Genomic DNA, 56,788 nt, shown 5'->3' on the forward strand with positions numbered 1-56,788 from the left:
ATGAGAGAAGAGGGGCTCGTTTGCGAGCCAAATTCACCGAAATGAGCGTCGATTCGATTCGTTATCCAGAAAATTTGACGCGTCTTGATCTGCAAGCCGATCCGACAGTTCATTAATCAGCGTTTCCTTAGGTGGTCCGATGTCCGTACGGCCCCCTGCTTTTCGAGTTCTACTCTCTCGGGTACTGTGGCCGTCAAGCAGAGGCACCGGTTTACCAGAACCGACGGGCAAGCGATTGGATCGAAACGCGTGACCAACATCCCGCTGCATCTTCCTCTGATCGCGAATGGCCGGCCTGCACGCCAATCCCTCTCTCGTTGCGTCCGTAGGTGAGACGTCTGTCAACCGAAGCGCGCGTGCAGCCAGTCCTGCGCCCAGTTCTTCGCATAGGCTATCGCGTCCTCGCGTGCGTCGAAGCCTGCCAGATCGCCACTCGAATGAATCTCGTACCCGGTGCCGTCGGCACGGCTGCCGCTGATCCGTGCGTGGGCCATGTACTCGCCGTCGGCCCGCCGGGGGGTCGGGTCGATAACGATCAGGGTGGAATTGAAGCGCATGGTATTCCTTTGGGGTTATCGCTCGATTGCGACTGTCGCAGAGGGGCGTCGAAAAGCGCGACCTAGGTGCTCAGCATGGCCATGATTTGTCCGGCCTCGCGATCCGAATCGCAGCTTTCCATGCCGCGTTCGCATAAAAGCGCACGAATCGACATGAACATCAGAAACGCGCCCGCATCGATCTCGTGACGGCGGTCATGGATGAGACTATCCAGTTCGCCCTGCGCGCCGGGCGGCAGAAACCGATCGACGATGTCACCACCATTGCACCGAATCCATTTCAGCAGGTCGTTTCTTTCCATACCACACTCCAATGATTGCAACGGCTCTGAGTCAACCACCAGCGGATGAAGTTCGAGCCCGCGGTAGAGACGGGGAACCGGTTGTGATCGGTAGCTTTGAGGCCGTCTCATTGTGTAGCGGAAAAGACGGAGCGTAGCGACGTGGCCACTGCGTCCGCTGCCGTTCAGGAGGTCGGCCACGTTTCAGTTTTGGGTGAAAGCGGATCTCCGGTTCCGTCGGGTAAGCAGCTTGGCGACGCGAGGACCGGTCGCAGGTCGAGTGACCATTTCATGCTACGCCCATTGATGGATTTGTACAGAAAAACCCGTGCTCCAGGCGCCGTCAGAGAAGCACAGGGAACATGCAAGTCAACCCGGCACTTACGTACCGCAGCGCCCGTAGGCGGCGGCGATCCGAAGATCCACATCGGGCTGCCTCTCTTCTCAGGCTCATCATGTGGCGACGCAGAATGCGCCTCTGACATGCGCGGCAAGCAGTCTCGACGTCAACAATTCAACCACGGCGAAACGAAGCGCGCGAAACTGCATTGCAGCCCCGTCCGCCCTTTTTGGCGGAAATCGATTCACCCTTTCGTCAGGTAATAAGGAGTTCCAGCGTTACCCGACCGCCTGCGAGGAGACCGATGCGGTGTTTGCGCCTCTGGCACGACGCGGACGCACCCGCGACCGCGCGATTGCCGAGCGTGACATGCAACGGCTATCCGGACCGACTTCATTTCGGCGGTACGTGATCGTCGCGGAACAGATGGGAACGCGTGGCCCGATTGGGCGACGAGACGGCGTGAGCCAGCGACGCCAATTGCTGCTCGACTGCAGGTCTGCGGTACGTTTTTGCAGCCGGCCACATCGAATCTTCGGGGAAGGCCAAATCGCGAATCGTTCGGGAGGATGATCGCCGGCGAGCGTCCCGAGCAGCACGTCGATCGCAGCCCTGTCCCGCTATTGCGGCAGCCGCCTTTTATGTGGGAGCGACGATCAGATCGGCCATCAGGCAGACAGCAATTCGTCGCACGATCGAGCACATCGATGGATGCTGTCCGTCAGCGGCATTTTCATATGTCGATGACCGAAGCGCCGCTCACCTTTCCGTCGACGATGTCCTTTCCCTGCTGCCGGGCGGCTCGCCTTGCCGTACCGAAGTCAGAGAATGTATGCGTTTGGTTCAGCCTGAAGACCCGGCTTGCGGAGGGAATTGCTGTCGCCGCCGGACGACATATCCGTACTGCAATTTCGTAACCTTCCGCGTAACGGGAATGTCCGTCAAAGCGACTGAATGTGCGGGGAAAGACAAGGGGATGAAGTTCGTACCCCTTGTAGAGAAGAATCGGGTGTGTCGACATGTTGGTCACTCCACAGGGTATGACTCACTATACGCTGGAACGGGTTACATCGGGCGGCGCAGACGCAGAGACTGTTACCAGAATTGTATTGACCGATAGTACTGTCGCGCGTACCTTGAAACGTGGGGTCGGCAAAGCGGGGCACTGCCCGGATTGTCATAGCGTTGGCTTAGATGGCCGGCGACGGCTGTCTGCCTGGTTCCACCTCTGCGCTTACGTTGCAAACCCTTCAAGAACACCACGATCAACAGCGTCTGCTTGCCACGCGCGATGAGGCTGGCCAGGGATACGGGAGCGACCCACTTCGTGAGTTCGGGACAGTGTGGTGCCCGATCGGACAAACGTGAGCGGAATGCAGGGTGAGGGAACGCTTGCGGATGTTAAGCACGAAGCTCGGGCATCCGCGTACCGGACAGCTAGCCAGGAAACTTCGTTCCGGTCGCCTCGTCGGTGTGGCTCGGGGGCGTATCTCCTTCGGCCAAACCTGCACAACGATCAAAAACGTGCTGCTTGCTGCGGCCAAAAGGAGTGACCTGATGACAACCATTCGCCATTATCGCGGCCTCGATATTTCCCTACTCGTGTATCCGCATCGCACGACTCAACCAGGATATGGTCACAATTACGAGGAAGGATTCGATGCGTCGATTCGCATCAGCGACCCGGATTCCATGACGGACAACCCGCGAAGCCGCTTATTCCGTGTGCCCGGCAAGAGGCCCTTCGTGAATGCCGGCGACGCAAGGCGCGCGTCGGTGGCCTACGCCGAAATGCTGATTGATACTGACGGCTTTGATCGCGCCATCCTGGAATCCCCCTAAGCGCTAGAGCCGGAACCCGAGTCTATGCGGAAGGTACCCGTGTTCGCGCGCGCCAGCGGCACGCCATCAACAATGTGTGTGATAAAGAAGTTGACCTTCTGATCGTCAGTCGCCACATGCTCGGCAGGCTATGCCAGTGCGACCGCATTGCTGCCAGTTCCGGTCATCGCCTCCTCAGGCGTCGACCACGAAGTAGATACCGTCATGCCCGAAGGGAAGCCATGTCCATTCCATCTCGGCCGCATAGTGACCGATGGGTGATTGCCGTCCGCCCGCGCCTGCGTTCACACTTCGACCCATTCTGAAAGCTCAAGAGCGTCGTCGACTTCCATGCCGTGCGTAGAATGCCGAAGACGTCGATAGAGAAAATCCAGAAGTTCGCACTGAGCGCGGCTCAAACCGAAAGGTAACCGATCGATCGCGCGTGATGTTTGCGCGCGCCTTATTGCACGCGTCCTGATGCCTGAGATGCGTTGAGCGTGCAGATCTGGGGCGTCGCCGTTACCCGCGCGTGTCGACCCAGTTGCGTGCCCAGCGTGTCGAGTGCTGCAACGCTTGCTCCTCACTCGTGAAGTAATCGAGCGAATAGAACTGGTAGCGGCCGTCCGCGCGCTCGCTATCGGCGCGTTCTAGCAGCAGGTTGGAGGAAAAACTGCCGTCGGGCAAACGATGCGCCGAGGGCTGAACGGCATAGCCGTTGTATTGTTGAATTTGTTTGTTCTGCATTTTAGTTTTAATAATGTCGAGTGCGCGCGTGCCTTGCGAAATGTGCACAGGTACGCCGATTCAAAGGCATCTCAGGCCGAATCTGAAGCAGTCGGAAAGCGAAGACGTGGCGCTAATGCCAGAGGGGAAAATGAGCGCAATGAGACGTATGGCGCTTGGCAAGCTGCCGGCGAAACCGATGCAGCCAGGAGCGAACACGCCACTTCAGGAAACAACGCTCCGTAAGGATGTCCCTGCAACCCGGCGTCCGTTGCGGAACGCCGGGCTCTTCAAACTTTACAGCGGCTTGATGTTAGCTGCCTGCAGACCCTTCGGGCCTTGCTTCGTTTCGAAGCTCACCTTCTGATTTTCAGCCAGCGTCTTGAAGCCGTCGCCGCTGATTTCGGAGAAGTGAGCGAAAAGGTCGTCACCGCCCTTGTCCGGGGTGATGAAGCCAAAACCTTTGCTATCGTTGAACCACTTAACGGTACCGGTATCCATGAAGAATCCTTGAGAAAAAACGGGAAAATGTGCTCCGTTGAAGAGCGTATGAAGCGTCAAGGAGGGAGAGGACAACGAATACCGCTGAGGAGCGAGCAATTGATGAACAGCAATCGAACTTCTTGAACTTCATGCGGCACCTTAACCGCCGAGTGGTACCAGCGTCAATACTTATCTTGTAACTGTTCCACGGGGCGGGGCCGTTTTGCAGACGAAGCGATCCAAAGACCGGGTGCGCTGCTCGAAGCTGCGAACCGGCACGCCTCGATCGATTTACGGATTGGCATACGATTTCGCTGCGCCTAAATCTGCGAACGTCCCAAGCTGGACACAACGCATACACCTTCCGAATTTTTGAATTCGCGCAGTCACAGTTACTGCGCCATCTGCAGATCCACGATCGCCGCGGCGAGAAACCGTGCTGCTTCGCCGCCCGTGACGACCCGATGGTCGAACGTCAGACTAAGCGGCAAGATCCGATGCACGGCCGGAACGCCACTTACCGCCACGACCTGCTCGTGAATGCGCCCCGCTCCGAGGATCGCGACAGTGGGCGGCACGACCACGGGAGCTGCGTATTTGCCGGCGATCATGCCGAAGTTCGACAACGTGATCGTATTGCCGCGCAGTTCCTCCGGTGGAATCTTGCGTGCCCGGATGTCGACACGCATCCGGTCGAGGCCGCCGCGCAGATCCGCTGCGTTGCGGTGCGCAACGTCGCGCAATACCGGTACAAAGAGGCCATCCGGTAGATCGACGGCGATGCCGAGGTCGATCTTTTCCAGTACGTGGCGCCGTCCCGCATGTCCGTCGAACCATGCGTTGAGCCCGGGTTCGGCGCTGCATCCTGCTACCAGCGCACGGATCAGGCGGATCGTCACATCGGTATGTGGCGGCCACTCATGAATGTCGGCGTCGTCGATGACGGTCGCGGCCGCCACTTCGCTCTGCGCGCGCGCCATGTTCTGCGCCATCGCGCGCCGCACGCCGCGCAGCACTTCGGGCGGACCGAGCTGAGCGAGTATCTTCGCGACGCGCTGCACGTCAGCCGCCGTGATGACACCCTCCGCCCCCGACGGTGTCACCATCGCAAGATCGACATCAAGCTTGCGCGCGAGCGCCCGCACCGCCGGGATCGCCTTGATTGTGCCGACACCCGTGCCCGGGCTGCCGCCGAGCGCCGCCGGCGCTTCGTGCACCACATGCTGGCCGACCTCCATATGACCGACCACGGTACCGGCATCGGCTTCGTCGGCCGCTCCTTCGAATGCGACGAGCGGCGCCCCCAGATGCACGATATCGCCGGGCTGGCCGAACAGCTTCGCGACTCGGCCGGATTGAGGCGACGGAATATCGACGATCGCCTTCGCCGTTTCCACCGACAGCAGCCGTTGATCCGCGCGAATGTCTTCGCCGCTCTTGACGTGCCACTCGACGATCTCCGCTTCCTGCAAACCTTCGCCGAGATCAGGCAGTTTGAAGATTTTCATGGCATCCCTACGCTTCCAGCGCCTGCCTGACCGCGCCAACGATGCGCTCAGTGCCTGGCATGTATTGATTCTCGAGTCTGTACAGCGGCACCACCACGTCATAACCGGTGACGCGCTGCACCGGTGCGAGCAGCGAGTACAGTCCGCGCTCGGCGATGTTGGCGGCGATCTCCGCGCCGACCCCTCCGGCATGCGAGCCCTCATGCACGATCACGCAGCGTCCGGTTCTCGCCACCGACGCGAGAATGGTGTTCATGTCGAGCGGCTTGAGCGTCGCCACGTCGATCACCTCGGCCATTACGCCTTCCTGCGCGAGCAGATCGGCCGCAGCCTGCACGTCTTGTAACGCCCCGCCCCAACTCACCAGTGTGACGTCTGCCCCATCGCGCAAGGTAAAGCAACTGTCGAGCGGCAGCGCTTCGCCGTCATCCTCCACCGGCTGCCTGAAGAGCCGGTACAGCCGCGTCGGCTCGAAGAAGATCACCGGGTCCGGATCCCGGATCGCCGCCAGCAGCAAGCCGTACGCGCGTGCTGGCGACGACGGCGTCACGACGCGCAGCCCGGGTATGTGGGTGAACAGCGCTTCAGGGCTTTCGGAATGGTGCTCTGGTGCGTGAATGCCTGCGCCGCATGGCGCACGGATCACCAGCGGACACGTCAGTCGTCCGCGCGTTCGATGCCGCAGACGCGACGCATGATTCAGGATGTGATCGATGGTCGGATAGACAAATCCGGCGAACTGGATCTCCACGACGGGCTTAACGCCCATCGCCGCCATGCCGATCGCGCAGCCGGCGAGGGCGGTTTCGGCCAGCGGCGTGTCGATCACCCGCTGAGCGCCAAAGCGCGTCTGCAACCCGACGGTCGCGCGAAATACGCCGCCGTTCACGCCAATGTCCTCTCCGAGCAGCACGACGGCAGGGTCGTGCGCCAGTTCATATGCGAGCGCCTGATTGAGGGCCTCGACCATGTTGAGGTCAGCCATCGCCGTTCCCCTTAGCCGGCGCGAAACGTTGCGCCATCGCCAGTTGCTCACGCATCGCTGGGGGCAACGCCTCATACAGGTGATCGAACATCGCGGATGGGCCCGCAGGCGGTATCGCCAGGTACGCGTCGACGGCCTGCTCGACCTGCGCCCGGCACGCCTTACCGAGTTCCTCGTCCTGCGCCTTGGTCCAGACGTTCACGTGCATCAGGTAGGTGCGCAAACGAAGCAGCGGTTCGTATTCCCATTGCTTGGCGATGACCTCGGCGTCGCGATAGCGCGTCGCGTCATCGGCCGTCGTGTGATCACCAAGGCGATAGCTGAGCGCCTCGATCAGCGTCGGGCCATCGCCGCGGCGAGCCTTGGCGAGCGCCGCGTGGACAACCTGATGCACGGCGATCACGTCGTTGCCGTCGACCTGCAGCCCCTCTATTCCTGCAGCGATAGCTTTTTGCGCGAGCGTTTGCGCAGCGCTCTGGCGGCTGCGTGGTACCGAAATCGCCCACTGGTTGTTATTGACGACGAGCACAAGCGGCGCCTGCCAGACACCGGCCATGTTCATCGCCTCGTAGAAATCGCCCTTGGATGTGCCGCCGTCGCCGAAGATCGCCACCGCAACGCGCGGCTCATGACGCAGCAGGAACGCGTAGGCTGCGCCGGCCGCGTGGCACACCTGTGTGCCGATCGGCACACAGTTCGGAAAATCGTTACGGGGCACGCTGAAATCGCTGCCGCGCTCGTCGCCGCCCCAATACAGGAGACTTTCCGTCATCGTGACGCCGCGCAGCAATTGCGCGGCGTGATCGCGGTACGAAGGGAACAGCACGTCGTCGGGCTGCATCGCGCTGGCGACGCCGACACCGATCGCCTCCTGGCCGACCGACGACGCAAACGTGCCGAGCTTGCCGGTACGCTGCAGCGCGACCGCCTTCGTGTCGAACGCCCGTGTCAGCACCATCGCGCGATAGAGCGCAATCAGCGCCGCCGGGTCACGTGCGAAGGCTGGCAATGACTGGACAGGCTCGCCATCGAGGCCAAGGTATTGCGTATAGCCGATATGAAAGCTGACAGCCGTCGTCATGTCCGCCCCCCATGTTCTTTCAGATTTCAAATACGTGCCGGAGTTCGCGCGCGAGCGCTACCGCGTTTGTGCCGTCAGAGTTCGGCGCGTACCAACTTGAGTTTAGGCAAGGGAAACACGTACAGGGGGCCAATTCCTCGCCGCCTCAACCACACGCGGCACGGCAACCAGGAATACGAACGCCCGATTGTCGCAATGCAGCAGCGGGTGGCCGCTTGCGCGGCCCCGGAAGCAGACGGGAATTGGGCCGGCATCCCGCCGGCCGCGGCCGCTCCAGGCGAATATCGGCCGGGCAGAATCGGACGAAGACCGGAACGTGCTCGCTCAGAGCACCTTGCATCCAGCGAGGAAGATGCGGACCGCCTCACGCGCGATTCTGTTGCGCTCCGATGCGCCGGGGCGCCTCCTGGTGGCGCCAAGCAGCAGCCGCGCGCGGACCCCGCCGAGTACCAGGTGTAGAAACTGCTCGGTAGCCAGCGCAACGTCATCGAGTTGCAATGCGCCATCGGCGACTGCCGAACGAAGATAGTCCGAAAGCGGCTCCATGCCGCGTAGTCCACCCGCCTTGTTGTAATACCCGCTGATGAGTTCGGGAAAACGATAGGCCTCGGTCAGAAGCAGGCGATGCAATGCGATCATGTCAGGCCGCGTGCACACATCCAGCAGATGGAGCGCGACCTTCTCGAGGACGTGCTCCGGACGGCGCGCATCGAGCACGATATCGCCGAGCTGCGTGATCCATGAACGACGCAGCGTCTCGACGATTGCGCTGAACAGGCCCGCCTTGCTGCCGAATCGATCGTACAGCGTTTTTTTTGCAATACCCGCCTCTCGCGCGATGCCTTCAAGGCTGGTCTCGCGATATCCAGCGGCAAGAAAATGGCGCTGCGCAACATCGAGCAGGCGCTGCAGACGAATTTCGGACTCTCGCAGCGTAGGACGCCCGCCTGATCGGATAGGTTGAGTCTGTGTTTCGCGCGTCACGATCCAGGCCTATTGACAATGTCTACCGACGGCGGAAACTATACCGGCGCGTTTCCGTCAAGCTACCTGGGACTCGGGGCGAGGTCAATGGTCGATTTCTTTATCGAGCGTCCGATCTTCGCATCGTCGATCGCCATCATCATGGTGCTCGCGGGGCTCATTGCCTGGTTCAACCTGCCGGTGGAGCGGTTTCCGCAGATCACGCCGCCACAGGTTCTGGTCAAGTCGACCTATACGGGTGCGAGCGCGCAGGTCGTGGCGGACACCGTCACCGCGCCGCTCGAAGAGCAGATCAACGGCGTGCCGGGTATGAGCTACCTGTCGTCGGTGAGTGCCAACGATGGCACGTCCACGATCACCGTCACGTTCAACGTCGGCTACAACATCGACATCGGCGCGGTCGACGTGCAGAACCGCATCTCGCAGGCGACGGCGCAGCTTCCCAGCATCGTCAATCAGGCCGGCATCACCATCCAGAAGCAGAACCCGAACTTTGTTCTGGCGGTGAATCTCTATTCGCCAGACGGCTCGATCGATCCTGTCACCCTCAGCAACTACGCTTATCTCCAGCTCGTCGACTCGCTCAAGCGCCTGCCCGGCGTGAGCGATGTCACGATCTTCGGCGAACGCCGCTACTCGATGCGCATCTGGCTCGACCCCAACAAGCTCGCCGCGCTCGGCATGACAGCCAGCGATGTCCAGCATGCGATCGCCGAACAGAATGTGCAGGTCGCCGCAGGCAAGTTCGGCGAGGCGCCGGCGCCGGCGGGCACGACGTTTCAATACCAGATCAACACCCACGGCCAGTTGGCGGACGCGCAGCAATTCGGCAATATCGTGCTGCGCGCCGGCACGGCGAGCGACGCAACTGTGTATCTGCGCGACGTGGCGCGCATCGATCTGGGCGCACTTCAGTACACCTCTAGCGCCTCCGTGAACGAACACCCGGCGGCGCTGCTCGCCGTCTTCCAGTTGCCGAGCGCCAATGCGCTCGACCTCGACCAGCGTGTCAAGGCCACGATGCAGACGCTTGCAAAGCGCTTCCCGAAAGGGATGGCGTGGGGCATCACCTACGACACCACCATGTTCGTGTCCGCCTCGATGGTCGAGGTGATGAAGACGCTTAGCTTTGCGCTGCTACTGGTGCTGGGCGTCGTGTTCCTGTTCCTGCAGAGCTGGCGGACCACGTTCATTCCGATGATCGCCATTCCAGTGGCGCTCATCGGCACCCTCGCGATCATGCTGGTGCTCGGCTTTTCGCTGAACACGGTCAGCCTGCTCGGCATGGTCCTCGCTATCGGCCTCGTCGTCGACGATGCGATCGTCGTGGTCGAGAATGTCGAACGCCAACTCGAGAGCGGGCTGACGCCCATGGCTGCGGCCAAGGCGGCGATGCGGGAAGTGACGGGGCCGATCGTTGCCACCTCGGCAGTGCTCGGCGCCGTGTTCGTGCCAATCGCATTCCTGCCGGGCGTGACGGGCCGCCTCTACAATCAGTTTGCGTTGACCATCGCCATTTCGGTGGCGCTCTCGGCGTTCAATTCCCTGACGCTCAGTCCGGCGCTCTGCGCGTTGCTGTTGCGACGGGACAGGCCGCCACGCTTCATCCTGTTTCGCAAGTTCAATCAAGGCTTTAACTGGGCGCGCAGCCACTACGCGAATTCGCTGCGCGGCTTGATCCGGCTGCGCTGGCTCGCGCTGGCGGTCTTCGCGTGTGGCCTGGGTGTGACCTGGCTGCTCCATTCGACGATCCCTTCCGCCTTTTTGCCGGTTGAAGATCCCGGCTATTTCTATGTGATTACGCGACTCCCGTATGGCGCTTCGCTGCAACGCACCGAGGCCGTAATGGAGAAGACCCGCGCGATCCTGAGGGCGACGCCCGGCGTGGCGAACGTGCTGTCCATCAGCGGTCTGAATTTCATCACGCGCAGCACGACGTCGAACAGTGCAGCCCAGTTTGTGATCCTGAAGCCGTGGGACGAGCGAGGTGCGAAGCAGAGCGTCGCCAACCTCATCGCCACGGTACAGCCGAAGCTCAATCAGATTCCGGAGGCGGTGGCGCTTGCACTGATTCCACCGACTATTGCCGGCCTCGGCACCTTCGGCGGCTTCGATTTCGAAATCGAGGACCTGAGCGGCCGGGGCAGTGCCGCACTCGGCGAGGCGACCCAGGCCTTTCTCGCCCAGGCGCAGCAACAGCCTGAACTCGAGCGGCGCACCCTGCTCACCAGCTACAACACGTCAACGCCGCAATACGATTTCAATCTCGACCGCGTGAAGGCGAAGCTGCTCGGGCTCAACCTGAGCGATGTGTTCAATACGATGCAGATCTATCTCGGCTCGCTGTACGTGAACAATGTGACGCTGTTCGGCCGCACCTTCGAGGTGTTGCTCGAGGCCGACGACAACGCCCGCGGGAACCGCAGCGACCTGTCGCGGCTCTACGTGCGCAACGCCGCGGGAAGCATGGTGCCGCTGGGCACGCTCGGCCGGCTCGAACCGACGGTGGGGCCGGACACGGTGCCTCATTACAACCTCTACGGTGCCGCGGAGATCACCGGCAGTGCGGCGCCGGGCTACAGTTCGGGCCAGGCGATCGCGGCGATGGAGCGCGCGGCGCGCGTTTTGCCGGCGGATTTCGGCTATGACTGGACGGGCATTACCTATCAGGAGCTGCAGGCCGGCTCGGTCGCGGGCCTGGTCTTCGCGCTCGCGCTGTCCTTCGTGTTCCTGTTCCTCGCCGCGCAATACGAGAGCTGGACGTTGCCGTTCACCATCATCCTCACGGTGCCGCTAGCCCTGTTCGGCGCGCTGGGGCTGCTATGGCTGCGCCACATGCAGGTCGACATCTATGCGCAGATTGGTTTCGTCCTGCTGATCGGGCTGGCGGCGAAGAACGCGATCCTGATCGTCGAATTTGCCAAGCGGCGCCGCGAAGCCGGCCTCGATATCGTCGCGGCGGTGACCGAGGCGGCCCGCCTGCGTCTGCGCCCGATCCTCATGACCGCGTTCGCGTTCATCTTTGGCGCCGTCCCATTGATGATCGCCTCCGGCGCGGGCGCCGCGAGCCGCCGCTCGATCGGGACGACGGTGGTAGGCGGCATGCTCGCCGCCACCCTGCTCAGCCTCGGATTCGTGCCGATCTTCTACACGGTGATCGAGCAGTTGCGTGAGGCCGTGCTCAAACGCATCGGTCGCGCGCCTCGCGATGGCGGCGAGGCGGCGTCCGGGGATTGATCGGGGAGCAACGGCGCAATGAGAGTCGGCAAACTTCGCGTTGTAGCCACGGGCCTGGCGATCGCCGTAGTCGTCTGCGTCCTGTCGTTCACGGGTGGCGGAGCGCGACAGGCTACCGGCAGCCCGCCCGCGCCGGACCCAGCCGCCCCCACCGAGGTGCCCGTAACCCAGGTGGTCGAGCAGACCGTGCCGGTTTACCTCGAATATGTCGGCACCACGGACGCGATCCGCACCGTCACGCTTCAGGCGCAGGTGACCGGCTACCTGGCGAAGCAGGGGGTGTCCGATGGCTCGGACGTGAGCAAGGGCACACTCCTGTATGAGATCGATCCGCGCAGTTATCAGGCGGCGCTCGATCAGGCGAGGGCGCAGGCGGCAAAGGATGCGGCTGCGCTCGAATATGCCATCGCCAGCCATCGCCGCAATACGCTGATGAGCGAGACGGGCGACGTGTCGATCGATACGCTGCAGCAGTCCGCGAGCACCGAGCATCAGGACCTGGCCGCGCTCGCGGCGGATCGTGCGCTCATCGAGACGGCGCTGCTCAATCTCGACTTTACGAAGATCCGCGCGCCGTTCTCCGGGCGTCTCAGCCTGAGTCAGGTGCATGAAGGTGCGCTCGTCAGCAGCACGGGGACCCAGCTCAACACCCTCGTGCAGCTCGACCCGATCTATGCCACCTTCAATCCGCCGGACACCGATCTGGCCACTATCCAGCAGGATCAGGCGAAGGGGACCATCGCGGCCGAGGTCATCGTCGGTCAGGGCGCGAGCCCGCAGTACCGTGGCAGGCTCACGTTTCTCGACAACAACGTGGGGCGCAGCAGCGGCACCATCACCGCGCGCGCGACCGTCGAGAACCCGGATCACACGTTGCTGCCGGGGCAATTCATCCGCGTGCGCCTGCACGTCGCGGACGCACCCAACACGCTGCTGGTGCCACAAGTGGCCGTCGGCTCCAACCAGCTTGGCAAATACGTCTACGTCGTCGGCGCAGACAAGCGGGTCGAGCAGCGCTACGTGACCCTCGGCTCGGACTACGGGCCACTTGTTGCGGTCAGGAAGGGCGTCGTTCGGGACGATTCGGTCGTGGTCGGCAATCTCCTCAAGCTCAGCCCCGGCATGGCCGTGAAACCGGTTGCGGCGAAGCCTTCCTAAACGGCCCGTAACATGAGGAGCGCGCAGCAATGACATCGAACCCCGGCTTTGCGCGTCACCCCCGGGCAGCATGTTGCCGCAGCGCCGCCTGCGCGGCGCTTTCGGCGGCGACGCTGCTTGGCGGCTGCGAAGTCGGACCTGACTTCGCGCCACCCGGGCCGCCGCAGGTCAGCGGCTATACGCGGGAGCCACTGCCGGAGCGAACCGTCGCGTCGGACGTCCACGGCGGCGAGGCGCAGCGCTTCGTGCAAGCTCTCGACATTCCGGGGCAATGGTGGACGCTATTCCACTCGGCTGCGCTAAACGCACTCGTAGAACGTGCGCTTGAGGCCAACCCGAGCCTGCAGGCGGCGCAGGCCACCCTTCGCGAGGCCAACGAAGCGCTTTACGCAGCACAAGGGGCGCTGTTCCCGACGGTGAGTGCGGACATCTCGACTGCTCGCGAGAAGATTTCGGGCTCGCCGTTCGGGATCTCGACCGCGGTGCCGGTCTTCAGGCTCAACAACGCCTCGGTGAGCGTCACCTACCTGCTCGATATCTGGGGCGGTACGCGCCGGCAGATCGAATCGCTCGCCGCGCAAGCCGAGTACGAACGCTTCGAACTCGAGGCGAGCTATCTGAGCTTGACGTCGAACGTCGCCACGGCCGCCGTACAGGAGGCTTCGTTGCGGGCGCAGATTGCAGCCACAGAGGAGATCGTCGACATCGAGACGCAGCAACTCGCGGGATTGAAACGGCAATTCGCGATCGGCGCCGTCGCCAATGCGGCGGTACTCGCGCAGGCGGCCACGCTGGCGCAAACACGCGCGCAGTTGCCGCCGCTGCAAAAGCAACTGGCGCTGACCCGCAATCAGCTCACGGCCTATCTTGGCCGCTTCCCGAGTGACGAGCTGGTCGAGACGTTTGATCTCGCGTCGCTGCAGTTGCCCGACACGTTGCCGGTCAGCCTGCCGTCGACACTCGTCGAGCAGCGTCCGGACATTCGCGCGTCGAAAGCGCAACTGCACGCCGCTAGCGCAGAGATCGGCGTCGCCACCGCCAATATGTTGCCGCAACTCACGCTCAGCGCCGCCTATGGCAGCGAGACCAACGATGCGCTGTTTTCGCCGGGAAGCGCGATCTGGAACCTGGGAGCGGGACTCACGCAGCCCCTCTTCGAAGGTGGAACGTTGCTGCACCGGCGCCGCGCCGCAATTGACGCTTTCGATGCAGCAGCGGCGCAGTATCGCAACACCGTCATCTCGGCGTTTCAGAACGTGGCTGATGCGTTGCGAGCGCTGCAATCAGATGCGGACGCAGTGGTGGCCGAGGCAGCAGCCGAGCGGGCGGCGGCGGACAGCCTCGCTGTGTCCCAGCGCGAGTTCCACGTTGGCGCGATCAGCTATCTTGCGCTGCTCGACGCGCAGCGGACCTACCAGCAGGCCCGCATCAGTCTCGTCCAGACTCAGGCCACCCGGTATTCCGATACCGTCGCACTCTTTCAGGCTGTCGGCGGCGGATGGTGGAACCGCAGCGATGTGGTGCGTGAGCGCGGCTAATGATCCTCATCGCGGGCATGCCCTTCCGTCGCCCGGAACCATGCGGCACAGTCATGGTCCTGGCAAGCCATTCCGGACCGCTCGGATTGACATCCTGTCGGCCCGCAATGAGACCGTGGCAAATCTGGTTCGAGTGGTTCAGAGTGGCCGTAAGTGGAGGGTCGACCTTCTCTATAGCGGCCGTTCGCTGCCACGAAAGCCTGACGTTCTGCAACGGGGCGCCGGGTGCTTTCCAAGGCAGCGCCACCTCTCGGAAGACTGGACGCATCACCGCCGACAAAACGCAAATCGTGGCGCCCAGTGAAAGCCGAAGCAGGAACGCCATGCTCACCGCACGACGATCCGGGAATCAAACCTCAATCGGCGTTCGTGCCATCAAACTCCACGAGTTCAACCCAGTTCGCGCCCTTGCCGACCGGATACTGTCCGATCGCACTCAACTTGCCAGTCTTACGATCGATGTTGTAAACGCTAAGGCTCGTCGATAATTGCCCGACAGCCAGCAAGTACTTGCCGGACGGATCGATATTGAATCCACGCGGTTGCTTTTCCGTCTGGTACGTACCGATACGCGTCAGCTTGCCAGAGGCAGCGTTCACCTTGTACGCCGCGAGCGTGCTCGATGTGCGCTCCGATGCAAACAGGAATCGCCCGTCCGGGGTCAGGTGGAGATCGGCCCCCCATGGCTTGTCGCCGGAGAAATCGGGCGGCAGGATCGAGACTGTTTCGACCGGCTTGACGGTGTCGCGGGTGCTATCGAAGGCGAGTACGTGCAGCTTGCCGTCGAGTTCATCGATCAGGTACGTGAAGCGATGATCCGGCGAGAATACGAAGTGACGTGGTCCCGATTTCGGCGGCAACGAATAGGCGGGCGCGGTGTCCTCGGTCAACTGCCCATTCGAGGCGTCGAACTTGAGACGGAGCCAGGCATCCGCGCCGAGAACCGACGCGAATACGAAACGGTTGTCCGGAGCGTTGCGGATCGCATGAGCCATCGGGCCGGTCTTGACGGTCTGCTGTACGTTGCCGACCACACCATCCGCGCCGATCTGGTTCACCGCCAGAAGGTTGCCGCCATATGACGCGGAAAAGAGGTAACGGCCGTTTGCGTCCGTCGAGATATACGCCATGCTATCCGCAAGCGGCGCCCTGCCGAGTTCGATCAGCCGGCCATCGAGCGGATTGACCGCAAAGCTCACCACGCGATAAGGCTTCGAACGCAGTCCTGCGTAGAGCCGAAGGTGATCCGGCGAAAACGCCATCGGCATCACCGTTGCACCGACAGACACAGTCTCCACGGGCGCAAGCGAGCCGTTCGACTTGTCGAGACTGAAAACCGAGATATTCTGACTATCTGCATTCGATACATATGCGTACGTCGCGGCCTGTGACATGCAGGAGAGGGAAGCACCGGCAATCAGAATTGCGGTGGCGCCCAGCACGCCTTTAACGTTCATATTCATACCCCAGTTAGAAATGATTTAGATTGTCTGAATCGACCAGCGCTTTGCGTCGGTCAATCGGAGCTTCTATTGCGCGGCGAGGCGGAATGCCGAGACTGCATCCGTCATTGACTGCGCCTGCTGTTCGAGCGCGCTCGCGGCAGCGGCGGCTTCTTCGACGAGTGCCGCATTCTGTTGAGTCACCTGGTCCATCTGCGTAACCGCCTGGCCGACCTGTTCGATGCCCGTGCTCTGCTCGATCGTTGCTGCCTTGATTTCATTCATGATGGTGGCCACGCCGCGCACGGCGCTAACAATCTGCTTCATCGACTGACCCGCCTGCGCGACCAGGCTATTGCCGTTAGCCACGTCCTCGACCGAGGCGCCGATCAAGGTCTTGATCTCTCGGGCGGCGTCCGCGCTGCGCAGAGCTAGACTGCGAACTTCGCTTGCGACCACGGCGAAGCCGCGTCCCTGCTCACCGGCCCGTGCCGATTCGACCGCCGCATTCAGCGCAAGGATATTGGTCTGAAATGCGATGCTGTCGATCATCCCGGTGATCTCGGCGATCCTCCGCGAACTCTGGCTGATTGAATTCATTGTCTCGATGGCGCGCTCGACCACTTCGCCGCCCTGCTCGGCGACATCGGCTGCGCTCGAAGCCTGTGCACTTGCCTGCTGCGCGTTATCCGCGTTCTGTTTGACGGTGGACGTCAATTGCTCCATGCTGGCCGCGGTTTCTTCCAGTGCCGCTGATTGCTGCTCTGTGCGGCTCGACAGATCCACATTGCCCGCGGCAATCTCGCGCGCGCCGCCGTAAATGGCCTCGCAATTGTTGCGCACGTTCGCCACTGTCCGAGCCAAACCACGCTGCATCCGCTGCATCGCCGCGAATAGCTGACCGATCTCGTTGCCGCTCGCCTCGGGGATGCGCGCTGTCAGATCATTCGCCGCGATTCGGTCGAGCAGATTGGCGGCGTCGTTCAGCGGAGTCGTCACGATGCGCCGCAGCGCGAAATGCGCAGCGACGATCAGGACCAACGCCGCGCTCACTCCGAAAATGACCAGGCTGACGACCCACGTATATTCGCGATCGACCTGCGCGATGGCATCGTTCGACAACCTGTTAGCCATGCTCTGGAATTTCTCGACATTCACCGAATACGCCACACCGGTTGACGTAATGTCGTGATCGTTGATAGCGGCGTAGGCGTTCGTATCGCCGGCACGCAGAGCATCGGAGGCTTTCTTCAGAATCGCGGCGAGGTTGACTGACGATTCGATCAACTGCTGCTTCAACCCGTCGTCCTGGCCACGAAAAACGGCGGCGCTTCGAAACGACTCGGTTTCCGCAGCCGCCCGGTTCATCGTCGTTTCGGCGCTCTTCAATGCCGAGTCTCGCGTCGTCTCGTCGTTGCGCTCCTTTAGAGCTGAGTAGGCTCGTGTCAACGCGGCTCGAGTGCGTGTGGAGTCCTTGTATGCGTCGTTGACGAGAATTTCCTGCGTCGCAATCTGATGGATGCGGTTGAGATTGGCATTCGCGCGGCTGAGCGTGGCGACACCGATCACGCCACCCAGCAAAATCATCGCCGCAAAGATCAGAAAGACAGTCAGGAGACTATTTCGAACCGATACGTTTCTCATGCTACTTTTCAACCCGGTGTTGTACGATGACCTCTTTATCGGCAGATTCCGCGATCTCTTTAGAAAATGGGCATGCAGATAGGCTTTGTGCCGGGACATCAGACTTCTGGCGTGGCGCTTCAAGGGTCTTCGTTGCCCCCGTGCGGCGCTTTGACCAGCGGACCGATGACAGTGCGACCCTCCGCGTGACACCTTGAAACCCGCTCGCCCGGGTATTGGGAGGATTGACAGGCTCAGACATGGGAAAACTTCTTCAGATACCGTCCTCAACTAACGTATGCAGTTCGTGGGAAACTGCAATGGCGATAGTCAGATACTCGTTCTCTCGTACCTGCGCAATTGCTACGCCTGATTCGCCTCGCCAAATCGACGCGAAGGGTTGCCCTGCCAATACAGGTAGCTTGTAAGCCGAGATGCGCCGTATCCCTTCGCCACTCGGCGCGCTTTTCAGTCCACCATTTAGCGCTTATCGAATCAGGATTTCATAGCCGACATGCGAAACGCGCCATACATCAAAAGCCGATTGCTGATCGTCGCGGCGTTCGCATTGCCAGCGTTCGTGTTCGCCAGCGGCTGTAAGTCCACGGTGACGCCGCCCTTGACAGCGCCGGGGAAGATCGCCGCTGACGACGCTGCGCTCGCCGCCCGGGTGAAGCAGGCGCTCGTCGCGAACCCGGAACTGAGATCCTTGCCGATGAGCGTCGCGACGTATCGAGGCGTCGTGCAGTTGTCAGGATTCGTGGATTCGGAGGCACAGATTCAGAAAGCGCTTGCCGTGACGCGCGGCGTGCCGGGGGTGCAATCCGTGAGCAACGATCTGCACCTCAGGCCGCAATGACGCGCGTTTGCCGGAAAACAGACGAACCAGGCGCGGACGACCTGGACGAACATCGACAGATCGTTCGGATCGAGCGCGATATTTATCCAGGGCCGAGCAAAGGGGCGATTGGCATGAACCGCAATTCGACGGCCATGCCAGTGCCAGACAGGTGCCGTTTCCTGTAACGCGGGTCAAATTCGGCCCCGCTAAGTTACCCGAAAATTTGGCCAGGAAAGCACAGCGGAAAGTGACGCTTTGCTGCCCGACGTACCCCGCCCGATACGGTGGCTATTGCTGGACCAGATCGTACGCCGCAAGCGCCGCAATCTGCGTCACGCCACCGTCCACGGGTAAGCACGTGCCAGTAATGAATCGCGATTCGTCGCTGGCGAGAAACAGCGCGGCGGCCGCGACGTCCCATGCATCTCCCTCCAATGGGAGGGGCGCGATCTTGCGGCGACGTTCGCGAGCCTTATCGTCAAGCATGCTTTCCACCATTGGCGTAAAAATATGCCCCGGAGCAATCGCGTTGGCACGAACCTGATCGCTGCCGTACATCACCGCGAGTTCACGCGTAAAGCCGACCATTCCCGCCTTTGACGAGCCATACGCGGCCGACCCGTGGCTGCGGATGCCTGCGACCGAACCGATGTTGACGATGGCCCCGCCCCCGCGCGCCACGATCTTCGGCACCGCACTTCGGCTCATCAAGAACGCACTTTTCAGATTGACGTCGATCACACGGTCCCAGGACGCTTCGTCGACGTCCTGCAATCGCCCCGGCGCGCCTGAGATACCGACGTTGTTGATGAGAATGTCCAGGCCTCCATACCGCTGAACGGTCTCTTCGACAATGCGCGCACAGACAGCGCCGTCCGTGATATCGCCGGTCGATACGAACGCTCGGCCGCCCGCTTCCGTGATCAGCGCGAGCGTTTCCGCCGCCCGCTCGTACTGCTGATCGACGAGGCAGACGGACGCGCCCTCCGCCGCAAAAAGACAGGCAATGGCCTTGCCCGTGCCAAATCCCTGACCGAGCGATCCTGCGCCGGTCACAATCGCGATCTTGCCGCTTAAACGTTGATGAAAGATTTTCGGAACAGGCATGCTGTAATCGGTTGATGAAAGTCGACTGTCATCTGGAACGTTCGAGCGAGCACCTGCACGTTCAAGCCATAACTCGCCAGGAGGCTGCCGATGGTCGAGCTTAGTCTCGCGAGGCCAATAATGCAACATATGGTTGCATTATTGGCCTGGATCATGTCGATTCGCGCACCGTGCCGTGATCCAACAATGCCGCGCCAAAGCGTGCCGCATACGCGGTGTTCACTGCTTCGGTCTGGAAGCGGGTTTCGTTAATCGCAAAGATGAAGTATCCATACGCGAGATCGCGTCGATAGTCGTTCCACGCTTCGTCGAAATCGGGCGCCTCGACCCCGCCAATCGCCAGCTGCGAAAGATAGTGTTCGAGCAGCGACCGCTCCCATGAGCGACGGTCCTCGATATCGAGTGCGCACCCTATGTGATAGGCAACCTCGAGGCTCCAAGGCGCCCGACTGACCTGGGCATCGAAAAAACCTGGCGTCCCGTCAGCTTCGACGTACAGATTTCCCAGATGCGTATCGCCATGAATAAGGCATACCGGTTTGCTCTTATGTTCGCGCGCAATGCGCGCGAGAGATGCCATCATCCAGTCCCGATCGTGCAGATAGCGGCTTACTGCCGCTCCTCTCGGCAGCGATATGTAGTGCGCCCAGACGTCCGGTTCGAGGTATCGGTTCTGGTATTCCAGCGACCAGTCCGAAAAGCGCTCTCCCACCCATTCGAGCCGACCTCCCTTGTCGAACTCCCGGCTGTTCCATGTTTGCGCGTGATAGCGCGCCATCGCACTCAACCGTAGGGCGACTTGTTCGTAGCCCTGCGATTGCTGGGCACGGCAAAACTGAACGTTACGCTCGCGCAGGTCTTCCATCACTACGACCGATTGCCAGGCGTCAGGATCCGTGCCTGCAAAAAAGCATCTAGGCGCGTTCATGTTGATGAACGGTAGAACGTCGCGATAAAACCGCATTTCGTTGCGATACATGTCTCTCATCGAAGGACTGTGATCCTCGAAACCGCCCTTGACGATCATGCGCGCCGGCAGCGCCATTGCCTGTCCCGCGTCGTTGTACTCGAGTGCGACGCGTACCTTGGTCGACGTACCCGGCAATACCTCCACGTGCCGGCACGAAGTTACTGCGGCGCCGGGAAAGCGGAACGCGATCGCGGAGCTTAGCCACTTTGCGGTCACTTCCTCAACAGCGACAGGCAACGCCATGTCACTTACCACACCAGATTCCGACAAGGTTCCTCCCGAAGATTGCAAACAAAAAGACGCGTGCGCATCGTCGCGCATACCTGCTCCCCGTCGCAACATGGGGAAAACCACACCTCGCCTATCGTTGCATATTTTGAATGCCGTGCATATAGTTGCTTGCAAATGCAGCTACTTTTTTGGCAGGAAATCGACGGAAAGCTCGCTGCGAGCGAGCTTTCAGCAATACAGTGGGGAATCCTGAAAGCACTGTACGACGGACGTGCTCGCACACCTACTGCCTTGTGCCGGGTGCTGCTCGCTGACAGCAGCATCATGACCCGCAAGCTCGATTCGCTTGAAAAAAGAGGATTGATCGAACGAATTCGCAGCACTTCCGACCGACGCTGTGTCGAGCTCACATTGACTGCGAACGGCCGCCAGTTGTTGCGCGGAACCCTGCCGCACATCGTCGATGCAAGCAATCGGCAGCTTCGCGGCTTCACGGTCGAAGAAGTCCGAACCGTCAAACATTTACTCGATCGGATGATCGTCAATCTGAGCTGACTAGCGATAGCAAGCTCGGAATGGACCAGCGTCTGCGCCCCAGGTCAACGCGTATCGATATTTGAAAGGAGCTTTTATGGAGCACCCCGAAACAACGGAAAGGCAACGCGGGAACCCGGCGCAGGAGCCCAGCCTCGTGCCGCTGCCGGTTCCTCACGTATACCGCGGTCGCACTGTCACCGGAAGCGCCATCAGGCACGTGTCGCGTGATCTTGGCCAAGGTTTCTGCACGCCCAGGATCGACCTTGACGACCTCGTGTGGCCGCGAGCTGAGTCAGGTCCCGCCTTCGATATGCCGATTGCGAAGGTTATCGACTTTCTTGTCGAGCTGGGGCCGCGTTTGCATCTGGACGTCAATCCGCTGATGCAGGCCGCGCTCGAGTCAATGATCAAAGTGAGTCCGCTCGGGCGACGGATTCTTGAAAACTGTTATCGCGACATTCCCAACCTTTTCGCACGCGAGGTGATCGAGGACGAGTTGCGCGTAAGTCTTGGCGACGCGCGCCTCGTCGACGGTTGGGTGGCACGCACGCTGCGCGGGCGCCCGAGTCGTCTGCGCGCGTTTCCTCCGCGCCTCGTACATGTGCTCGCAGGCAACTCGCCGATGGTGGCAGCCATGACGGTCATGCGCGCGGCGCTGACGAAAGGCGTCCACCTGCTCAAGCTGCCTTCGAACGATCTTTTCACGGCCACTGCAATTCTGCGCACGATGGCCGACATCGACCCGGATCATCCCGTCACCCAGTCGTTTTCGGCTGCGTATTGGCGCGGTGGAGACGAAAATGTCGAGTCGATTCTTTATCGTCCGCAGTACTTCGACAAGATTGTCGTATGGGGCGGCGATAGCGCGGTTCGGCACGTGATGCGCTACGCTGGCCCCGGGCTCGAGCTGGTCGCGTTCGATCCGAAGGTATCTATCTCGCTGGTCGGCCGTGAAGCCTTTGCATCCGACGAGGTGCTGCGCGACGTCGCGCGTGCCGGCGCAGCCGATGTGCTGTCGTTCAACCAGGACGCGTGCAACGCGAGCCGGTATCAATTCATCGAAGGCGACGAAGACTACGCCGACCGCTATGCCGAGCAACTGGCGCTGGCACTCGGCCAGGACTTTCGCTATGGCGACGGCCAGGGCCCGCTGGTGCCCAGCGACATTCGCGAAGCGGTTGATGTGCTGCGTGAGATGGAGCCGCTCTACCGGGTGTTCGGCGGATACGACGGCAAGGGGCTCGTCATTCGCTCGGAAGAAATGGTCGATTTTCATCCCATTTGCAAGACCGTCAACGTCGTTCCCGTGGCAAGCCTGCGCGACGGTGCGCGCTATGCGACCGTCGCCACGCAAACGGTCGGCATCTATCCGCCGTACCGGGTCACAGAGGTGCGCGACGCGCTCGCGTGCGCTGGCGTGCAACGCATCGTGGCGCTGGGCGAGTCGATATCAGATGGGGTTGGCGGCTATCCGCACGACGGCATGTTCCCGATCCATCGATTCATGAAATGGGTCTCGGAGGAATCGGGCCCGAATCCGGAGGAGACGCAATAATGCAAGCCCTTTCCACGCTGCTTCAACTCACGGATCTTCAAGACCCCTTCCACAACGCGCCGGAAAGCCTCCATGCCGCGCAACTGCAAGCCGTGCGCGAGCGCTTCGCGCAGCGCCGGCAGCAGATTCGCATTCTCGACAAGCGAGCAAGCGAGGCCGGAGTGACGGAAGTGAAGAGCATGAGCGACGCCGTGCCATTGCTTTTTGCCGACTCCGTCTACAAGAGCTATCCCGATTCGTTCATCGAGCAGGGGAAATGGCGCCACCTCACGGCGTGGCTTCAAACGCTCACAACCCGCAAGATCGACGGACTCGACTACGGCACGATCGCCGATCTCGACGACTGGATCCATGCGCTGCGTCGAAACGGCCACTACGTGATGAGTTCGAGCGGGACCTCGGGCAAGCAGTCCTTCATTTACCAGAGCGAAGCCGACCGCGAACTCGGCTGGCGCCTCCTCTCCCAAGGCATTCGCTGGGCGGCGAGCGGCATGCGCGATCCGTCGCGTCGCTATCCCGTGTTCCTTTTGACGCCCTCCTGCGGCTCCTACACCGGAACGGAGCGCATGGCGAAGTTCGCCGAATCGATTGCGATGCCGGGCGACCTTCATTACATGTCGCATGTGCCGCAAAGCGCCGCGCACACCACGCGCATGGCGCGCATGCGGCGGGCCATCGCGGACGGCACCGTGCTCCCCAGTGAAATCGAAGCCTTCCAGAACGAAAGTCGAGAACGCAGCGAACGCGTACAAGCCGATTTCCGGCAGTTCATCGACCAACTTCTCGAACGGCGTCACGAGCCCATGTTCATCATGGGCATGATGGGCATGCTTTATCAGATCGTCGCCACGGCGCGCCAGCGTGGCATTCCTGACGCCGACTTTCACCCCGACACGATCATTAGTATCGGCGGCGGCAAGAAAGGTGCGAACCTGCCAGAAGATTTCCAGCAACAGTGCGAGCGCTTCTTCAACTTCAACGCGACCAACTTCAACGACGGCTACGGCATGGGCGAAGTATCGGGCTTTTGCCCGTGGTTTCACGAAGCGAAGGCGTGGACGGTCCCGCCCTGGCTCGTCCCGCTGGTGCTCGACTCGACCGGCGAACAACTGCTTAATCCTGCGGACGGGAAAGGCATCGTCGAGGGACGGCTCGCCATGATCGACCTGCTCGCGGATGGGCGCTGGGGCGGCGTGATCAGCGGCGACAAGGTCACCGTGGAGTTCGGTCACGGCATCGACGGCGTGCGCACGCCGATCATTCGCGACGTGGTGCGCTACAAGGATTTGCCCGGCGGCGACGACAAGCTGTCCTGCGCGGGAACGATCGACGCCTACGTTCGCGGAGAGATCGCCGACATGACCGAGGCCCGGACCGCCAACTAAATCGATGTTTGCTACTCATCTGAAGGCCAATCGACAATGACTGAAACACAGACAAGCCCAGCCGTGTGGTTCATTACCGGCGTTTCGTCCGGCTTCGGCCGTTCCCTTGCGCAGGCGGTCCTCGCTCGCGGCGACAAAGTGGTCGGGACCGTTCGAAATGACGCACAGATCACGCCGTTCGAAAATCTCGCACCCGGACGCGCCCACGGTGTGCTGCTTGACGTGACCGACGCGGCAGCCGTGCCTCTCGCCGTCGAGCAGGCCATCGAGCGCGCGGGACCGATCGACGTACTCGTCAACAATGCGGGCTACGGTCTCTTCGGCGCATTTGAAGAGGTCTCCGACGCGGAAGCACGTCAGTTGTTCGATACCAACGTGTTTGGAACGGTCAACGTGATACGCGCCGTACTGCCTCATTTTCGCGAGCGCAATTGCGGTCATATCGTGAACTTCTCGTCGGTCGCCGGCGTGATCGGCATCGCGGGCTGCAGTTTCTATTGCGCTTCGAAGCATGCGATCGAAGGGCTTTCGGAATCGCTCGCTCGTGAACTGAGCCCGTTCGGGATTCGTGTGACCGTGGTCGAGCCGGGTGGCTTCCGCACCAATTTCGCGGGCGGATCGCTGAAGTGGAGCGAGGTCGAATCACCCGTCTATACGGAGACCGTGGGCAAGATGCGTCGTTACATGAGCAGCTACCACGGCACGCAAACGGGCGATCCGGCAAAGGCTGCCGACGCCATCGTGCGCGCGGTTTCCGCAGACGTCCCACCGCTGCGGCTACCGCTAGGTCCGGACGCCGTCGACCTCGTTCGGAAGAAACTTTCGTCCGTGCAACACGACCTCGAAGCCTGGCTCAACGTGTCGAGTTCCACCGACTTCGACCACTGACGCCTGGCAACTCATAGCCCTGGAGACGACATGTCCGCTTTGGACCCGTTCTATGCAATGCTGCGCGGTGAAAGCGACCCGTTTCGCAAGCACCCCGAGAACCTTCGCGAGCTTCAGCTCGCTGCCATGAAAGAGCGCTTCGCCGAGCGCCGCGAACAGATCAGGCTACTGCGTCGCAGAGCGGAAGATGTCGGCGTCAACGAGGTGACCCGCCATGAAGATATGGTGCCCCTGCTGTTCGCGCATCAGATCTACAAGAGCTACCCCGAGTCATTCATCGACAACGGCCGCTGGAAGCATCTTTCGGCATGGCTGCAAACGCTATCGAGCAAACGGGTAGCCGAAGTCGATCTGGACGGCTTGGACAACGTCGACGCATGGATGGACCGTCTGCGCACAGCGGGACACCATGTTTTCAGCTCGAGCGGCACATCCGGCAAGTGCAGCTTCATCAGTCAGACGCAAGCCGATCTCGACAATGTCACCGAGTCGTGCGTGAAACTGGGCGTGTACGGCAACGCAATGATCCGAAGAGATTTCGGCAAGCGCCCGGCTTTCCTCATGATGCCACCTGCCGGCGCGCATCGGCATATCGAACCGGTACTGAACGCAGCGCAACGGCTCGGCGCGGAAACCACGCTGATGTTCGACGAACCGGTGCTCGCATCCGCAACGATTTCGATGGGCCGCATGCGCCGCGCAATCGCCGACGGCTCCGCGAAACCGAGCGAGGTCGCGGCGTTTCAGGAGCAGGCGGTGGCGCGCCAACGTCATACCGGCAAGATGATCGACCGGTTTCTCGACAAGCTGACCGCGCAGCGCGAAGTTCCGGTGCTCGTCCAGGGCAACTGGTCGTTGCACTGGACGCTCGTCGAGCGCGCCCGTCAGCGCGGCAGCGCCGATGGCATCTGCCATCCGGATACGGTAATCACCACCGGTGGCGGCTTGAAGGGCACCTCGGCCCCCGCCGACTATCGGGAGCAAATCATCCGCTTCTACGGTATTCGTGCCAAGAACATCCAGAACAGTTATGGCATGTCCGAGATGATCGGAACCGGCCCCTGGTCGGAAGTTGCGCAGGGTTATGCAATCTGCCCGTGGATCGTCCCGTTCGTTCTCGACAAGGCGGGAGAGCAACTGCTGAATCCTGCGGATGGACTGGGCGTCGTTGAGGGGCGCTTCGCGTTTTTCGACCTGCTGGCCGAAGGATACTGGGGTGGTTTCATCACTGGCGACAAGGTCGTGGTCGACTTTTCACCGGCGGGGAACACCGACGGCCTGCAGGGGCCGCTGGTCCGTCAAGTCGGCCGCTATGCCGACCTCGAGGAAGGCGAAGACAAGCTCTCGTGCGCAGGCACGATGGAGTCTTATGTACGTGGCATGATCAACGTTTGAGCCCTGCTGCGCGCGGTCCGAGCCCCAGAGGCGCCATTACTGGCGCCCTCTTGGGCTCATGAGTATACTGATGTCCTGATTCCGACATCAAACACTCCCTGATGTACAAACCTATGTCAGTTCAGGCTCCCAACGGAGCCTCGCGGCTCGCTGCGGCGGACAAACCTCGAACGGCTGGCCGGCCCACCCACGACGATGCAGTTCAGTTGCGCGAGCGGCTGCTCGACGCCGCCAAATCCGTGTTCATCAGAGAAGGTTTCGGCGCCGCCAGGGTCGAGGAAATCGCATCGCTGGCTGGCGTCAGCAAAACGACCGTGTATCGCCAGTTCGGCACGAAGGAAGAGCTTTTTCGCTCCATCGTCTGGCGCGGGATGGCCGATCTGCGGGGCAAGATCTCGGAGCACCTGGAACCGGGCCGCGATTTTTCGACGAACATGGCATCCCTTATCGATGCGCTCGTCGAACACATGGCAATACCGGACAGCATGCACACTTCACGCATGGTCATTGGCGAGGCGATTCGCTTTCCCGATGTCGCAAAGCAGTTTCTGCAGTTCGTGGTGACGATGCTGGAGCCGCTAACCGGCGTTCTGGAAGCCGCCGCGCTCAGCGGCGTAATCGCCATCGACGATCCCTCGAACGCGGCGCGCGATCTTCTCACACTGGTCACAGGCGCGCCCGAAGTGCACCTCGCGGTTCAGACCACTCGTTCCGAACGGAAACGCCGGGCTGAGCGGATTCATCGGCTTCTGTTGACCGCGTGGAGGTACCGTGCGGCACTGGATAAGGTTCGAGCCAGGTCAATGCCGTAACGTTCGCGCGGCCATCCAGGTCTCGCCGACGCACTAGCTGTCAATTTCACCCATCACCTGGAATTGCCCCGACGCCTGGGCGATGCATTTCGCATTCGCCCAGATCCGGCAGTCGGAGAAAATCACGCGCTTTCCCGAACGTAGAACATCGACGTGTGCTTCCACCCAGTCGCCCGGCTCCGCGTTCCCCATGAAATTGACCGTCAAGCCCGTCGTCAACACCCTGACGGCCGGTTGACGCGAATACTTGCTCGCCCACGTGATGGCGGTGTCTGCCAGCATGCAAACAGCGCCCCCGTGCATCATCTGGCCAAGGTTGCGATGCGCTTCGCGAACGTACATGCCGACGACGTGTCCGCGTTCGCTCTTGCGAAAGTAGGTAGGTCCGAACATCCGATGGAAGGGACCGAACTCCGGCATCAACGCAAAGCCCTCCGGGATGAGCTTTGCGCCGCTCTCTTCGAGCGCGTCTACCGCCAATGAGTCTGCTTGCTCCAATGCAATCCTCCTGTTCAACGCCGCCTGCGAGACGGCGCCAATATTTGCTTTTTCATCGATAGAACATAGCGTATCATTATCCGCACGTAAGTCAACTATGTGAATGACCAATGAATACCACTTCGCTCTTTTCGCCTCTCACCGTGCGCGGGGTCACGCTTGCCAACCGTATCGTCATGTCACCCATGACTCGCGGCTTTTCGCCGAACGGATTGCCCGGTAGTGACGTCGCCGCCTACTACAAGCGGCGTGCGCAGGGCGAGACAGGCCTGATCATCACAGAAGGCGTCGGCGTCGATCACCCCGCGGCGCTCGGCGAGGCCGGACTCGGGGAAAATTCGATTCCCATGCTCGCCGGAGAGGAATCAGTTGCCGCGTGGCGACGCGTGACGGACGAAGTTCACGCTAGCGGCGGAATCATCTTTCCTCAGTTGTGGCATATGGGACCCATGAAAGAGGCGAATACGGGCCCCTTCCCGGCCGCTTCGCCACTGCGCCCATCGGGACTGTGGGGACCGGAAGGACGAACGACATCGCTCAACGCAGGTTACATGGAGCGCGTCATGCCGCCAACTCGCCCGATGACCGATGCCGAGATCGCGGACGTCATTGCAGCCTATGGTCGAAGCGCGCGCTATGCGACGGCCGCCGGCTTCGACGGCATCGCGATTCACGGAGCTCACGGCTATCTGATCGACGCTTTTTTGTGGGCGGAAACCAATCAACGCACGGATCGATGGGGCAAGGATCTCACGGCGCGCAGCCGCTTTGCCGCCGAAGTTGTCCGCGCAATCCGCGAAGCGATCGGCGCGACGATGCCGATCACGTTCCGCTTCTCCCAGTGGAAGCAGCAGGATTTCCGCGCGCGTCTCGCCAACGACCCGCACGAACTCGAGCACATTCTCGCGCCGCTCGCGGATGCTGGCGTCGACATCTTCGAGGCGAGCACCCGCTATTTCAACCGGGCGGAATTCGCGGGCTCAGAGATGAATCTCGCCGGTTGGGTGAAGAAGGTAACCGGCAAGCTTTCGATGACTGTTGGTGGGATCGGCATTAACAAGGGCTACTACGATTCAATGGCCGGGGCCGCGACATCGGCGCAGCCCGACCTCACTGCCCTGCTCGATCGTTTCTCACGCGGCGAGTTCGATCTTGTTGGCGTGGGACGCTCGCTTCTACATGATCCGAACTGGGCGCGGCGCGTACGGCTTGGCGAGCCGTTCCTCGGGTTCAGCAACGACTCGCTCGCACACCTCAGCTGAAACGCGATTTGCAGTTGGCGCCGTTGACTCCGGCGTCAACTGCTATTTCCGGTTCGGGATCTTTACGTACGCCCGGTGACAGGAATCAACGCACCGGTCACCCCCGACGCGGCGCCAGACGCGAGAAAGAGAATCACCTCGGCAATTTCTTCAGGCCGTACCCAGCGGGAAAAGTCAGCGTCGGGCATATCCTTGCGGTTCTGTGGCGTATCGATGATGCCTGGCAAGATAGCGTTGACGGTAATGGAACGGCCTTTGAGTTCTTCGGCCAGCGCCTCAGTCAAACGCATCACCCCCGACTTCGAGGCCGCATACGCTCCCATGCCCGCGCCCGCCTTCACCGCAGCGCCGGCTCCAATATTGATGATGCGTCCGCCCTCCGCGCTGTCGGCAATATGGTCGAGTGCCGCTTTCGACGCAGTCGCCGCCGTGCGCACGTTCGTCCGGTACATCAGATCCCAGGTGTCGAGACTGCCGTCCGCCAGCGTTTCCCAGCGAAAGCCTCCCGCTACATTGACGATCGCATCGAGCCTGCCAAGCTGCTCGACGACCGCGGAAAGCGCCGAGCGCGCCGCATCGAGATCAGTCAGCTCGACGCCTCCTCGCCACCAGGAAGCGTGCAGCTGCTCCGCGCTCGCCTTCTCCGGCTCGAGCGCCTTGTCGATCAGCGCGACCTTCCAGCCGTTCTCGGCAAACACGCGACCAACCGTGCGCCCAAGCGTGCCGAATCCACCCGTTATCGCCACTACCCGTTGCATGTGCATCACTCCCTCGCCGCGCCCGGCGCCGCCTGTACCGCTGGCGCCGGACACTGTAAAAGCTCAACGTCCCTTGAACACCGGCTCGCGTTTCTCGCGAAACGCGTTGACCGCCTCTTGATGGTCTTCCGTCAGGTTCGACAGCGCCTCGTATGCAATCGACGCGTCGAGAATGGCATGCGCAAGTTGCTTCAGGCCGATGTTGATCGACGCCTTGGTCCACTGGATGGCGCGCGAAGCGCCGTTTGCGAGACGCTTCGCCATCGCGTCGACCACCGCATCCAGCTGGTCGGCCGGTACGGCATGATTGATGAGACCCAGTCGTGCCGCCTCTTCCGCGGTGACGAGATCCCCCGTCAACAGGTATTCCTTGGCCTTCGCATAGCCCACGAGCTGCGGCCAGATCACCGCGCCGCCATCGCCCGCCACGAAGCCGACTTTCACGTGCGGATCGCCAATCTTTGCATGATTGGCCGCGTAGCTAAGATCCGAGAACAGCGCGATCGTCGCGCCGAGACCAATTGCATGACCGTTGATCTTGGCGATGACCGGCTTCGGACAATCCAGCATCGAGAAGACAATTTTCTTTGCACGCTGCATGCCTTCGAGGAACAGCGTGGGGTTGTCGATGACCTGCTGCATATGCTCGATATCGCCGCCCGCGCTAAAAGCCCGCCCCGCGCCCGTCAACACCACGACACGGGTCTCAACGTCCTCGGCGACATCGAGAAAAAGCCGCGACATCTCAATGTCCATTTGCTCGTCGAACGCGTTCAACGTTTCCGGGCGGTTGAGCGTAACGGTCAAGACGCCGCCTTCGCGTTCGAGCAATAGCGCCTGATAGTCCGAAATATTCATGGCTAACCTGTTCGTAATGAAGAAATCGCGCGGGACGGGAAGACCGTCTGCCGCCGTCGACCGGAGCAAGGCCGATCACACGTGCAGCGGAATGAACCGGCGGCCGTTGTCGTACATGATCTTGCGCGTGTCTTCTTCCGGGAGCCCATTGCATGCTTCCGACGCGAAGTCCTTCGGTTCGGGCACGCCTTCCGCGTGCGGATAGTCGGAGCCCATCAACAGGAAGTCCGACGATCCCGTTTGAGCGATGATCTGGGCGATGTCGTCCTCCGGATACGCGACCACGAAGACATTTTCCTTGAAGATCTGGCTCGGGCGTTTCTTCAGCTGACCGCACGGCCAGTAGCCATTCTTCGCCATCCCCCGGCACTTGTCCATTTTGACCAGCAGAGAAGGCACCCATTCGGCACCGTTTTCGGCGCTGCACAGCTTGACCCGCGGGAAACGCTCGAAGAAGTTGTAGAAGATGAACGACGACAGCGTTTCCATGACCGGCCGCTCGCCGTAACCGTGCATCCAGACAAAGGCGGTCTGACGCTGGCGCGACTGCTGCACGGGCTCGCCCCACACCGCCATATGATCCTTCATGTAGATCGCTTCCGACACATGGAAGGTGACGCGCACGCCCGCTTCGTTGAGGACCGACCAGAACGGATCGAAGTACGGATCCGCAGGTGCACGGCCATTGAACGGCCCCATCGGCATCAGGATCACCCGCACACCGTTCGCAACCAGCCACCTGGCCTCGGCGACAGCCGCATCGAGATCGTCGAGCGTGACGACCGGCGTCGTGTAGATGCGGTCTTTGTAGTTGAAGCCCCAGTCGTCGAGCATCCACTGGTTATACGCATGCAACACCGCATTTGCCGCAACGGGCTCGTTGAGGTAGGAAATACACGCGACCATTTCGCCGATGTACATCGTGCAGGCTTCAACACCGAAATCGTCCATCTTCTTCAGGCGCGCGTCGCGGTTGAACATGTCCGGCGTCGGCGACACCCGCATATCGACGTTATCCTTGCCATCCTTCATCGCGCGCAGCCATTCATGCAGCTTGCCCGGCGGCGGAACGTGCCCCTCGGCCGATGTGTAGCCCTCGCTGATTTCCACCTTCCGGTCGCCCACATACATGCAGCGGTTGCCGTCTGCCGTGACACGGCTGGTAAACGACCAGTCCTTCCTGAACTTCTCGGGCAAATGACGGTTGAATGCGTCCTCGACTTCGTAGAAGTGCGTGTCGGCGTCGTAGATCTTCCCTTGATACGTTTGCATGGTCTCGCTCCTGATTGTGGGGAGCGCTTCAGAACGTGCGCCCTTGAGAGAAGTATCGGGTCAAGCCATCGACCAAAAAACTCTCATATCGAACTCGAAAACGTCGATATCGATTTGATATCGGGCGGTGGCCTCGCGATCCTTGCGGTCGGCATCGAACTCTCCAAAAACATCAATACGAACGCCGTTCGTATATAAGTATAATCGAAACGAAGACACACAACCGGAGACGTTTATGCAAGCCGAAGTACTCTCCCAGCCGGCACACCGAGCGCAACCCGTGGTGGGTCCGCCGCGCGGGTTCACGATGGCGATCCTGCTTGCCGCGGTAGCGGCCTCGTCCGGCATCACCGTCATCTACACCGTGCTGATCACGCTCTACAAGGCTTTTCCTGCATCGAACTCCGTGAGCTGGACCGTCACCGCATACTGGCTCGGCTCGGCCGTCTTTGCCGCCGTGAGCGGGCGACTCGGCGACCTGTTGGGCTACCGCCGCATCCTGCTCGTGGTGATGTCGGTCGCTGCGGCCGGCGCAGTCGTGGCCGCATGCGCGACCGATGTCGGCATGCTCGTCGCGGGGTGTGCGATGCAATCGATCGCGGCAGGCATTACGCCACTCTCCATCGGACTGGTTCGTGAGAATCTGCCACCCGCCAGGCTGCCTGCCGCGGTAGGGTTGATCAGTGCGGCAGGCATGGTGTCGGCGGGGCTGATCTACATCTGCGCGGGCGTTGTCGTGGATCACTATTCGTGGCAGGGCGGCTTCTGGTTCAAAGTCGCGCTTTGCGTCGTGGCCGTCGCGGCGGTACGCGCGTGGGCACCGCCGTCGCCACCGAATCCCGGCGTGCGGATCGACTACATTCGAGGTCTCGCGTTCGCTCCGGCACTTTGCGCCATCCTCTTCGCCGTGCAGCAAATCCGCACGTGGGGGCTCGGCGATCCGCGGCTGTGGGGCTTGATCGCTGGCGGGATGATCGTGCTCGGACTCTGGGCACGCCATCAACACGGGGCGCGTCATCCGCTCATCAATGTGCGTCTGCTGAAGACGCGCGAAGTCGTGTTGGCCAATGCATGCATGGCATTCCTCGCGGCAGGCGCCATGCAACTAGGACAGGTCTTCTCGCTGCTCGCCCAACAACCTGCCGGCACGCGCGCCGGATTCGGGTTGAGCGCGACGGCAGCCGGATTACTGATGTTCAGCATCAACATCGTCGCGCTGGTCGCGAGCCCATGGAGCGGCCGGGTTGCGGCCCGCTACAAGGCCCGGCCCGCTGCCTTGATTGGCATGCTCATACTGGCCTTGGGCTGGGCCTCGCTGATCGTGCTTCATCGCAGCCTGCTGCTCTTCGTTCCAGGTGCGGTGCTGTGCTCGTTCGGCCTCGCCTTCGCAAGCACGGCGCTGTACAACCAGATCGTGGAAGCGACGCCTGCACATCAGACAGGCGAGGCAACGGGCATGCTCTACGTTTTCTTCTCGTGTTTCTTCGCGGTAGGTGCCCAGGCGGTATTTGCGCTGCTGCGCAGCGCGACGGCGGGACACGACGGTGCATCGTTTCCGGCCGATAGTGGCTATGTTTCGGTATTCGTCTACATCGCCTGCAGTTCGATCGCCGGACTGCTGGTCGCCTCCATGCTGCCGAAGCGTCGTACACACTGACGGTCGTTGCGACCGATCCGTTGCGCGCGGGTACGACGCTTCTTCGACCGCACCGCGACCGCGGCGCATTGAAGCACCCGCTTCACTGCGCCGCCGATCGACTGGCGAGTCACTCCTCTTCTGCCTCACCCAACGCAGACGCCCGCTGGGCGACTCTGATCATGTTCTCTTCGAGCCGGTGACGTTCGCGGTCGAAGCGTTCGAGCGGCGCACCAATTGCCATCGCCGCGATGACATTGCCATTCGGTCCGAAGATCGGCGACGACACGCCGGCCGAATCCGGCAGTAGTTCACCGCGACTCACCGACAGGCCGCTTTCGAGGATGTGGTCGAGTTCGTCACGCAACGCCTTCTTCGTTGCGATCGTTTGCGGGGTGCGGCGCTCGAATTTGACCGTCTTCATGTAGTCGGTAACGAAAGCATCCGGTGCATGGGCGAGCAGCACGCGGCCCGCAGCCGTGCAATAGAGCGGGCGACGCAAACCGATGTGCATTGAATAGCGCACCGATTGCTCGCTCTCGATCACGTCGACATAGGTGATCTCTTTGTGTTCGACGTCAAGGACACCGACATACACGGTTTCATTGGTGCTCTTCGAGAGATCCACCAGGAACGGGCGCAGTATCTTCGAAAAATTCCACGCGGCCATCACGCCTGCCGACAACCGGAAGATCGACGGCCCCAGGCGATAGCGGCCTACGTCGTGCATCAAGTACCCTTCCGCCACCAGAGGTCGCAGCAGATTGAGCAGGCTGCTCTTCGGTGACTCGAGAGCGACATTCAGTTCTGCTAGCGACATCCCGTCCGGAGACTTCGCCAGCACATCGAAAATTCCGAGGAGTCGGGTCAGCGAGCGCGGCCCGCTGACGTCCCGGTCCGCCGGCGCTGAGGTCTCTTTCAACATGATTTTCCCCATGAATTGACTGTATCGATTATACGTGAACTATTCACATAGTTTTACATCGATCAAAATTTGGCACACTTTTGCACCACCCGAATTCGGGAATACGCCAGGGCGCTCCCTCACACAGCTTGAGATATATTTGAACATCGTTCGCAAATCTGAAATGCAGAAGCATCATCTTCCAGACCATTTACGCAATACGCTCGCGCGTCGAACAGCAACATCAACCTTCACTTCTGGATTCACTCATGTACACGAAAAAACTGGCAGAAAAGGTCGCCATCGTGACCGGAGGCGGCCAAGGCGTTGGACTCGGCATCGCCCTTGCGCTTGCCACCGAGGGGGCGAGCCTGGTCCTCACTGGTCGCACGGAGGCCAAACTCACGCGGGCTGCTGAGGAACTGAGCGCCCTCGGTTCGCAAGTGCTGGTCGTGCCCGGCGACACGCGCAATCGCGCCGACGCCGTGCGGACGGTCGAGCTGGCCGTCGAGCGATTCGGACGTGTGGACGCACTCATCAACAATGCCCAAAGCAGCAGCCCGGGGGTGCCGCTCGAATCCGTTACCGACGATGACTGGAGCAACACGCTCGAATCGGGCTTGTACGGCACGCTGTATTTCATGCAGGCCGCATTGCCGCGGATGAAGTCGCAGGGCCGCGGCGCCATCATCAACTTCGGCTCGCGCACCGGTATCGAAGGCCTCAAGGGATTCGGCGCGTACGCCGCAACCAAGGAGGGCATTCGCGGGCTCTCGCGTGTTGCCGCGCGCGAATGGGGCGTCTACGGCATTACCGTCAACGTCATTTGCCCGGCAGCGCTCACGCCTGCCGCCGAAGCCTACCTCGAAGCCAATCCTCAGGAACGCACTCGCTATCTCTCTGAAATTGCGCTTGGCCGCTTCGGCGATCCTCAGCGCGATATTGGACGAACAGTTGCATTTCTATGTAGTGACGACGCTAATTTCATAACCGGGCAGACTATCAGCGTGGACGGCGGACAGTCAATGCTCTAGTGCGTCTGTTTGAACACGGTGCAACATATGAAACGTCCAGTTGCATTATCGCGAGCCTCGATCCGAGGAGTGAGCTTCCCGCCGGGTGCGTACCACGAAGCTTGAAGAGCGATCAGGCGTTTCTCCTCTCACACACTTCGCGAGAGCGTGTGCGCCCACGGCGGTGTACGCGTCGTCGGGATAGCTCGCGCCGGCGCCCGCGTTTCCGCGGGTATTCCGATGTGCATCAAAGAACCTCTGATTACATAAGCGTGATACGAAAATACCGACGAGGCCGCTACGGGATGCGGCAATCATTCAACCGTCGAACGAAAAGCGCGTCCAGGCAAGTTGCGCGTCGCAGGCTTTGTCCTTTCTATAGAATTTTCTTTTCGCGCAGGATATCGATATCCGACTGCGACATACTCAGCACATCACGCAGCACGTCGTCGGTATGTTGTCCGAGCATCGGCGGCGCCCCGTACGAATCGATAGGCGTGCCCGACATCTTGACCGGGTTGGCGACCATCCGAACCGCCTTATCCGTGAGCGGGTGCGCAACTTCGACGCACATCGCGCGTGCCTGCACATGCGGATCTGCGAACACCTGCTCCAGATTGTTGATCGGTCCGGCCGGCACCCCGGCGGCGTCGAGCGCTGCGAGCAGTTCATCGCTCTGCCATTGAAGGATCAGCGGCTCGAACACTTCGCCCAGCGCGCGACGATTCTTCACGCGCAGCGCAATCTCGCTGAATCGTGGATCGCTGACTAGCTCGGGGTGCCCCAGAACGTTACACATCCGCGCGTATTGCTCGTTGTTGCCCGCCACGATCATGATGTCGCGATCGGCGCAGCGGAACATGCGGGACGGCATACCGCCGTTGCCCTCGGTACCGCGCCGGATGGGAATCTGGCCTGAAACGAGATACTGGCTTGCATAGTGCGATGTGGCAGCAATCATCGCGTCCAGCAACGCCAGGTCGATGTACTGCCCCTGCCCGGTACCGCCTTGCGCCGCGTCGCGATGATAAAGCGCTGCGATGATCGCCGAAGCGGCGTACTGACCACACAGGATGTCCGCAAGACTGGGCCCGGTTTTCATTGGCCCGCCGCCCGGCACGTCGTCGCCGTTTCCGGTCACGCTCATCAGGCCACCCATCGCCTGGAAAATCGAGTCGTACCCGGGGCGCGGGCTATACGGTCCGGTCTGACCGAACCCGGTTATCGAACAGTAGATCAGGCGCGGATTGACCACCTTGAGGCTGTCGTAGTCGAGCCCGTAACGCTTGAGGTCGCCAACCTTATAGTTCTCGATCAACACGTCGCAGTGCGCCGCCAACGAGCGGATCAGCGCCTGGCCTTCGGCCGTGGAGATATCGCACGTGATCGACTTCTTGCCTCGGTTCGCGCTGATAAAAAACGTCGACTCGCGCGTGACCTTTCCCTCCCGATCCATCAGGAACGGGGGGCCGAATTGCCGCGAATCGTCGCCCTTGCCGGGACGCTCGACCTTGATGACCTCCGCGCCGAGATCCGCCAGCATCTGAGCCCCCCAAGGCCCCGCGAGAATGCGGCTCAGGTCGAGTACGCGAACACCCGCCAACGCGCCTTTTGTCATAGCAAACGGTCCCCTTGAATTCACACCGGCTGCGCCGGAAGCCTTGCATCAGCGTCCGACGAACTTCGCCGTACGTTTTTCGATGAAGGACTGAACGCCTTCCTTCGCGTCTTCAGTGTTGTAGAGAAACTGCTGGGTCGACTGAATCGTCGCGTAAGCATCCTGCCAGCCTTGTCCCAGCGAAACGCGCGCGTTCTGCATCGTGGCCTGCACGGCTAGCGGTGCCTGCGCCGCGATTCGCTCGGCGATCCCGAGCGCCCGGTCGAACTCCTGCCCCACAGGCACGACATCCTGCACGAAGTTCATGTGCCGTGCCTCGTCTGCGGTGAATTCGTCGCCGGTAAGCAGTACCTTCATTGCGTTGCCCCAGCCGGCTCGCTGCACCATGCGAAACGTCGCACCACAACCTGCCATGATCCCCCGCTTGACTTCAAGCTGGGAGAAACGGCAGTTGTCGGCCGCAACAGCCACTTCCGATGCGAGCATCAATTCGACCGCGACCGTGAAGCAGATTCCCTTCAGCGCAATGACGACCGGCTTGGTACGCAGCGGCGCGCGCAAGTTGAACGGATCGACCTCGCCTTCAGGAAGCAGCGGTTTCCCTTCGCGGCGCAACGGCGCGACCTTTGGCATGTCGAGCCCTGCCGTAAAGTGATCGCCTTCGCCGTATACCAGCCCGCAAAAAATATCGCCGCTCTTCTCGAGCTGCGTGTAAGCCATCGCAAGCTCGGTGAACATTTTCGGCGTGAAACCATTGCGCTTTTCCGGCCGGTCAATGCCCATCAAGAGCAGGTTCCCACGCTGCTCAACGCGAATCTGTCCGTCCTCGTGACGAGTGGTCATGCAGTGTCTCCTCGCGGTGTTTTCCGTTAGCAATTCTGACCTCCGCTCAATTGACAAAGCTGGGTCGCACATTCAGAATCATAAACGTCGTTCACAAAATTGGCAACGCACGATACGCTCTGACGCTGCCGTGCGGCGCACCACAGACACGCAAATCATCGGCGAGCAGGCCCCATCCGGGTCTAGGTGTTCACCCTCATTCGTTCAAGGAAGAACCATGGCCTACGAGACGATCATCGTCGAAACGCACGGGAAAACCGGCTTGATCAGGTTGAACCGTCCGCAAGCCTACAACGCACTGAACAACCAGCTGATGGATGAGCTGACGGCGGCACTCGACGACCTCGAAACCGACCCTGCCATCGGCGCCATCGTGATGACCGGTAGCGAAAAGGCGTTCGCCGCCGGCGCCGACATCAAGATGATGAACGAATGGACGTACATGGACGTGTACAAGAATCAGTTCATCACGTCGAACTGGGAACGCACGTCGCGTTGCCGCAAGCCGGTCATCGCCGCGGTCGCGGGTCTTGCGTTAGGCGGAGGCTGCGAACTGGCCATGATGTGCGACTTCATTCTCGCCGCCGACAACGCACGTTTCGCCCTGCCCGAAATCACGCTCGCGACCATTCCCGGCGCTGGCGGCACGCAGCGCCTTACGCGCGCGCTCGGCAAATCGAAGGCGATGGAAATGATCCTCACCGGCCGCAGGATGGACGCCATTGAAGCCGAACGATGCGGCCTCGTGAGCCGCATCGTGCCCGCCGACACGCTCGTCGAGGAAGCGCTGAAAACGGCCGACGAGATCGCGCGATACTCGCAACCCGTCGTAGCGATGGCCAAGGAGTGCGTCAACCGCGCCTACGAATCGAGCCTGGCAGAAGGCATCCTGTTCGAGCGGCGTATGGCGTATTCGACCTTCGCCACAGAAGATCGAAAGGAAGGCATGGCAGCCTTCGCCGAAAAGCGCAAACCCCAGTTTCGCGATTGTTGAATGGCTAAAAAGCGCCACGCTGTCGTGGCGAACAAAGCCCGCCAGGTTACGCGCGTCACGCGCATTTCTCTGGCACCCATACTTCCTATCTAGGCTACAGGCGCGCGATGAAACCGTATGTCAATCGCATTACTGAATTACTCGGCATTCAATATCCCATCATTCAAGGCGGCATGCGCTGGGTGGCGCGGGCCGAACTGGCGGCGGCCGTGGCCAATGCGGGCGGTCTAGGCTTCATCTCCGCGCACACCCATGCAAGCGCCGATGCACTCGGGCGCGAAATCGACAGGGTGCGTTCGCTCACCGACAAGCCCTTTGGAGTCAACCTGACCGTTCTCGGCGCCAATGTCGGTCTCGACTATGACGCGTATGTGCGCACGATCGTGTCTCAAGGCGTCCAGGTCGTCGAGACAGCAGGCAGCAATCCGGCGAAATACATCGCCGAGTTCAAGGCGCAGGGCGTCAAGGTCGTGCACAAGTGTGTGACGGTTCGCCACGCAGTGAAGGCCGAATCGCTCGGCGCGGACGCCGTCAGCATCGACGGGTTCGAATGCGCGGGGCACCCTGGCGAAGACGACATCCCTGGACTGATCCTGATTCCCGCTGCCGCCGACAAGCTGAAGGTGCCGATTCTCGCGTCCGGCGGCTTTGCCGATGGGCGCGGGCTGATGGCGGCTCTCGCACTCGGCGCGGACGGCATCAACATGGGAACCCGATTCATGCTCACGCAGGAGTCCCCCGTCCACCCTGCGATCAAGCAACGGCTACTGGAAGCGAGCGAGCGCGATACGGTGCTGGTTGGCCGCTCGATCGGCGATTCAAGCCGGGTGGTCAGGAACAGCGTGAGTCTCGCCGCGCTCGAACTCGAGCGCGCCGGCAACGTGACGCGCTCGGACCTCTACGCGCTGACCGGAGCACAGCGCTGGATGGACGCATTCGTGACAGGAGAAGTGGAAGGCGGCGCCTTCCCCGCCGGTATCGTGACCGGTCTCATTCACGACTTGCCGACCTGTGCGGAATTGATCGGTCGCATCGTGAAGGAAGCCGCCGCGATTGCGCAACGCCAGCTCGGCTTCAGCGCTGCTCTGGCATGAAACTGACCGGCCTTCGCGTCGTGGATCTGTCGCAATTCATGCCGGGTCCGTTCCTCGCCGCCAACCTCGCCGATCACGGCGCGCACGTCGTCAAGATCGAACCGGTCACCGGCGACCCCACCCGCGGCGCACCCTGCACCGACGGCGCGTTCTTCGCCGCGATCAACCGCGGCAAGCGCAGCATCGCGCTCGATCTGAAACATCCGGACGCACGCGAGGTCGCGCTCAAGCTGATGAACGAGGCCGACGTCGTGATCGAATCGTCGAGGCCGGGCGTGGCCGCTCGGCTCGGCATCGACTACGACACGATCAGCCGGACGAACCCGGGAGTCGTTTATTGTGCGATTACCGCATTCGGCCAAACCGGCCCGCTCTCTCAATTGCCCGCACACGATCCGGTAGTTCAATCGCTTGCAGGCACGCTGCCGCGCGATGGCCGGGGAATCCCAATTGCCACGGGGCCGTCGCTCGCCGCGCTCGCCGGTTCATTGACGGCGTTGTCCGCCGTGTTGATGGCGCTGCTGCGCGCGCGGGAAACGGGGCGCGGCGACTACATCGACATGGCGCTTTTCGATGCGGCGCTCACCTCGCAGCCGTATCTGAGCGGCCGCTTGCTCAACGCGCCGGACAGCCAATTGCGAGGGCCGACTGAAGGCGACAGCGGGCTCGCGTTGCTCGACACCTATGAGACCGCCGATTCGAAGTGGCTCTGCCTTGGCGGCCGGGAACACAGCTTTGCAACCAACCTGCTGACACCACTCGGCCGTCCGGACCTCGTCGCCGACGCGATCGGCCCAGCCGGTGAAGGCCAGATACGCGTCCGGGCGTGCCTGACGCAAATCTTCCTGACTCGCACACTCGATGAATGGCTCTGCTGGTTCGAAGGCCGAAACATCAGTGCGGCGCCGGTGCTCTCGCTCGCCGAAGCGCTCGACCATCCGCATGCGCACGAGCGCGGGATGGTCCAGACGGATCCGTCCGGACGCAACCACGTTGCAAGCCCGATTCGCTTCCGTTTGGAGCCTGGGTCGCCACCGCTCGCCGTTCCACGCCTTGGCGAGCACACAGAACTCGTGCTGCGGAGCATCGGCTACAGCGACGAACGGATTGCGGAACTCGTCGCGACAGGCGCAGTACGTGGGCAGCACGACGAAGCCCAGGCCCTTGCGCAACCCGCCACCTGACGCAAACAACACCATGCCCTTACAGCTAAAGGCGGACGCCGTCGATTTCGCGTCCATCATCCGCCCCGGCGATACCGTCGCATGGGGCCAATCGAACGCAGAGCCCCTTGCGCTCACGCGCACTCTACTTCAGCAGCGGCACAGCATCGGCGCGTTCCGGGTCTTTCTCGGCGCCGGCAACTACGACACGTGCCGGCCTGAGCACGCGGACTGCATCGATTTCGTTTCGTACTGCGGGAGCGGCTCCAACCGCGCACTGGCCAAGGCTGGCGCGCTTGATATCCTGCCCTGCCATTATTCGCAGTTGCCAGAGATGATGGAGTCGGGTCAGCTATCGATCGACGTCCTGCTGCTGCAGTTGGCGCCACCCGATGCGCACGACCGCTACAGCTTGTCCGTCGCGCATGAGTATCTGATCCCGGCGCTCGAGCGCGCGCGCGTCATCATTGCGGAAGTCAACGAACACGCACCCTGGACTTACGGCGAGCGATATCTTCGCGACGACGACATCGACTTCATTGTCCCGACGTCGCGCGCTTTGCCCGAGAGTTCGCCCAGCGCCGTCGGCCCGACGGAGCTGGCGATTGCACGGCACACGGCCGCTTTGATCGAAGACGGCGCCACCATTCAACTCGGCCTCGGCGCGATTCCAGAAGCGATCCTCGCCTGCCTCGGCGATCGGCGAGACCTTGGGATCCATTCCGGCACGATCGGGGACAAAGTCGCCGATCTGATGGAAAGCGGCGTGATCAACAATGCGCGCAAGACCATCGACACGGGCAAGACCATTGCTGGCGTGATGATGGGGGGTCGCCGCATACACGAGTTCGCGCATCGAAACGACGCCGTGCAGTTTCGTTCGACCCGCTACACGCACGATCCGAACGTGCTCGCAAGCATCGACCGCTTCGTCGCCATCAACTCGGCGGTCGAGGTCGATCTGAGTGGCCAGATCAACGCCGAAATTGCCGGTGGCGTGTATGTGGGCGCGGTGGGCGGCGCACTGGATTTCCTGCGCGGCGCGCGGCGCTCGCGTGGCGGCGTTCCTGTCATCGCATTGCCTTCCACAGCGGGCAAGGGCGCGACCCGCATCGTCGCGTCGTTGAACGGACCGGTCAGCACGCCGCGCAGCGACGCCGCCATCGTGGTGACCGAATACGGCGTGGCCGATCTGCGCGGCCTGACGCTGCGCCAAAGGCGCGAACGCATGCTGGCAATCGCCCATCCGGACCATCGCAGCGCTCTCGATCAGATGGCGGGCGTCCCGCCTTCCAATCGCTTAAGAAGCGCGACGCTCGTCGGCTGATTGCAACCGCACCCGAATCAGAACTTCAAACCTTGCGAGGAAACGTCCGATGAAACGCGCGGCAATTGTCTCCCCTGTACGAACGCCCGTCGGCACCTTTGGCGGTAGCCTGCGCGGCGTTTGCGTCGAAGATCTCGGCGCGCTCGTCGCGAATGAAACGATCCGGCGCGCAGGACTCGAACCCGCTCGCATTGACGACGTCGTCTTCGCGCAAGCGTACGCGAACAGCGAAACACCTTGCGTGGGCCGCTGGATTGCGCTGCAGGCGGGCCTGCCCGTGGAGGTGCCGGGCATGCAGCTTGATCGACGTTGCGGCGGCGGCCTGCAGGCGCTCGTCACCGCCGCGATGATGGTGCAGACCGGCGCCGCCGACGTGGTGTTGGCCGGCGGCGTGGAAAGCATGAGCAATATCGAGTACTACAGCACGGACATGCGCTGGGGCGCACGGTCGGGCTCCGTCCAGTTTCACGACCGGCTCGCGCGGGGCCGCGAGCGCTCACAGCCGGAATCGCGCTTCGGCTTTATCTCCGGCATGATCGAGACCGCGGAAAATCTGGCCACCGACTATGGCATCAGCCGCGAGGCCGCCGACGAGTTCGCGCTGCGCAGCCATCAGCGCGCGGCCGCCGCATGGGAGTCCGGCCATATGGCCGAAGAGGTCGTGGCGGTCAGCGTTCCTCAGAAAAAAGGCCAGCCGCTTCTGTTTTCCAAAGATGAAGGATTCCGCGCCGACGCCAGCATGGAAAGCCTCGGCAAGCTTCGCGCGTTGATGCCGGGCGGCACAGTCACCGCAGGCAACTCCAGCCAGCAAAACGATGCCGCTGCCGCTTGCCTCGTCGTCGCGGAAGACCGCCTCGAAGCGCTCGGACTCGAACCCATGGCCTGGCTGACCGGCTGGGCCGCAGCCGGATGCGAGCCATCACGCATGGGCATTGGGCCCGTGCCCTCAGTGCAGAAGCTGATGACGCGCATCGGGCTTACGCTCGAGCAGATGGATCTTGTCGAAGTAAACGAAGCATTCGCGTGTCAGGTGCTGGCAGTCCTCAAAGGCTGGAATTGGCACGATACCGACCGGCTCAACGTGAACGGCTCTGGCATATCGCTGGGCCATCCGATTGGCGCAACGGGCGTGCGCATCATGACAACGCTGTTGCACGAGTTGACGCGCCGGAAAGGACGTTATGCACTCGAGACCATGTGCATCGGCGGTGGCCAGGGTATTGCCGCCGTGTTCGAGCGCGCCTGATCCTGAGCGATGAAGCGCACGGCCTTGCGCCGTGCGCGCGCCCGCGCTCAGGCCTCCACTTCGAACATCACGAAGTCGGCCTTGGTCGCACCGCACTCGGGGCATGCCCAGTCATCCGGGATGTCTTCCCAGCGAGTGCCAGGCGCGATGCCCTCCGCGGGAAGTCCCGCTGCTTCGTCGTAGTAAAAACCGCAAAAAATGCATTGCCACTTTTTCATGATCGTCGATGAGTCGTTGAGGGTGGGGATACTTCAGGGCGCTACGTCCCAGACGAGCGGCAGATAGAGCATGCCGTTGACGGAGCCCGAGCCGCATCGGGGCTTGTCGCCCTCGCGAATGCGAAAATCGGGAATGCGTTTGAGCCACTCCTGGAGGAAAACCTTGATCTCCGTACGCGCAAGGAACGACCCCGGGCAGCGATGCGGGCCGTTGCCGAACGCGGCGTGCAGCACCGGCTTGCGCGTCAGATCGACGGCGAGCGGATCGCTGAACTTGCGCTCGTCGAGGCCAAACAGGGAGTTCGGCAATTGAATCTGGTCACCCTTCCTGAACTGGATGCCCTTGTATTCCATGTCCTGCGTGATGAGCCGCGCGGTGTTCGCCACGCCAAAGCGCCGGATCAGTTCGTCGACCGACGACACCATCAGATCGGGATTCTCGATCAGTTGCCTCCGGTGCGCCGGATTCTCCGCCAGAAAGCGCGCGATGAAACCCATCATCGACGCGACGGTATCGAGGCCGCCAAACAGCACGACGATAAACATCCCGAACATCCGCTCGGGGCTGATCGGCTTGCCGTCGATCTGCGCGTTGACGATGAGGCTGACGAGATCGCCGCCCGCCTCTGCCTTGCGCTTCTCCACCCAGGTGGAGATATAGCCAATCAGCCGGTGCTGGGATTCGTTGCGCTGCTCGACGTTGCCGCGCACGGCCCATTCCGCCCATTCGAGCAATTGTCCTCGATCGCTCAACGGAAGATCGGCAAGACGCAGGAAAATCACGATCGGCAGGATCTTCGCGAACTCCGAGACGAACTCGCATTCGCCGCGTGGAGCGATTTCTTCCATCAGCTCGATTGCGAGGCTGCGCACGTCGCTTTCCAGCGAGGAGATAGCTTGCGGCAGGAAAGCGGGCGTGATCAGGTTGCGGTACGCGGTATGTTCGGGCGGGTCAAGCTCGAGCGGCACGAGCTGCGTCTCGTTGAGCGGCGGGATGTTGACACTGCGATGCGAAAAACGGGTGTGGTCCTTCTGCATCGACTCGATGTCTTCGCCGCGCGTGGCGATCCAGTGGCCGCCATGATACGGGGACCAGACGATATCGGGCCCGGTGTGCAGCGTCTTCCACGCCATATGAACATCGTCTTGCACGCCTGGCGGATTCATATAGTCGAAATCGACCACGAGTTCTCGCGGAACATGGTCCGGCACGGTCCAGTCTTTCGTAGGGTTCATCTCGCGTCTCCTATCATTTGGTCGTCTTCGAATGGATGAGTCGTCACACTTTGCATCAACGTGCTAGCGTTCATATTATGCAACGCCGTTCAGTTTTGATATTATACCGAAGCGAGCTTTTTTACATCAACGCCTATCGAACGGAGACAAGAGTGAGCGATTTCGTCAAGGACAAGGTGGTAGTGGTAACGGGTGCGGGTGCCGGCATCGGGCGCGATTTTGCGTTGCAATTCGCGGCGAACGGCGCAAAGGTCATCGTCAACGACCTGGGTCGCAACGCCGAATCCGGCCAGTTCGCCGCAGAGCGCGTCGTCGAAGAAATCAAGGAGGCCGGCGGGCAAGCGCTTGCCTCGACGGATAGCGTCGCCGAATGGGATTGCGCGCAGAAGATCGTGCAGGCCGCGCTGGACACGTTCGGCCGCGTCGACTGTGTGGTCAACAACGCCGGCATCGTGCGTGACCGCATGTTCTTCAACATGAGCCTCGACGAGTGGAAGGCCGTAGTCGACGTGCATCTGAACGGGTCGTTTTTCGTGGCACGCGCGGCGGCTCCGCATTTCAAGGCACAAAACGGCGGCAGCTTCGTTCACATGACCTCCACCTCGGGTCTGATCGGCAACATCGGACAGGCCAACTACTCCGCCGCCAAAATGGGGGTCGTCGGTCTGTCGAAGTCGATTGCCCTCGACATGGCGAAATTCAACGTGCGCTCGAACTGCATCGCACCATGGGCATGGACCGCGATGACGGCCTCGATCCCCTCGGAGACGCCTGAGCAAAAAGCACGCGTCGAAATTCTCAAGCGCATGGAATCGCGCAAGATCGCGCCGCTCGCGGTCTACCTTGCGTCCGACCAAGCCGCAAAGGTTTCGGGTCAGATCTTCGGCGTGCGCGCCAACGAGATCTACTTCTTCAACCAGATCCGCATGATCCGCTCGCTGCATCGCGACGGCGGCTGGACGCCCGAAGCGATTGCCGAGCAGGTCATGCCGGCGTTCGAATCGAGCTTCTTCCCGAACGTGCCGTCCATGGCGCTCACGCCCTGGGATCCGGTGTAAGCGATACCGTGTCACGCCTGCGCCACATGATGCGGTGGTTGCGCGGGCGGTGCGGCGCTCACCCGCCACACCACTCACCCTTCCTCTGAACCTCGCACGCTTTCAGACAAGCCAACGATGCGTCTCGCCTTGAGCAATACCGGCAAGTCCACCATCCGTCCATCTACGGACACCGCCCCGCCTTCTGCCCGCTCATACGCGTCGACGATTCGCCGCGCCTTGGCAATTTCATTCGCACTCGGGCTGAACGCCGCATTGACCGCTGCAACCTGGCGCGGATGAATACATAGCTTCCCGCCAAAGCCCAGCGATCGCGCCTTCGACGAGTCGTGCGCGAGCAGTCGTTCGTCATCGATTGCCACGCTAACGCCATCTACGGGAGACTGAATGCCCGCTACGCGGGAGGCCAGCACAATTCGCGAACGCGCGAGCAGCAACGCGTCCCATGAACCGTCACAATCCAGATCGAGCTCGAAGTCAACCGAGCCGAATATGAGTCGCTCGACGCCGGGCGTGCGCGCCACGTCCAGTGCGTTCCAGACGCCCTCGGCAGATTCGATGATCGGCAATATGGGTTTCGCCGTTGCCGCCGCGACAGCGGTCAAAGCAGCCGGATTCTCTGCCTTTGGCAACACCACGCCATCGATACCATCGAACGCTGCGAGCGAAAGGTCCTGCTGGAACCACTGCGTACCCGCTCCATTGATGCGCAACAGTACGCGAACCGCCGATGCCGAAAATGTACGTACCGCGTCGGCAACATATGCACGCGCCGACGCTTTGTCCGCATCTGCAACAGCGTCCTCGAGGTCCACGATCACCGCATCGGCGCCTGCCGCGAGCGCCTTGGCGAATCGTTCAGGCTTGCTGCCCGGCACAAAAAGAAACGAACGCATAAGTCTCCCATTCAGCGTCAGGTCCGGCTATGGCGACCCCGCCAGCGGACCGGCTCGACGATCAGACCAGAATAGCCGTGGCTTCCATGCGCAACGATCCGTCGCTGCCGGCGATCCACAAGCGCACCTTGCTTTGGTCCGATTCGTGTTGCTTTCCGCAAACGTAGAAAGGCGAAGTGTCCACCACCGGTTTGATCGCGCGGAACGAAAACGCTCCGACGCGCGCGCGCGGCAGCTCCGATCCGAGCGAGTCCATCAGTAGCGTGGCGAGCAGCGGGCCATGCACGACGAGTCCCTCGTATCCCTCTGCGCCGATCGCGTAAGGCCGATCGTAGTGAATGCGATGACCGTTCAACGTAAGCGCTGAGTAGCGAAACAGCAGCACCGGATCGGGATTGACCTCGCGTGCCCATTGAGCGCCGATGGGCGCGGCCTGGAATGCTGCAGGCTTTTCGCTGGCGGCCGGATGATCGCGATACACGATATCCAGGCGTTCGACGATCGCAAGGCCAGCAGCGTCGCTGACCTCGTGCTTGACCTTCACGAACACGAGATCGCCGGTACGTCCATGCTTGTGCGTAACACTCTCGATGCATGAAAGACGCGTGATCGCACTCCCTGCTTTCAGCGGCCGTAGAAACTCGAGTTGACTGCCCGCCCACATGCGGCGAGGCAAATCGACCGGCGGCAGAAAGCCGCCGCGTTTCGGATGACCGTCCGCCCCCACCATCGACTGGCGATGAACCGGCAGAAAATAAAGCCAGTGCCACAACGGCGGCAAGTCATCGCCACGTGCTGAAAGCGCGTCATCGTGGTCAAGCATGGCGCTGAGAGCCGCCATCGGCGTGGAGGTGACCTGGTCCCGCACTTCCTCAGTGCGCCCAGTCCATTGCTGCAAATACTCGATATCCATGCGCATCGTGCCAATCACTTCAGATCCAGTGCGTCGCGAATCGCCGCAGCGATCGGAAGCAGCGGATCTTCTTCCGGCGTGGCCGGGTTGAACAGCTTGTTATGACAGATCGCGACGGCGAGCCCGGTATCCGGGTCCGCCCAGCCGATCGAATTGCCCTGCCCCGGATGGCACAAAGCGCGCGGCGAGCGTGCCGCCGTCACCGGCGGATGGTTGCCGCCGAACCAGAAGCCACCGATCGTGATTGGAATCGGAAAGCCGAACATCACCGGGTCGGGCTCCTCGCTATTGGCGCGTGGAGTGTTCAGCGTGGCGACGAGCTCCTTGGAGAGTATCCTCACGCCGTCCAACTCGCCGCCGCATGCCAGCATTGCCCAGAAGCGCGCCTCGCTGCGCGCGTTGAAGATCCCGCCAACGCCCGCCACTTCCGCGCGCCGCACGTCCGGACGCTCGAACACTTGCGGCGCCAATGCGACCTGTTGCGGCATCGAGCGCAGGAACAGCGGCGGCAGGTATTCCGCGGAAACCGGCACCATTGCATCGGTGAGACGTGCGATGCGCGGTTCGACTTCGTCGGGAATGCCGATCCATAGATCGTCGATGCCGAGTGGCATTGCAATCTCCTCCCGGACAAAACGGCCCAGCGAGCGCTTCTTCTGATCGGCGCGTCGCACCAGTTCGCCAACGATCCAGCCGAACGTCATCGAGAGGTACAGCGTCTTCGTCCCCGGCTCCGCAAGCGGCTCAAGGTTGGCGATGGCGCTGGTCATCCACTGCCAGTCACACATCAGTTCCGGCGTGACGCCTTCGGGCATTTGCGGCACACACGCGCGATGAGTCAGCACATCGCGCACCGTCGTTTTCTGCTTGCCGTGGGCACCGTACTCCGGCCAGTAGCGTGTCACCGGCGCGTCGTATTCGATGAGCCCGCGGTCGGCCAGGATATGCAACGCAGTTGCTGCAACGGCCTTCGTCACCGAATACACATTGAACAGCGTTTCGCCGTCGACCAGACGGCCGGTGGACGGATCGGCCACGCCGCTCCATGCGTCGATCATCAGCTTGCCGTTCAGATAGGCCGCCACCTGCACGCCGACCTCACCGCCTTCCCGCGTGGCGCGGTCGAGCGCCTGCTGAACGATCGCGTTGCGCTCCGTTGATGCTTGCACTACCAAGGTCATATCGTGTCTCCCATTCGTGAACATTCGCGTTGACGGGCTACCTCTTGCCGGACTGCGCGGCAATGCCGGCCAGTCCTTCGAGCGCGAGCCCGTAGCCCAGTTCGTCGACCATGCGGCGCTTGAACGGCTGCGTGAAGACCGCGCGCGTGTATCGCAGCGTTTCGATCGGCTTCGCCGCGAGTTCGTGCGCCATTTGCCACGCACGTTCGAGCAAGGTGTCGTGCGCGACGACTTCGCCGACGACGCCAAGCTCCCACGCGCGTTGCGCCGTGATGCGCTCGCCGCTGAGAAGAAAATAGCGGGCGCGGTTGTGGCCAATCAGCATCGGCCAGACGATCTGCACACCGTCCGCCGGCACGACGCCGCGAACGAAGTGCGCCTGGTCCGAGATTTCGGCGCGACTGGAGGCCGGCACGATATCGGACAGCACGAGCAACTCGGCATGAATGAGTGCCGGCCCGTTGATCGCGCCGATAACCGGAACCGGAATGTCCAGCAGTTGCATCAGCAGGTCCTGCCCCTCGCGCTGCAGGCGCGGCCAGCCTTGCGCAAGCGGCTCCGCCGGCAACTCGGCGTCATTCATCGCGTCGCAGAACGAATCGCCGGTGCCGGTCAGGATGACTACGCGATTATCGAGGTCGCGTGCGATCTGGTAGAACGCCTCGCCTAGCTGGCTGTGAATGCTGCGATCGAGCGCGCCCCACTTGAGCGGGCCGCCATCGGTATGCAGGCGCACTTGCAAAACACCGTCGCGTCGCTCGAAGTCGATGTTCGTAAAGCGCCCACTGTAGTCTTCAAGGCGGCTCATCGCGCGTCCTCCAGGATCAGGCCGGCGGCGCGCCATGCCATCGCCATCATGGGGCCATTCGTGTTGCCGGAGATCATCGTGGGTGTTACGGAGAGATCCATCACGCGCAGGCGTTCGACACCGCGCACGCGCAGCCGCGAATCGAGCACGGCAAGCGTGTCCGATCCCATCTTGCAGGTACCGCAAGCGTGATAGCCGGATTGGCCTTCACGCCGGTAGAGGTCGAGAATCTCGTCATCGGTCTGGACGGCGGGGCCTGGGCGCGTCTCCCCTGCCAGCAGGCTGGCAAGCGGCTCGGCGGCCAGCACGCTGCGCATGAACCGGAATGCGTTGACAGCCATCTGCCGGTCGTACGGATCGGCAAGGTAGTTCGCGACGACTTCGGGCGGCACGCGGGGGTCCGCGGACTGGATCCTGACGTGCCCTTCGCTGCGCGGGCGCAGCGGGTAGCTGAAGAGCTGTATGCCTGGGAACGACTCGAACGCGTAACCGGCCGCGCCGAAATCCATCGAGTACGGCGCCATCATCAGTTGAACATCGGGACGCATCGCATCTGCCGCGGTCTTGACGAAGCCGCCCACCTGGTACGAGCCGAGCGACATCACGCCACGGCGGAACAGCAGATATTGCATCGCGTTGCGCCATAAGCGCATGCCGCTGAACTGCCGGTTCTGCGAATCGCGCCAGTGCCGCAGGCGGGCCTGCAGCATATATAGATAGTGCTCGCGCAGGTTCCGTCCGACCCCCGGACTCGCCGCCACGACAGGAATGCCAAGCGACCGCAGATGGCCGGGATCGCCAACGCCCGACAACTGCAAAAGCCGCGGCGACCCGATCGCGCCCGCCGAGAGCACCACCTCGCGACGCGCACGGTAAGCGATCTGCTGCCCCGCGCTTTCACACTGCACGCCGACGGCGCGCGTGCCGTCAAACACGATTCGCGCGGCTTGCGTGCCGGTAGCGACTGTGAGGTTCTTGCGCGCCCTCGCAGGCTTCAGAAAGGCTTCGGCCGAGCTTTGCCGACGACCGTTGCGTATCGTATAGATCAGATAGGCCACGCCCTCATGATCGAGCCTGTTGATATCTTCCACGCGCCGCACGCCGAGCGACCGGCACGCTTCGAGTACGGCATCGCCGATTCGATTGCGCTGCGCGTACGGTGACACTTTCAGCGGGCCGCCCTCTCCACGCAGCTCATCGGCGCCGAGCGCGTGATCTTCGATGCGCCGGAAGCAGGGCGCCAGGTTCTGCCAGCTCCAGCCCTCGACACCCAGTTCGGCCCATCCGTCGTAGTCCTCGGGATGACCTCGCATATACACCATGCCGTTGATGCTGCTGGAACCGCCGAGCATCTTGCCGCGAAGCCAGATTTCGTTGCGATGCCCATTGCCGTGATCGGGCTGCACCGGAATGAACCAGGCATGAGCTGGGTCGCCCAGCAGCTTGCCAAAGCCTTTTGGCATCCGGATCAACGGATTGCGATCTTCCGGTCCTGCCTCGATGAGTAGCACGGTATGGTGCCCGCTCTCCGAAAGACGATTGGCTAGCACGCAACCCGCCGCACCCGCGCCAATCACGATAAAGTCAAACTCGGTCATCTATGCGTTCTCCACCGTCCGTGCCTTGTCGGCCAGCCCCATAGCACGCGAGGCCGGCGTTGTTCCTGTTAGCCAAAGATGACGGGAATCGAATGCGGAACCCGCATCATGATCCCGTTGATCGGTGGAGCTGGCGCGGCCGGATCGAGCCGAAGATTGGGCAGGCGATCGAGAATCGCGTTGAGCGCGCGCGTCATTTCCACGCGCGCCAGGTGCTGGCCGATGCACACGTGCGGGCCATAGGCGAATGCAAAGTGCCGGTGACCGGCCTTGCGATAGATGTCGAACCTGTCCGGATCGGCGAAACGGCTGGGGTCGCGATTGGCGCTGCCCGCCACCACGTCGAGAAATGCGCCGGCAGGAATCTCGACACCGCCGAGCGTGACATCACGCGTCGCCATACGCGACTGCATCAGCACGGGGCCGTCCCAGCGCAGAGCCTCTTCGATCGCCGCCGCGACCAGCGTGCGATCCTGGCGCACCGCTTCGAGCTGTACCGGATCGCGCAGCAACGCAAGCAACAGTACGCTGGTCGCGCGATAGGTCGTGTCGCCGCCCGCATTCACCAGCTGGCGAAGAAACGAAATGACGACCTCGTCCGGTAGCCGCTCGCCGTCCACCTCCGCGGTGGCCAGCGAGCTCACCAGATCGTCGCCGGGATTACTGCGGCGCTCGTCGACGAGCCGCGCGAAATAGGTGCCCAGCTTCGTCGATGCCTCCACGCCATGCTCGACATCGATCGAAACCAGCGTCTGTGCGATGGCGAGCTTGTGAAAGATCTTCACATCTTTCGGCGGCAATGCCAGTTGCCGATAGATGATGTTGAACGGGTAGTGAAGCGTGAACTCGTTGACGAGATCCGCATGTCCGCGATCCATGAACTTCGACATCAGCTCGCTCACCACTGGGTCGACCAGCGTATCGCCCCATGCCGCGACGGTGTGCGGCAAAAAGGCCTTCTGGAAGATGCGGCGGTAGCGCGGATGCTCGGGCGCATCCATCGTCGAGATACTGCGCCCGAAGCTGATGCCGAGATTGCGCTCGTAAGACTTGTTTGAAAACGTTGCCGGGTCGCCAAGCACCTTCGAGACTTCGTCGTATCCGAATACGGAATAGTGCGCGACATCGGACATAGTCAGGTCCGCCGCGCCGCCCATCAGCACACGGTAGTCGCCTTCCTGAACCGCAGCCTTTTCCCGCAGTTCCGCAATGCGTGGATAAGGGTCCGCATCGGCACCGTAAGCGAGTGAATCCTCGAAAAAGGGGTTGAACTCAGGATCGTCGAAGTCCTCGAGTCGCAGCGCGCCGGCCATGGTTCCTGTCTCCATTATTCGTTTGTTTGCAGGCACCTCTGCTTTTGCGCGAGGTACCAATATTTGAACTATGTTCTATTTTGCACAAGTGTGCAAGATCGATTTATCATTCGCGGAAGGGGATGTTGCGCGCTTTCTGGCTCGCGCCCCGCCATCAAAGGGAAACCATGCCGTCCAGCACCACGCACGCCGCCAGCAGACGGGCGACTGCCGACAATGAGCCGCGTGCCACGGCGCGCAGCACGACGCCAGAGCGCATTCTCGATACGGCCGAGCGGCTGTTCGCGATGCACGGCTACTTCGGCACGTCGATTCGCGACATCATGCAGAGCGGTGGCATGGAGCTGAGCCTCGCGCGGTACCACTTCGGCAGCAAAGACGCGCTGTTTCAGCAGGCGATCGGCCGTCGCGCCGCGGTGATCAGCCGGCAGGTCATCGAATCGCTCGAGGCCGAACTGGCACCGCTGCAAGGCAAGCGCCCCGACGTGGAAGCAATCGTGACAGCACTTTCCGCACCGGCCTTCGCGCATCTGAAGAGCGGCGATCCGGGGTGGCGAAATTACTTGCGCCTGCTAACCCAGATTGGCTGTCTTCTGGAGCGCCCCGATCTCACGGCGCCGTTTTATGACCAATACGCGCCTGCGGCCGCGCGCTACCGTGACGCCTTCGCCAAGGCACTTCCCCGCGTCACGCGGGAGACCGTCGAACTGGTGCAGCATTTCGTCGAGTCCGTGTTCCATCTCGTGCTCAACGAGCTTTACGCGCAGGAAGCGCGCTCCGGAGCCAAGGCACTCACGACAGCACATATCGAGCGCATGCGCACCTATTTGATTCGTTTCGCGGTTGGCGGCATCGAGGCGATGGTCAGCTCCGCCTCGGCCCAGCGGGGTTCATGAGCATTGACAGTCGCAGCGACCGTCGTTCACAATTTAGAACATTATTCAGACTTACTCTGGCCGCAGCGAGCCTGCGGCCGTGCGAGATGGAGTTAGCCTCATGACAGCTGGAGACGCAGAGAACATCGCGCTGATCGTCGGGGCGGGTCACGCAGCAGGAGAATGCGCGACCGCGATCCGCGAACAGGGATGGACGGGACGCATCGTGATGGTGGGAGAAGAACCGCATTTGCCCTACCAACGGCCGCCGCTCTCCAAGGCATTCCTGTCGGGCGAATCGACCGCCGAGCAGTTGTACCTGAAACCGCTGTCGACGTACGACAAAGCGCGTGTCGAGTTCATCCCGAACACGCGCGCGCAGCGCATCGACCGTGACGCGAAACAGGTCACGCTGTCCAACGGCAGCGAAATCAGCTATACGAAACTGGTTCTGGCCACCGGCGGCCGCGCGCGGCGCCTCGCGTTGCCGGGTATCGAAGCGACCGAGAAGCTGCAGAATTTTCACTACCTTCGCACACTCGATCACGTCGCGCGCATTCGAAACCAGTTTCATGCCGGCTCGCGCCTCGTGATCATCGGCGGTGGATATATCGGGCTGGAAGTGGCTGCGGTAGCCGTGAAGCGTGGCTTGCGCGTCACCGTGCTCGAAGCGTTGCCGCGCGTCCTCGCGCGCGTCACGGCTCCCGAGCTTTCCAGGTTCTACGAGGAAGTTCACCGCGAAGCCGGAGTCGACATCCGTACCAACGCGATCGTGAGTGGGTTCGAACTCGACGCATCCGGCGACGCCGTTGCCGCCGTGTGCTGCGCGGACGGCACGCGCGTCGCCGCGGATCTCGTCATCGTCGGCGTGGGACTGGAGCCCGCCACCGAACTCGCGCAAGCGGCCGGCCTTGCTGTCGACAACGGCATCATGGTCGACGAACACACGCGCACGTCCGACCCGGACATTTTTGCGGTCGGGGATTGCACCAACCACCCCAACCCTTCCCTTGGACGCCGCCTGCGTCTCGAATCGGTCCCTAACGCGCTGGAGCAGGCCCGCACCGCCGCTGCGTCGTTGTGCGGCAAGGAGCGTGTCTACAACAGCGTGCCGTGGTTCTGGTCCGACCAATACGATCTGAAGCTCAAGATGGTCGGCTTGTCCCACGGCTACGACGAGTTCGTCCTGCGCGGCGATCCCAAAGCCCGCTCTTTCTCGGCGTTTTATCTCAAGGACGGCGTCATGCTCGCAGCCGATACGGTCAGCCGTGTACCCGAATTCGTGCTGGCCAAGCGTTTCGTTGCCGAGAAAATTCCGGTCCGCGCCGCCGATCTCGCCAACGAATCGATCCCGTTGAAAAGTCTGCTTCCCTAGTCCAATTCATTTTTCATGAGGTTCACAAGCCATGCCGCTCATTCGATTCATCCAGCCGGACGGCAGCGAGGCCGCCGTAAGCGCCAACGTTGGCGATTCAGTCATGCAAACAGCGGTGAACAATCAGATCCCGGGCATTCTCGGCGATTGCGGCGGCAGCTGCAGCTGCGCAACCTGTCACGCGTATGTCGACGCCACCTGGAGGAGCCACATGCCAGCGGCGGAATCCTATGAAGTCGACATGCTCACCTGCGCGATGGACGTGCGCGAAAACAGCCGTCTGACATGCCAGATCTTCATGACGCCGGAACTGGACGGGCTGGTGGTGCGTCTGCCCGATCTGACGGCGTAAGCGCGAGGAGCACGGAGGCCTGCCGCACGACGTCGATCTCCACGATGCGGAAGTTTGCGCGGCCCTCACTCCTTGCATTCCTCGCCAGTCCCACGAATGGCTACGTGGCGGGGCCAGGAGCCGAAGACGAGACCTCGCTTACGGCGCTTTCGTCAACGCGTCGATCGCGGGCTGTTCGCTGTTGCTCCAGAACGCCGCCCACGTCGGAAATCCTTGCGGAAGACGCGGCTGATACCGATCGCCTTCATACTTGCCGGGCCAGTTCTGCAAGCGCGGCGCACCGGGGCGAGCGAGCCAGTCCGTCGAATACCAATGCTGTTCGTCGCGACGCTCGAAGCACCATTGCCCGTCGCGCCGCACATAGTGATCGAAGTAGCAGATCGCCATCACCACCCACGCTCCGTTGTCCTCGTGCTCCGCGCGACAATAGACGCTTCCCGTCGCATGGTCGGCATCGATGAAATCGACGACGTGGCCGCAGATCTGGTGAATGCTGCGATAAAAGCCGCGCAGAATATGCTCGGACCCGTAGAACGTCTTCAATGCCGCGCGCCCTACGCCCCATCGGCCGCAATCGACGTCTTCGGCGAACAGTTGCACCAGGCTGTCCAGATCGCGCGAATCGACCGCGAGCGCGTATCGGACGGGCAATTGTTGGATGGCGAGCTGCGCCTCGATGCGCTCGATACGCGCGAGCAGCGCTGATTCCGTCGTCATGCCTTCCCCTTCGTAGCGTTGGCCATCGCGGCCGGGCGCGCGCGGATTTCGTCGGCATAGTAAGGCTGGTGTGAAAGAAGTCCGCCATCGACGTTGAACACCTGGCCCGTGACGAACGCCGCCTCATCCGAAGCGAGATACACCACCGCGTGTGCAATGTCTTCGGGCTGCCCGAGGCGAGGCGTGAGATGGTGGCTCAGCATCATCGCTCCGGTCTCCCCCGCGTAGTACGCCTGGGTCACCGGCGTGACGATCAGGCCCGGAGCGATCGCGTTGC

53 protein-coding genes (1 of these 53 cut by a window edge) are annotated in these 56,788 nt (G+C 61.8%); 23 read left to right on the plus strand and 30 right to left on the minus strand.

The genetic code is table 11. The features are described from left to right. Nucleotides 1–341: 341 nt before the first annotated feature. The 3 genes from F6X37_RS13490 to F6X37_RS36825 form a co-directional block, all read right to left on the minus strand. Nucleotides 342–557 carry a hypothetical protein gene (locus F6X37_RS13490; RefSeq protein ID WP_018424494.1) on the minus strand — a complete coding sequence of 72 codons (216 nt, stop codon included), beginning with the start codon at nt 555–557 and terminating at the stop codon, nt 342–344. 62 nt (nt 558–619) lie between these two features. Beyond that, the gene (locus F6X37_RS36820) at nt 620–1,039 is read right to left on the minus strand and encodes a hypothetical protein (protein ID WP_262419895.1); all 420 of its coding nucleotides are present in this window, start codon (nt 1,037–1,039) and stop codon (nt 620–622) included. A gap of 872 nt (nt 1,040–1,911) precedes the next feature. After that, a complete protein-coding gene (locus F6X37_RS36825; protein ID WP_090810393.1) occupies nt 1,912–2,199 on the minus strand; it encodes a hypothetical protein in 288 nt (95 codons plus the stop codon). A gap of 377 nt (nt 2,200–2,576) precedes the next feature. Here F6X37_RS36825 and F6X37_RS36830 point away from each other — a divergent pair, with 377 nt between their 5' ends. Next, nucleotides 2,577–3,020: a hypothetical protein gene (locus F6X37_RS36830; protein WP_262419896.1), complete on the plus strand. Its 444-nt coding sequence runs from the start codon at nt 2,577–2,579 to the stop codon at nt 3,018–3,020. Between the two features lie 501 nt (nt 3,021–3,521). On the opposite strand, the gene F6X37_RS13505 is transcribed toward F6X37_RS36830, so the two are convergent. The 6 genes from F6X37_RS13505 to F6X37_RS13530 all read right to left on the minus strand — a co-directional run bounded on the left by F6X37_RS13505 (nt 3,522) and on the right by F6X37_RS13530 (nt 8,766). Continuing rightward, nucleotides 3,522–3,746 carry a hypothetical protein gene (locus F6X37_RS13505; protein WP_184032310.1) on the minus strand — a complete coding sequence of 75 codons (225 nt, stop codon included), beginning with the start codon at nt 3,744–3,746 and terminating at the stop codon, nt 3,522–3,524. A gap of 276 nt (nt 3,747–4,022) precedes the next feature. Further along, nucleotides 4,023–4,226 carry a cold-shock protein gene (locus tag F6X37_RS13510; RefSeq protein ID WP_012428559.1) on the minus strand — a complete coding sequence of 68 codons (204 nt, stop codon included), beginning with the start codon at nt 4,224–4,226 and terminating at the stop codon, nt 4,023–4,025. A 374-nt stretch (nt 4,227–4,600) separates the two neighbouring features. Next, nucleotides 4,601–5,716 (minus strand): dihydrolipoamide acetyltransferase family protein, encoded by a 1,116-nt coding sequence (locus F6X37_RS13515; protein WP_187611658.1) that lies wholly within the window; start codon nt 5,714–5,716, stop codon nt 4,601–4,603. Nucleotides 5,717–5,723: 7 nt separating this feature from the next. Beyond that, a complete protein-coding gene (locus F6X37_RS13520) occupies nt 5,724–6,701 on the minus strand; it encodes an alpha-ketoacid dehydrogenase subunit beta (protein ID WP_187611659.1) in 978 nt (325 codons plus the stop codon). Further along, nucleotides 6,694–7,782 carry a pyruvate dehydrogenase (acetyl-transferring) E1 component subunit alpha gene (gene pdhA, locus F6X37_RS13525; RefSeq protein ID WP_187611660.1) on the minus strand — a complete coding sequence of 363 codons (1,089 nt, stop codon included), beginning with the start codon at nt 7,780–7,782 and terminating at the stop codon, nt 6,694–6,696. Before pdhA ends, F6X37_RS13520 begins: the two co-directional genes overlap by 8 nt. Before the next feature lie 324 nt (nt 7,783–8,106). Further along, a complete protein-coding gene (locus tag F6X37_RS13530; protein ID WP_316251960.1) occupies nt 8,107–8,766 on the minus strand; it encodes a TetR/AcrR family transcriptional regulator in 660 nt (219 codons plus the stop codon). 87 nt (nt 8,767–8,853) lie between these two features. Here F6X37_RS13530 and F6X37_RS13535 point away from each other — a divergent pair, with 87 nt between their 5' ends. The 3 genes from F6X37_RS13535 to F6X37_RS13545 are packed head-to-tail and all read left to right on the plus strand — an operon-like array spanning nt 8,854 to nt 14,699. Then, nucleotides 8,854–12,003, plus strand: a complete 3,150-nt coding sequence (locus F6X37_RS13535) for an efflux RND transporter permease subunit (RefSeq protein ID WP_187611661.1) — start codon at nt 8,854–8,856, stop codon at nt 12,001–12,003. Nucleotides 12,004–12,021: 18 nt separating this feature from the next. Next, the gene (locus F6X37_RS13540) at nt 12,022–13,161 is read left to right on the plus strand and encodes an efflux RND transporter periplasmic adaptor subunit (protein WP_187611662.1); all 1,140 of its coding nucleotides are present in this window, start codon (nt 12,022–12,024) and stop codon (nt 13,159–13,161) included. A gap of 29 nt (nt 13,162–13,190) precedes the next feature. Further along, nucleotides 13,191–14,699, plus strand: a complete 1,509-nt coding sequence (locus F6X37_RS13545; RefSeq protein ID WP_090808890.1) for an efflux transporter outer membrane subunit — start codon at nt 13,191–13,193, stop codon at nt 14,697–14,699. Between the two features lie 356 nt (nt 14,700–15,055). Here F6X37_RS13545 and F6X37_RS13550 read toward each other — a convergent pair whose 3' ends face one another. Next, nucleotides 15,056–16,162, minus strand: coding sequence for a lactonase family protein (locus F6X37_RS13550; RefSeq protein WP_410451312.1), 1,107 nt, complete (start codon nt 16,160–16,162; stop codon nt 15,056–15,058). Between the two features lie 66 nt (nt 16,163–16,228). Further along, nucleotides 16,229–17,785, minus strand: coding sequence for a methyl-accepting chemotaxis protein (locus F6X37_RS13555; protein WP_187611757.1), 1,557 nt, complete (start codon nt 17,783–17,785; stop codon nt 16,229–16,231). A 493-nt stretch (nt 17,786–18,278) separates the two neighbouring features. Between F6X37_RS13555 and F6X37_RS13560 the strand changes: the two genes are divergently transcribed. Further along, nucleotides 18,279–18,623 (plus strand): BON domain-containing protein, encoded by a 345-nt coding sequence (locus tag F6X37_RS13560; RefSeq protein WP_187611663.1) that lies wholly within the window; start codon nt 18,279–18,281, stop codon nt 18,621–18,623. Between the two features lie 270 nt (nt 18,624–18,893). On the opposite strand, the gene F6X37_RS13565 is transcribed toward F6X37_RS13560, so the two are convergent. Continuing rightward, entirely contained in the window at nt 18,894–19,841 is a 948-nt protein-coding gene (locus F6X37_RS13565; protein ID WP_262419897.1) for an SDR family NAD(P)-dependent oxidoreductase, read from the minus strand. A 22-nt stretch (nt 19,842–19,863) separates the two neighbouring features. After that, nucleotides 19,864–21,003: a phosphotransferase gene (locus tag F6X37_RS13570; RefSeq protein ID WP_262419898.1), complete on the minus strand. Its 1,140-nt coding sequence runs from the start codon at nt 21,001–21,003 to the stop codon at nt 19,864–19,866. 84 nt (nt 21,004–21,087) lie between these two features. Between F6X37_RS13570 and F6X37_RS13575 the strand changes: the two genes are divergently transcribed. From F6X37_RS13575 to F6X37_RS13600, 6 genes are all read left to right on the plus strand, one after another. Continuing rightward, the gene (locus tag F6X37_RS13575) at nt 21,088–21,468 is read left to right on the plus strand and encodes a MarR family winged helix-turn-helix transcriptional regulator (protein WP_262419899.1); all 381 of its coding nucleotides are present in this window, start codon (nt 21,088–21,090) and stop codon (nt 21,466–21,468) included. Between the two features lie 292 nt (nt 21,469–21,760). Beyond that, nucleotides 21,761–23,005: an acyl-CoA reductase gene (locus F6X37_RS13580; RefSeq protein ID WP_262419900.1), complete on the plus strand. Its 1,245-nt coding sequence runs from the start codon at nt 21,761–21,763 to the stop codon at nt 23,003–23,005. After that, nucleotides 23,005–24,390: a hypothetical protein gene (locus tag F6X37_RS13585; protein ID WP_187611665.1), complete on the plus strand. Its 1,386-nt coding sequence runs from the start codon at nt 23,005–23,007 to the stop codon at nt 24,388–24,390. Before F6X37_RS13580 ends, F6X37_RS13585 begins: the two co-directional genes overlap by 1 nt. 36 nt (nt 24,391–24,426) lie before the next feature. Continuing rightward, the gene (locus F6X37_RS13590; protein ID WP_187611666.1) at nt 24,427–25,278 is read left to right on the plus strand and encodes an oxidoreductase; all 852 of its coding nucleotides are present in this window, start codon (nt 24,427–24,429) and stop codon (nt 25,276–25,278) included. Between the two features lie 30 nt (nt 25,279–25,308). Further along, nucleotides 25,309–26,673, plus strand: a complete 1,365-nt coding sequence (locus tag F6X37_RS13595; protein ID WP_187611667.1) for a hypothetical protein — start codon at nt 25,309–25,311, stop codon at nt 26,671–26,673. Between the two features lie 101 nt (nt 26,674–26,774). Then, nucleotides 26,775–27,485, plus strand: a complete 711-nt coding sequence (locus tag F6X37_RS13600) for a TetR/AcrR family transcriptional regulator (protein WP_184050320.1) — start codon at nt 26,775–26,777, stop codon at nt 27,483–27,485. A 33-nt stretch (nt 27,486–27,518) separates the two neighbouring features. Here the strand turns inward: F6X37_RS13600 and F6X37_RS13605 are convergent, their stop codons facing one another. After that, the gene (locus tag F6X37_RS13605; RefSeq protein ID WP_262419901.1) at nt 27,519–28,094 is read right to left on the minus strand and encodes a PaaI family thioesterase; all 576 of its coding nucleotides are present in this window, start codon (nt 28,092–28,094) and stop codon (nt 27,519–27,521) included. Between F6X37_RS13605 and F6X37_RS13610 the strand changes: the two genes are divergently transcribed. Next, the gene (locus F6X37_RS13610) at nt 28,094–29,245 is read left to right on the plus strand and encodes an NADH:flavin oxidoreductase (RefSeq protein WP_187611668.1); all 1,152 of its coding nucleotides are present in this window, start codon (nt 28,094–28,096) and stop codon (nt 29,243–29,245) included. The genes F6X37_RS13605 and F6X37_RS13610 overlap by 1 nt on opposite strands. 62 nt (nt 29,246–29,307) lie before the next feature. Here the strand turns inward: F6X37_RS13610 and F6X37_RS13615 are convergent, their stop codons facing one another. The 3 genes from F6X37_RS13615 to F6X37_RS13625 all read right to left on the minus strand — a co-directional run bounded on the left by F6X37_RS13615 (nt 29,308) and on the right by F6X37_RS13625 (nt 32,133). After that, nucleotides 29,308–30,003, minus strand: coding sequence for an SDR family NAD(P)-dependent oxidoreductase (locus tag F6X37_RS13615; protein WP_187611760.1), 696 nt, complete (start codon nt 30,001–30,003; stop codon nt 29,308–29,310). A gap of 63 nt (nt 30,004–30,066) precedes the next feature. Further along, the gene (locus tag F6X37_RS13620) at nt 30,067–30,861 is read right to left on the minus strand and encodes an enoyl-CoA hydratase/isomerase family protein (protein ID WP_090808869.1); all 795 of its coding nucleotides are present in this window, start codon (nt 30,859–30,861) and stop codon (nt 30,067–30,069) included. Between the two features lie 75 nt (nt 30,862–30,936). Next, nucleotides 30,937–32,133, minus strand: a complete 1,197-nt coding sequence (locus F6X37_RS13625) for an amidohydrolase family protein (protein WP_187611669.1) — start codon at nt 32,131–32,133, stop codon at nt 30,937–30,939. Nucleotides 32,134–32,275: 142 nt separating this feature from the next. On the opposite strand from F6X37_RS13625, the gene F6X37_RS13630 reads away from it, so the two are divergent. After that, complete coding sequence (locus F6X37_RS13630; protein ID WP_262419902.1) at nt 32,276–33,790, plus strand: MFS transporter; 1,515 nt, start codon at nt 32,276–32,278, stop codon at nt 33,788–33,790. Between the two features lie 109 nt (nt 33,791–33,899). Here F6X37_RS13630 and F6X37_RS13635 read toward each other — a convergent pair whose 3' ends face one another. Next, nucleotides 33,900–34,694, minus strand: a complete 795-nt coding sequence (locus F6X37_RS13635; RefSeq protein WP_187611670.1) for an IclR family transcriptional regulator — start codon at nt 34,692–34,694, stop codon at nt 33,900–33,902. 248 nt (nt 34,695–34,942) lie between these two features. On the opposite strand from F6X37_RS13635, the gene F6X37_RS13640 reads away from it, so the two are divergent. Then, on the plus strand, nt 34,943–35,707 hold the full coding sequence (locus F6X37_RS13640) for an SDR family NAD(P)-dependent oxidoreductase (RefSeq protein WP_018425469.1): 765 nt from the start codon (nt 34,943–34,945) through the stop codon (nt 35,705–35,707). A 355-nt stretch (nt 35,708–36,062) separates the two neighbouring features. On the opposite strand, the gene F6X37_RS13645 is transcribed toward F6X37_RS13640, so the two are convergent. Both F6X37_RS13645 and F6X37_RS13650 read right to left on the minus strand, forming a co-directional pair. Then, complete coding sequence (locus F6X37_RS13645; RefSeq protein WP_187611671.1) at nt 36,063–37,304, minus strand: CaiB/BaiF CoA transferase family protein; 1,242 nt, start codon at nt 37,302–37,304, stop codon at nt 36,063–36,065. A 48-nt stretch (nt 37,305–37,352) separates the two neighbouring features. Continuing rightward, nucleotides 37,353–38,147 carry a crotonase/enoyl-CoA hydratase family protein gene (locus F6X37_RS13650; protein ID WP_187611762.1) on the minus strand — a complete coding sequence of 265 codons (795 nt, stop codon included), beginning with the start codon at nt 38,145–38,147 and terminating at the stop codon, nt 37,353–37,355. Nucleotides 38,148–38,364: 217 nt separating this feature from the next. Between F6X37_RS13650 and F6X37_RS13655 the strand changes: the two genes are divergently transcribed. From F6X37_RS13655 to F6X37_RS13675, 5 genes are all read left to right on the plus strand, one after another. After that, nucleotides 38,365–39,141 (plus strand): enoyl-CoA hydratase, encoded by a 777-nt coding sequence (locus F6X37_RS13655; RefSeq protein ID WP_184050304.1) that lies wholly within the window; start codon nt 38,365–38,367, stop codon nt 39,139–39,141. 107 nt (nt 39,142–39,248) lie between these two features. Then, nucleotides 39,249–40,235 carry an NAD(P)H-dependent flavin oxidoreductase gene (locus F6X37_RS13660; RefSeq protein WP_187611672.1) on the plus strand — a complete coding sequence of 329 codons (987 nt, stop codon included), beginning with the start codon at nt 39,249–39,251 and terminating at the stop codon, nt 40,233–40,235. Further along, the gene (locus F6X37_RS13665; protein WP_187611673.1) at nt 40,232–41,419 is read left to right on the plus strand and encodes a CaiB/BaiF CoA transferase family protein; all 1,188 of its coding nucleotides are present in this window, start codon (nt 40,232–40,234) and stop codon (nt 41,417–41,419) included. Before F6X37_RS13660 ends, F6X37_RS13665 begins: the two co-directional genes overlap by 4 nt. 13 nt (nt 41,420–41,432) lie before the next feature. Then, the gene (locus F6X37_RS13670; RefSeq protein WP_187611763.1) at nt 41,433–42,725 is read left to right on the plus strand and encodes an acetyl-CoA hydrolase/transferase family protein; all 1,293 of its coding nucleotides are present in this window, start codon (nt 41,433–41,435) and stop codon (nt 42,723–42,725) included. Nucleotides 42,726–42,774: 49 nt separating this feature from the next. After that, entirely contained in the window at nt 42,775–43,971 is a 1,197-nt protein-coding gene (locus tag F6X37_RS13675) for an acetyl-CoA C-acetyltransferase (RefSeq protein ID WP_187611674.1), read from the plus strand. A 47-nt stretch (nt 43,972–44,018) separates the two neighbouring features. Here the strand turns inward: F6X37_RS13675 and F6X37_RS13680 are convergent, their stop codons facing one another. Both F6X37_RS13680 and F6X37_RS13685 read right to left on the minus strand, forming a co-directional pair. Further along, nucleotides 44,019–44,189, minus strand: coding sequence for a rubredoxin (locus F6X37_RS13680; RefSeq protein WP_090808851.1), 171 nt, complete (start codon nt 44,187–44,189; stop codon nt 44,019–44,021). Between the two features lie 33 nt (nt 44,190–44,222). Continuing rightward, nucleotides 44,223–45,425 (minus strand): cytochrome P450, encoded by a 1,203-nt coding sequence (locus F6X37_RS13685; RefSeq protein WP_187611675.1) that lies wholly within the window; start codon nt 45,423–45,425, stop codon nt 44,223–44,225. Nucleotides 45,426–45,577: 152 nt separating this feature from the next. On the opposite strand from F6X37_RS13685, the gene F6X37_RS13690 reads away from it, so the two are divergent. Beyond that, a complete protein-coding gene (locus F6X37_RS13690) occupies nt 45,578–46,483 on the plus strand; it encodes an SDR family NAD(P)-dependent oxidoreductase (protein WP_187611676.1) in 906 nt (301 codons plus the stop codon). A gap of 74 nt (nt 46,484–46,557) precedes the next feature. On the opposite strand, the gene F6X37_RS13695 is transcribed toward F6X37_RS13690, so the two are convergent. The 6 genes from F6X37_RS13695 to F6X37_RS13720 form a co-directional block, all read right to left on the minus strand. Beyond that, on the minus strand, nt 46,558–47,379 hold the full coding sequence (locus tag F6X37_RS13695) for an HpcH/HpaI aldolase/citrate lyase family protein (protein ID WP_187611677.1): 822 nt from the start codon (nt 47,377–47,379) through the stop codon (nt 46,558–46,560). A gap of 61 nt (nt 47,380–47,440) precedes the next feature. After that, entirely contained in the window at nt 47,441–48,298 is an 858-nt protein-coding gene (locus F6X37_RS13700; RefSeq protein WP_187611764.1) for a MaoC family dehydratase N-terminal domain-containing protein, read from the minus strand. A gap of 8 nt (nt 48,299–48,306) precedes the next feature. Then, a complete protein-coding gene (locus F6X37_RS13705) occupies nt 48,307–49,461 on the minus strand; it encodes a serine hydrolase domain-containing protein (protein ID WP_316251961.1) in 1,155 nt (384 codons plus the stop codon). A gap of 49 nt (nt 49,462–49,510) precedes the next feature. Beyond that, complete coding sequence (locus tag F6X37_RS13710) at nt 49,511–50,281, minus strand: enoyl-CoA hydratase/isomerase family protein (RefSeq protein ID WP_187611679.1); 771 nt, start codon at nt 50,279–50,281, stop codon at nt 49,511–49,513. Next, a complete protein-coding gene (locus F6X37_RS13715; protein WP_187611680.1) occupies nt 50,278–51,879 on the minus strand; it encodes a GMC family oxidoreductase in 1,602 nt (533 codons plus the stop codon). The genes F6X37_RS13710 and F6X37_RS13715 overlap by 4 nt, the downstream gene beginning before the upstream one ends. A gap of 68 nt (nt 51,880–51,947) precedes the next feature. Beyond that, nucleotides 51,948–53,192: a cytochrome P450 gene (locus F6X37_RS13720; RefSeq protein ID WP_187611681.1), complete on the minus strand. Its 1,245-nt coding sequence runs from the start codon at nt 53,190–53,192 to the stop codon at nt 51,948–51,950. Between the two features lie 167 nt (nt 53,193–53,359). Between F6X37_RS13720 and F6X37_RS13725 the strand changes: the two genes are divergently transcribed. The 3 genes from F6X37_RS13725 to F6X37_RS13735 all read left to right on the plus strand — a co-directional run bounded on the left by F6X37_RS13725 (nt 53,360) and on the right by F6X37_RS13735 (nt 55,794). Continuing rightward, a complete protein-coding gene (locus F6X37_RS13725) occupies nt 53,360–54,088 on the plus strand; it encodes a TetR/AcrR family transcriptional regulator (RefSeq protein ID WP_187611682.1) in 729 nt (242 codons plus the stop codon). Between the two features lie 100 nt (nt 54,089–54,188). Beyond that, on the plus strand, nt 54,189–55,442 hold the full coding sequence (locus F6X37_RS13730; RefSeq protein ID WP_187611683.1) for an NAD(P)/FAD-dependent oxidoreductase: 1,254 nt from the start codon (nt 54,189–54,191) through the stop codon (nt 55,440–55,442). A gap of 31 nt (nt 55,443–55,473) precedes the next feature. Next, nucleotides 55,474–55,794 (plus strand): 2Fe-2S iron-sulfur cluster-binding protein, encoded by a 321-nt coding sequence (locus F6X37_RS13735; RefSeq protein ID WP_187611684.1) that lies wholly within the window; start codon nt 55,474–55,476, stop codon nt 55,792–55,794. Between the two features lie 138 nt (nt 55,795–55,932). Here the strand turns inward: F6X37_RS13735 and F6X37_RS13740 are convergent, their stop codons facing one another. Beyond that, nucleotides 55,933–56,511 (minus strand): nuclear transport factor 2 family protein, encoded by a 579-nt coding sequence (locus F6X37_RS13740; protein ID WP_187611685.1) that lies wholly within the window; start codon nt 56,509–56,511, stop codon nt 55,933–55,935. Continuing rightward, nucleotides 56,508–56,788, minus strand: the end of a protein-coding gene (locus F6X37_RS13745; protein WP_187611686.1) for an SDR family oxidoreductase. 553 nt of this gene lie beyond the right edge of the window; the window shows 281 of its 834 coding nt (coding positions 554–834); the start codon falls outside the window, past its right edge; it ends in the stop codon at nt 56,508–56,510. The genes F6X37_RS13740 and F6X37_RS13745 overlap by 4 nt, the downstream gene beginning before the upstream one ends.

Source organism: Paraburkholderia sp. 31.1 (genome assembly GCF_014397645.1).
Classification (GTDB): Bacteria; Pseudomonadota; Gammaproteobacteria; order Burkholderiales; family Burkholderiaceae; genus Paraburkholderia; species Paraburkholderia tuberum.

Excerpts from the sequence above, each read along its gene's own strand:
- F6X37_RS13490 (WP_018424494.1), bottom strand. The coding sequence starts at position 557 with ATGCGCTTCAATTCCACCCTGATCGTTATCGACCCGACCCCCCGGCGG.
- F6X37_RS36825 (WP_090810393.1), bottom strand. The coding sequence starts at position 2,199 with ATGTCGACACACCCGATTCTTCTCTACAAGGGGTACGAACTTCATCCC.
- F6X37_RS36830 (WP_262419896.1), top strand. The coding sequence starts at position 2,577 with ATGTTAAGCACGAAGCTCGGGCATCCGCGTACCGGACAGCTAGCCAGG.
- F6X37_RS13505 (WP_184032310.1), bottom strand. The coding sequence starts at position 3,746 with ATGCAGAACAAACAAATTCAACAATACAACGGCTATGCCGTTCAGCCC.
- F6X37_RS13510 (WP_012428559.1), bottom strand. The coding sequence starts at position 4,226 with ATGGATACCGGTACCGTTAAGTGGTTCAACGATAGCAAAGGTTTTGGC.
- F6X37_RS13515 (WP_187611658.1), bottom strand. The coding sequence starts at position 5,716 with ATGAAAATCTTCAAACTGCCTGATCTCGGCGAAGGTTTGCAGGAAGCG.
- F6X37_RS13520 (WP_187611659.1), bottom strand. The coding sequence starts at position 6,701 with ATGGCTGACCTCAACATGGTCGAGGCCCTCAATCAGGCGCTCGCATAT.
- pdhA (WP_187611660.1), bottom strand. The coding sequence starts at position 7,782 with ATGACGACGGCTGTCAGCTTTCATATCGGCTATACGCAATACCTTGGC.
- F6X37_RS13535 (WP_187611661.1), top strand. The coding sequence starts at position 8,854 with ATGGTCGATTTCTTTATCGAGCGTCCGATCTTCGCATCGTCGATCGCC.
- F6X37_RS13540 (WP_187611662.1), top strand. The coding sequence starts at position 12,022 with ATGAGAGTCGGCAAACTTCGCGTTGTAGCCACGGGCCTGGCGATCGCC.
- F6X37_RS13545 (WP_090808890.1), top strand. The coding sequence starts at position 13,191 with ATGACATCGAACCCCGGCTTTGCGCGTCACCCCCGGGCAGCATGTTGC.
- F6X37_RS13550 (WP_410451312.1), bottom strand. The coding sequence starts at position 16,162 with ATGAATATGAACGTTAAAGGCGTGCTGGGCGCCACCGCAATTCTGATT.
- F6X37_RS13555 (WP_187611757.1), bottom strand. The coding sequence starts at position 17,785 with ATGAGAAACGTATCGGTTCGAAATAGTCTCCTGACTGTCTTTCTGATC.
- F6X37_RS13560 (WP_187611663.1), top strand. The coding sequence starts at position 18,279 with ATGCGAAACGCGCCATACATCAAAAGCCGATTGCTGATCGTCGCGGCG.
- F6X37_RS13565 (WP_262419897.1), bottom strand. The coding sequence starts at position 19,841 with ATGTTGCATTATTGGCCTCGCGAGACTAAGCTCGACCATCGGCAGCCT.
- F6X37_RS13570 (WP_262419898.1), bottom strand. The coding sequence starts at position 21,003 with ATGCGCGACGATGCGCACGCGTCTTTTTGTTTGCAATCTTCGGGAGGA.
- F6X37_RS13575 (WP_262419899.1), top strand. The coding sequence starts at position 21,088 with ATGCAGCTACTTTTTTGGCAGGAAATCGACGGAAAGCTCGCTGCGAGC.
- F6X37_RS13580 (WP_262419900.1), top strand. The coding sequence starts at position 21,761 with ATGCCGATTGCGAAGGTTATCGACTTTCTTGTCGAGCTGGGGCCGCGT.
- F6X37_RS13585 (WP_187611665.1), top strand. The coding sequence starts at position 23,005 with ATGCAAGCCCTTTCCACGCTGCTTCAACTCACGGATCTTCAAGACCCC.
- F6X37_RS13590 (WP_187611666.1), top strand. The coding sequence starts at position 24,427 with ATGACTGAAACACAGACAAGCCCAGCCGTGTGGTTCATTACCGGCGTT.
- F6X37_RS13595 (WP_187611667.1), top strand. The coding sequence starts at position 25,309 with ATGTCCGCTTTGGACCCGTTCTATGCAATGCTGCGCGGTGAAAGCGAC.
- F6X37_RS13600 (WP_184050320.1), top strand. The coding sequence starts at position 26,775 with ATGTACAAACCTATGTCAGTTCAGGCTCCCAACGGAGCCTCGCGGCTC.
- F6X37_RS13610 (WP_187611668.1), top strand. The coding sequence starts at position 28,094 with ATGAATACCACTTCGCTCTTTTCGCCTCTCACCGTGCGCGGGGTCACG.
- F6X37_RS13615 (WP_187611760.1), bottom strand. The coding sequence starts at position 30,003 with ATGCAACGGGTAGTGGCGATAACGGGTGGATTCGGCACGCTTGGGCGC.
- F6X37_RS13620 (WP_090808869.1), bottom strand. The coding sequence starts at position 30,861 with ATGAATATTTCGGACTATCAGGCGCTATTGCTCGAACGCGAAGGCGGC.
- F6X37_RS13625 (WP_187611669.1), bottom strand. The coding sequence starts at position 32,133 with ATGCAAACGTATCAAGGGAAGATCTACGACGCCGACACGCACTTCTAC.
- F6X37_RS13635 (WP_187611670.1), bottom strand. The coding sequence starts at position 34,694 with ATGTTGAAAGAGACCTCAGCGCCGGCGGACCGGGACGTCAGCGGGCCG.
- F6X37_RS13640 (WP_018425469.1), top strand. The coding sequence starts at position 34,943 with ATGTACACGAAAAAACTGGCAGAAAAGGTCGCCATCGTGACCGGAGGC.
- F6X37_RS13645 (WP_187611671.1), bottom strand. The coding sequence starts at position 37,304 with ATGACAAAAGGCGCGTTGGCGGGTGTTCGCGTACTCGACCTGAGCCGC.
- F6X37_RS13650 (WP_187611762.1), bottom strand. The coding sequence starts at position 38,147 with ATGACCACTCGTCACGAGGACGGACAGATTCGCGTTGAGCAGCGTGGG.
- F6X37_RS13655 (WP_184050304.1), top strand. The coding sequence starts at position 38,365 with ATGGCCTACGAGACGATCATCGTCGAAACGCACGGGAAAACCGGCTTG.
- F6X37_RS13660 (WP_187611672.1), top strand. The coding sequence starts at position 39,249 with ATGAAACCGTATGTCAATCGCATTACTGAATTACTCGGCATTCAATAT.
- F6X37_RS13665 (WP_187611673.1), top strand. The coding sequence starts at position 40,232 with ATGAAACTGACCGGCCTTCGCGTCGTGGATCTGTCGCAATTCATGCCG.
- F6X37_RS13670 (WP_187611763.1), top strand. The coding sequence starts at position 41,433 with ATGCCCTTACAGCTAAAGGCGGACGCCGTCGATTTCGCGTCCATCATC.
- F6X37_RS13675 (WP_187611674.1), top strand. The coding sequence starts at position 42,775 with ATGAAACGCGCGGCAATTGTCTCCCCTGTACGAACGCCCGTCGGCACC.
- F6X37_RS13680 (WP_090808851.1), bottom strand. The coding sequence starts at position 44,189 with ATGAAAAAGTGGCAATGCATTTTTTGCGGTTTTTACTACGACGAAGCA.
- F6X37_RS13685 (WP_187611675.1), bottom strand. The coding sequence starts at position 45,425 with ATGAACCCTACGAAAGACTGGACCGTGCCGGACCATGTTCCGCGAGAA.
- F6X37_RS13695 (WP_187611677.1), bottom strand. The coding sequence starts at position 47,379 with ATGCGTTCGTTTCTTTTTGTGCCGGGCAGCAAGCCTGAACGATTCGCC.
- F6X37_RS13700 (WP_187611764.1), bottom strand. The coding sequence starts at position 48,298 with ATGCGCATGGATATCGAGTATTTGCAGCAATGGACTGGGCGCACTGAG.
- F6X37_RS13710 (WP_187611679.1), bottom strand. The coding sequence starts at position 50,281 with ATGAGCCGCCTTGAAGACTACAGTGGGCGCTTTACGAACATCGACTTC.
- F6X37_RS13715 (WP_187611680.1), bottom strand. The coding sequence starts at position 51,879 with ATGACCGAGTTTGACTTTATCGTGATTGGCGCGGGTGCGGCGGGTTGC.
- F6X37_RS13720 (WP_187611681.1), bottom strand. The coding sequence starts at position 53,192 with ATGGCCGGCGCGCTGCGACTCGAGGACTTCGACGATCCTGAGTTCAAC.
- F6X37_RS13725 (WP_187611682.1), top strand. The coding sequence starts at position 53,360 with ATGCCGTCCAGCACCACGCACGCCGCCAGCAGACGGGCGACTGCCGAC.
- F6X37_RS13730 (WP_187611683.1), top strand. The coding sequence starts at position 54,189 with ATGACAGCTGGAGACGCAGAGAACATCGCGCTGATCGTCGGGGCGGGT.
- F6X37_RS13735 (WP_187611684.1), top strand. The coding sequence starts at position 55,474 with ATGCCGCTCATTCGATTCATCCAGCCGGACGGCAGCGAGGCCGCCGTA.
- F6X37_RS13740 (WP_187611685.1), bottom strand. The coding sequence starts at position 56,511 with ATGACGACGGAATCAGCGCTGCTCGCGCGTATCGAGCGCATCGAGGCG.